The 57,671-nt window shown below is 71.8% G+C and carries 40 protein-coding genes, 1 tRNA gene, 2 rRNA genes and 1 pseudogene (2 of these 44 only partly in view); 31 read left to right on the top strand and 13 right to left on the bottom strand.

Features of this window, described 5'->3' with window-relative positions:
* The 3 genes from DDQ41_RS24180 to DDQ41_RS24190 all read left to right on the top strand — a co-directional run.
* Positions 1-1,461 (top strand): 23S ribosomal RNA (locus DDQ41_RS24180); it begins 1,659 nt to the left of the window's first position.
* Positions 1,462-1,565: 104 nt separating this feature from the next.
* Positions 1,566-1,682, top strand: a 5S ribosomal RNA gene (gene rrf, locus DDQ41_RS24185).
* A 232-nt stretch (positions 1,683-1,914) separates the two neighbouring features.
* Positions 1,915-1,987, top strand: a tRNA-Thr gene (locus DDQ41_RS24190).
* Between the two features lie 62 nt (positions 1,988-2,049).
* Here the strand turns inward: DDQ41_RS24190 and DDQ41_RS24195 are convergent.
* The gene (locus DDQ41_RS24195) at positions 2,050-4,704 is read right to left on the bottom strand and encodes a SpoIIE family protein phosphatase (protein WP_109296361.1); all 2,655 of its coding nucleotides are present in this window, start codon (positions 4,702-4,704) and stop codon (positions 2,050-2,052) included.
* A 272-nt stretch (positions 4,705-4,976) separates the two neighbouring features.
* Between DDQ41_RS24195 and DDQ41_RS24205 the strand changes: the two genes are divergently transcribed.
* The 10 genes from DDQ41_RS24205 to DDQ41_RS24255 all read left to right on the top strand — a co-directional run bounded on the left by DDQ41_RS24205 (position 4,977) and on the right by DDQ41_RS24255 (position 20,012).
* Entirely contained in the window at positions 4,977-10,475 is a 5,499-nt protein-coding gene (locus tag DDQ41_RS24205; RefSeq protein ID WP_109296363.1) for a HAMP domain-containing protein, read from the top strand.
* 306 nt (positions 10,476-10,781) lie between these two features.
* Complete coding sequence (locus DDQ41_RS24210; RefSeq protein WP_109296364.1) at positions 10,782-11,462, top strand: response regulator; 681 nt, start codon at positions 10,782-10,784, stop codon at positions 11,460-11,462.
* 382 nt (positions 11,463-11,844) lie between these two features.
* Complete coding sequence (locus tag DDQ41_RS24220) at positions 11,845-14,655, top strand: DNA translocase FtsK (RefSeq protein WP_109297918.1); 2,811 nt, start codon at positions 11,845-11,847, stop codon at positions 14,653-14,655.
* A 195-nt stretch (positions 14,656-14,850) separates the two neighbouring features.
* A complete protein-coding gene (locus DDQ41_RS24225; protein WP_109296366.1) occupies positions 14,851-15,672 on the top strand; it encodes a helix-turn-helix domain-containing protein in 822 nt (273 codons plus the stop codon).
* A gap of 144 nt (positions 15,673-15,816) precedes the next feature.
* Positions 15,817-17,298 carry a 30S ribosomal protein S12 methylthiotransferase RimO gene (gene rimO, locus DDQ41_RS24230; protein ID WP_109296367.1) on the top strand — a complete coding sequence of 494 codons (1,482 nt, stop codon included), beginning with the start codon at positions 15,817-15,819 and terminating at the stop codon, positions 17,296-17,298.
* The gene (gene pgsA / locus DDQ41_RS24235) at positions 17,295-17,972 is read left to right on the top strand and encodes a CDP-diacylglycerol--glycerol-3-phosphate 3-phosphatidyltransferase (protein WP_109296368.1); all 678 of its coding nucleotides are present in this window, start codon (positions 17,295-17,297) and stop codon (positions 17,970-17,972) included. Before rimO ends, pgsA begins: the two co-directional genes overlap by 4 nt.
* Complete coding sequence (locus tag DDQ41_RS24240) at positions 17,969-18,478, top strand: CinA family protein (protein WP_109296369.1); 510 nt, start codon at positions 17,969-17,971, stop codon at positions 18,476-18,478. The genes pgsA and DDQ41_RS24240 overlap by 4 nt, the downstream gene beginning before the upstream one ends.
* 109 nt (positions 18,479-18,587) lie before the next feature.
* Positions 18,588-18,965 carry a helix-turn-helix domain-containing protein gene (locus tag DDQ41_RS24245; RefSeq protein ID WP_109296370.1) on the top strand — a complete coding sequence of 126 codons (378 nt, stop codon included), beginning with the start codon at positions 18,588-18,590 and terminating at the stop codon, positions 18,963-18,965.
* A 118-nt stretch (positions 18,966-19,083) separates the two neighbouring features.
* Positions 19,084-19,554 carry a Dps family protein gene (locus tag DDQ41_RS24250; protein ID WP_167450277.1) on the top strand — a complete coding sequence of 157 codons (471 nt, stop codon included), beginning with the start codon at positions 19,084-19,086 and terminating at the stop codon, positions 19,552-19,554.
* A 203-nt stretch (positions 19,555-19,757) separates the two neighbouring features.
* Positions 19,758-20,012: a hypothetical protein gene (locus DDQ41_RS24255; RefSeq protein ID WP_109296372.1), complete on the top strand. Its 255-nt coding sequence runs from the start codon at positions 19,758-19,760 to the stop codon at positions 20,010-20,012.
* A 603-nt stretch (positions 20,013-20,615) separates the two neighbouring features.
* Here the strand turns inward: DDQ41_RS24255 and DDQ41_RS24260 are convergent.
* On the bottom strand, positions 20,616-21,449 hold the full coding sequence (locus tag DDQ41_RS24260) for an Fpg/Nei family DNA glycosylase (RefSeq protein WP_109296373.1): 834 nt from the start codon (positions 21,447-21,449) through the stop codon (positions 20,616-20,618).
* A 418-nt stretch (positions 21,450-21,867) separates the two neighbouring features.
* Positions 21,868-26,490 (bottom strand): ATP-dependent helicase, encoded by a 4,623-nt coding sequence (locus DDQ41_RS24265; protein ID WP_109297919.1) that lies wholly within the window; start codon positions 26,488-26,490, stop codon positions 21,868-21,870.
* Between the two features lie 56 nt (positions 26,491-26,546).
* Between DDQ41_RS24265 and DDQ41_RS24270 the strand changes: the two genes are divergently transcribed.
* The 3 genes from DDQ41_RS24270 (at position 26,547) to DDQ41_RS24280 (ending at position 28,614) form a co-directional block, all read left to right on the top strand.
* Complete coding sequence (locus DDQ41_RS24270) at positions 26,547-27,380, top strand: AraC family transcriptional regulator (RefSeq protein ID WP_109296374.1); 834 nt, start codon at positions 26,547-26,549, stop codon at positions 27,378-27,380.
* A gap of 239 nt (positions 27,381-27,619) precedes the next feature.
* Positions 27,620-28,309 (top strand): AzlC family ABC transporter permease, encoded by a 690-nt coding sequence (locus DDQ41_RS24275; protein ID WP_109296375.1) that lies wholly within the window; start codon positions 27,620-27,622, stop codon positions 28,307-28,309.
* Positions 28,306-28,614, top strand: coding sequence for an AzlD domain-containing protein (locus DDQ41_RS24280; protein WP_109296376.1), 309 nt, complete (start codon positions 28,306-28,308; stop codon positions 28,612-28,614). The genes DDQ41_RS24275 and DDQ41_RS24280 overlap by 4 nt, the downstream gene beginning before the upstream one ends.
* 172 nt (positions 28,615-28,786) lie before the next feature.
* Here DDQ41_RS24280 and DDQ41_RS24285 read toward each other — a convergent pair whose 3' ends face one another.
* Positions 28,787-29,692 (bottom strand): hypothetical protein, encoded by a 906-nt coding sequence (locus DDQ41_RS24285; RefSeq protein ID WP_109296377.1) that lies wholly within the window; start codon positions 29,690-29,692, stop codon positions 28,787-28,789.
* Between the two features lie 79 nt (positions 29,693-29,771).
* Between DDQ41_RS24285 and DDQ41_RS24290 the strand changes: the two genes are divergently transcribed.
* The 4 genes and pseudogenes from DDQ41_RS24290 to recX all read left to right on the top strand — a co-directional run.
* The gene (locus DDQ41_RS24290; RefSeq protein WP_017950001.1) at positions 29,772-29,966 is read left to right on the top strand and encodes a DUF3046 domain-containing protein; all 195 of its coding nucleotides are present in this window, start codon (positions 29,772-29,774) and stop codon (positions 29,964-29,966) included.
* Between the two features lie 419 nt (positions 29,967-30,385).
* Positions 30,386-31,528: an AI-2E family transporter gene (locus tag DDQ41_RS24295; protein WP_281278212.1), complete on the top strand. Its 1,143-nt coding sequence runs from the start codon at positions 30,386-30,388 to the stop codon at positions 31,526-31,528.
* A gap of 300 nt (positions 31,529-31,828) precedes the next feature.
* Positions 31,829-32,962, top strand: coding sequence for a recombinase RecA (recA, locus tag DDQ41_RS24300; protein WP_109296379.1), 1,134 nt, complete (start codon positions 31,829-31,831; stop codon positions 32,960-32,962).
* Positions 32,884-33,564, top strand: a pseudogene (gene recX, locus DDQ41_RS24305) (recombination regulator RecX); the annotation flags it as partial. The gene recA and the pseudogene recX, both read left to right, overlap by 79 nt.
* Before the next feature lie 154 nt (positions 33,565-33,718).
* On the opposite strand, the gene DDQ41_RS24310 reads toward recX, so the two are convergent.
* From DDQ41_RS24310 to DDQ41_RS24330, 5 genes are all read right to left on the bottom strand, one after another.
* The gene (locus DDQ41_RS24310) at positions 33,719-35,323 is read right to left on the bottom strand and encodes an FAD-dependent monooxygenase (protein WP_109296380.1); all 1,605 of its coding nucleotides are present in this window, start codon (positions 35,321-35,323) and stop codon (positions 33,719-33,721) included.
* A 665-nt stretch (positions 35,324-35,988) separates the two neighbouring features.
* Positions 35,989-36,909: an amino acid ABC transporter permease gene (locus tag DDQ41_RS24315; protein ID WP_109296381.1), complete on the bottom strand. Its 921-nt coding sequence runs from the start codon at positions 36,907-36,909 to the stop codon at positions 35,989-35,991.
* Positions 36,906-37,571: an amino acid ABC transporter permease gene (locus DDQ41_RS24320; protein ID WP_109296382.1), complete on the bottom strand. Its 666-nt coding sequence runs from the start codon at positions 37,569-37,571 to the stop codon at positions 36,906-36,908. The genes DDQ41_RS24315 and DDQ41_RS24320 overlap by 4 nt, the downstream gene beginning before the upstream one ends.
* An 87-nt stretch (positions 37,572-37,658) precedes the next feature.
* Positions 37,659-38,510 carry a glutamate ABC transporter substrate-binding protein gene (locus tag DDQ41_RS24325; RefSeq protein ID WP_109296383.1) on the bottom strand — a complete coding sequence of 284 codons (852 nt, stop codon included), beginning with the start codon at positions 38,508-38,510 and terminating at the stop codon, positions 37,659-37,661.
* Between the two features lie 80 nt (positions 38,511-38,590).
* Complete coding sequence (locus DDQ41_RS24330) at positions 38,591-39,376, bottom strand: amino acid ABC transporter ATP-binding protein (RefSeq protein WP_109296384.1); 786 nt, start codon at positions 39,374-39,376, stop codon at positions 38,591-38,593.
* Between the two features lie 254 nt (positions 39,377-39,630).
* On the opposite strand from DDQ41_RS24330, the gene DDQ41_RS24335 reads away from it, so the two are divergent.
* Positions 39,631-40,332, top strand: a complete 702-nt coding sequence (locus DDQ41_RS24335) for a response regulator transcription factor (RefSeq protein WP_109296385.1) — start codon at positions 39,631-39,633, stop codon at positions 40,330-40,332.
* Positions 40,333-40,348: 16 nt separating this feature from the next.
* Positions 40,349-41,758, top strand: a complete 1,410-nt coding sequence (locus tag DDQ41_RS24340; protein ID WP_109296386.1) for a sensor histidine kinase — start codon at positions 40,349-40,351, stop codon at positions 41,756-41,758.
* A gap of 622 nt (positions 41,759-42,380) precedes the next feature.
* On the opposite strand, the gene DDQ41_RS24345 is transcribed toward DDQ41_RS24340, so the two are convergent.
* Positions 42,381-43,379 (bottom strand): TAXI family TRAP transporter solute-binding subunit, encoded by a 999-nt coding sequence (locus tag DDQ41_RS24345; protein WP_109296387.1) that lies wholly within the window; start codon positions 43,377-43,379, stop codon positions 42,381-42,383.
* A gap of 152 nt (positions 43,380-43,531) precedes the next feature.
* Between DDQ41_RS24345 and miaB the strand changes: the two genes are divergently transcribed.
* Both miaB and DDQ41_RS24355 read left to right on the top strand, forming a co-directional pair.
* The gene (miaB, locus tag DDQ41_RS24350) at positions 43,532-45,022 is read left to right on the top strand and encodes a tRNA (N6-isopentenyl adenosine(37)-C2)-methylthiotransferase MiaB (RefSeq protein ID WP_109296388.1); all 1,491 of its coding nucleotides are present in this window, start codon (positions 43,532-43,534) and stop codon (positions 45,020-45,022) included.
* 265 nt (positions 45,023-45,287) lie between these two features.
* On the top strand, positions 45,288-46,004 hold the full coding sequence (locus tag DDQ41_RS24355; protein ID WP_109296389.1) for a class III extradiol dioxygenase subunit B-like domain-containing protein: 717 nt from the start codon (positions 45,288-45,290) through the stop codon (positions 46,002-46,004).
* Between the two features lie 234 nt (positions 46,005-46,238).
* Here the strand turns inward: DDQ41_RS24355 and DDQ41_RS24360 are convergent, their stop codons facing one another.
* Together DDQ41_RS24360 and DDQ41_RS31435 are read right to left on the bottom strand one after the other, a co-directional pair.
* Positions 46,239-46,496 carry an antitoxin gene (locus tag DDQ41_RS24360; protein WP_109296390.1) on the bottom strand — a complete coding sequence of 86 codons (258 nt, stop codon included), beginning with the start codon at positions 46,494-46,496 and terminating at the stop codon, positions 46,239-46,241.
* A 23-nt stretch (positions 46,497-46,519) separates the two neighbouring features.
* Positions 46,520-46,780, bottom strand: a complete 261-nt coding sequence (locus tag DDQ41_RS31435) for a gliding motility protein (RefSeq protein WP_147317658.1) — start codon at positions 46,778-46,780, stop codon at positions 46,520-46,522.
* Between the two features lie 366 nt (positions 46,781-47,146).
* Between DDQ41_RS31435 and miaA the strand changes: the two genes are divergently transcribed.
* From miaA to hflX, 6 genes are all read left to right on the top strand, one after another.
* Complete coding sequence (miaA, locus tag DDQ41_RS24370) at positions 47,147-48,085, top strand: tRNA (adenosine(37)-N6)-dimethylallyltransferase MiaA (RefSeq protein ID WP_109296392.1); 939 nt, start codon at positions 47,147-47,149, stop codon at positions 48,083-48,085.
* A 105-nt stretch (positions 48,086-48,190) separates the two neighbouring features.
* Positions 48,191-48,649 carry a hypothetical protein gene (locus DDQ41_RS24375; protein ID WP_109296393.1) on the top strand — a complete coding sequence of 153 codons (459 nt, stop codon included), beginning with the start codon at positions 48,191-48,193 and terminating at the stop codon, positions 48,647-48,649.
* Between the two features lie 29 nt (positions 48,650-48,678).
* Complete coding sequence (gene dapF, locus DDQ41_RS24380; protein WP_109297920.1) at positions 48,679-49,626, top strand: diaminopimelate epimerase; 948 nt, start codon at positions 48,679-48,681, stop codon at positions 49,624-49,626.
* A gap of 337 nt (positions 49,627-49,963) precedes the next feature.
* A complete protein-coding gene (locus DDQ41_RS24390; RefSeq protein ID WP_109296394.1) occupies positions 49,964-52,096 on the top strand; it encodes a RelA/SpoT family protein in 2,133 nt (710 codons plus the stop codon).
* Positions 52,097-52,220: 124 nt separating this feature from the next.
* Positions 52,221-53,708 carry a M1 family metallopeptidase gene (locus DDQ41_RS24395; protein WP_109296395.1) on the top strand — a complete coding sequence of 496 codons (1,488 nt, stop codon included), beginning with the start codon at positions 52,221-52,223 and terminating at the stop codon, positions 53,706-53,708.
* 313 nt (positions 53,709-54,021) lie between these two features.
* Complete coding sequence (hflX, locus tag DDQ41_RS24400) at positions 54,022-55,512, top strand: GTPase HflX (protein WP_109296396.1); 1,491 nt, start codon at positions 54,022-54,024, stop codon at positions 55,510-55,512.
* 158 nt (positions 55,513-55,670) lie between these two features.
* On the opposite strand, the gene DDQ41_RS24405 is transcribed toward hflX, so the two are convergent.
* Positions 55,671-56,888 (bottom strand): trypsin-like serine peptidase, encoded by a 1,218-nt coding sequence (locus DDQ41_RS24405; RefSeq protein WP_174720320.1) that lies wholly within the window; start codon positions 56,886-56,888, stop codon positions 55,671-55,673.
* A gap of 299 nt (positions 56,889-57,187) precedes the next feature.
* Here DDQ41_RS24405 and DDQ41_RS24410 point away from each other — a divergent pair, with 299 nt between their 5' ends.
* Positions 57,188-57,671: the 5' portion of a diaminobutyrate--2-oxoglutarate transaminase family protein gene (locus tag DDQ41_RS24410; protein ID WP_109296397.1), read on the top strand. Its footprint extends 938 nt past the window's final position; only the first 484 of its 1,422 coding nucleotides appear in the window; its start codon is at positions 57,188-57,190; the stop codon falls past the right edge of the window.

Below are 57,671 nucleotides of genomic sequence, written 5' to 3' on the forward strand. Positions count from 1 at the left end.
AGCCCGGGCGGTGGTTGTCCCGGGGTAAGGGTGTAGCCCGAGAGATAGGTAAATCCGTCTCTCATGTGGGTGAGACCTGATGCCGAGCCGATTGTGGTGAAGTGGATGATCCTATGCTGTCGAGAAAAGCCTCTAGCGAGTTTCATGGCGGCCCGTACCCTAAACCGACTCAGGTGGTCAGGTAGAGAATACCGAGGCGTTCGGGTGAACTATGGTTAAGGAACTCGGCAAAATGCCCCCGTAACTTCGGGAGAAGGGGGGCCACGCCTGGTGATCCGATTTACTCGGTGAGCTGGGGGTGGCCGCAGAGACCAGCGAGAAGCGACTGTTTACTAAAAACACAGGTCCGTGCGAAGCCGTAAGGCGATGTATACGGACTGACGCCTGCCCGGTGCTGGAACGTTAAGGGGACCGGTTAGCTCCATTTCGGTGGGGCGAAGCTGAGAACTTAAGCGCCAGTAAACGGCGGTGGTAACTATAACCATCCTAAGGTAGCGAAATTCCTTGTCGGGTAAGTTCCGACCTGCACGAATGGCGTAACGACTTCTCGACTGTCTCAACCATAGGCCCGGTGAAATTGCACTACGAGTAAAGATGCTCGTTTCGCGCAGCAGGACGGAAAGACCCCGGGACCTTTACTACAGTTTGATATTGGTGTTCGGTTCGGCTTGTGTAGGATAGGTGGGAGACTGTGATGCTTGGACGCCAGTTCAGGTGGAGTCGTCGTTGAAATACCACTCTGGTCGTGCTGGATGTCTAACCTGGGTCCGTGATCCGGATCAGGGACAGTGTCTGATGGGTAGTTTAACTGGGGCGGTTGCCTCCTAAAGGGTAACGGAGGCGCCCAAAGGTTCCCTCAGCCTGGTTGGTAATCAGGTGTTGAGTGTAAGTGCACAAGGGAGCTTGACTGTGAGACCGACGGGTCGAGCAGGGACGAAAGTCGGGACTAGTGATCCGGCGGTGGCTTGTGGAAGCGCCGTCGCTCAACGGATAAAAGGTACCCCGGGGATAACAGGCTGATCTTCCCCAAGAGTCCATATCGACGGGATGGTTTGGCACCTCGATGTCGGCTCGTCGCATCCTGGGGCTGGAGTCGGTCCCAAGGGTTGGGCTGTTCGCCCATTAAAGCGGTACGCGAGCTGGGTTTAGAACGTCGTGAGACAGTTCGGTCCCTATCCGCTGTGCGCGTAGGAGTCTTGAGAAGGGCTGTCCCTAGTACGAGAGGACCGGGACGGACGAACCTCTGGTGTGCCAGTTGTCCTGCCAAGGGCATGGCTGGTTGGCTACGTTCGGGAGGGATAACCGCTGAAAGCATCTAAGCGGGAAGCCTGCTTCGAGATGAGGGCTCCCACCCACTTGATGGGGTAAGGCTCCCAGTAGACGACTGGGTTGATAGGCCGGATATGGAAGCCAGGTGACTGGTGGAGTTGACCGGTACTAATAGGCCGAGGGCTTGTCCTCAGTTGCTCGCGTCCACTGTGTTAGTTCTGAAGTAACGAACATGCCGAGACCGTATACCGCCGGTGGTGGGGTGCTGGTCGGCTGGTTCGATTTTTTCATAGAGTTTCGGTGGTCATAGCGTTAGGGAAACGCCCGGTTACATTCCGAACCCGGAAGCTAAGCCTTTCAGCGCCGATGGTACTGCAGGGGGGACCCTGTGGGAGAGTAGGACACTGCCGAACGATTGTTGAGGGGAAGCCCCGGGCCTTACGGCCCGGGGCTTTTCCGCGTTGTCGGACCACTGCTCCGTACGGCATGGCTCGAAGAGCCTCGTCCGGCCGGCCGCGCAGGCGGATGTCCGCGGACGTCCACTGACGTTGACTCAGGTAGCCATCCCTGGCTGGTTGGGAGCACACGTCAGTTCGGGGTATGCTTCATTCCGTTGCCGAGCGGAGGACCGCTATCAGGCAACAGGCCCCTATAGCTCAGTCGGCAGAGCGTCTCCATGGTAAGGAGAAGGTCAACGGTTCGATTCCGTTTGGGGGCTCCGCACGGTGCAGGCCCCCCAGCCGAAAGGCTGGGGGCCTGCACCGATTCCGCGTCGCCGCGTCAGCCTCCGTGCGGCTCCGGGACGCGCATCGCGAGGATCGCCATGTCATCCGAGGCCGGCTCGGCGGCGAAACGCTCGACCGCGCGGAGGACACGTGCCGCGACCGCCCCGGCCGTCAGGCCCGTACAGGTCGTCAGGACATCGGTCAGACCGTCGTCCCCGAGCATGCGGGTGCCCTCACGCCGTTCCGTGACGCCGTCGGTGACACAGAGAAGCACGTCGCCCGGATCGAGGGTGACGGTCTGCTCGTACAGCTCCAGGTCCTCCATCACCCCCAGCAGCGGCTGCGGCTCGGCCGCGGGTTCCACGGAGCCGTTCTGGCGCAGCCGCAGCGGCAGCGGATGCCCGGCGCAGACGACCTTCAGAAGCGCCGAGCCGTCCTCCTGGGGCCAGAGTTCGCCGTACAGCAGAGTGAGGAAGCGGCTGCGGGAACCCTCGTCGAGGATGGCCGCGTTGAGCCGTTCCAGCACCGCCGGACCGCCGAAGCCCTCCCGCGCGAGCAGACGCAGGGCGTGGCGGGCGAGTCCGGTGACCGCGGCCGCCTCCGGGCCCGTGCCGCAGACATCGCCGATGGCGAAGCCGTACGCGCCGTCGCGGATCGGGAAGAGGTCGTAGAAGTCCCCGCCGACCTCGTTGCCCTCGCCGGCCGCGCGGTAGATGACCTCCACCTCCACGCCCGGTACCTGCGGCAGGCCCGGCGGCAGCAGGCTGCGCTGCAGCGACTGGCTGATGGCCGTGCGCTCGGAGTAGAGCCTGGCGTTGTCCAGGGCGAGGGCGGCCCGGCGGGACAGGTCCTCGGCCAGTTCCAGGATCTCCTGCCGGAAGTGGTCGTCGGACGGCTTGCCCAGTGTCAGCATCCCGATGACGCGGTTGCGGGCGACGAGGGGGAGGACCACGGTCTCGCCGCCGACCGCCGAGGCCGTGGCGAGAGTGGTGCCGATGCCGGACGACAGATGGGCGGCACCGAGGCCGAGTTCACGCATGGAGGTGCGCAGAGCGGCCTGGTGTGCCGTGTGGGCCGGGGCGGTCCACACGCGGGCGCCGGGCGTCGGGACCGGGTCCGGTGGTTCGATCTTGGAGAGCAGGGCCTTGAGGCCGTCGATGCGGTCCTCGTCCTCGTGCAGGACGTACGACAGGTACGGCTCGGAGGACTGGTCGGAGATCGTGTAGACGGCGCACCAGGTGGCGAGCGTCGGCACCGTCATCTGCGCCATCAGGGCCAGCGTCTGGTCGCGGTCGAGCGTACCGGCCAGCAGGTCCGAGGCCTCGACGAGGAAGCTGAGGGAGCCCCGGCGCAGCCGCTCCAGCTCGCCCAGCCTCGCCGATTCGACGGCGAGCGCGATGCGGTCGGCGGCGAACTGCAGGCGCAGCGCCTCCTCGTTGGAGTAGCGGCCGGCGGCCTCGGCCGCGACGCCCAGGGAGCCGGTGAGCCTGCCCTCGACCTTCAGCGGGACGGTGACGACGGAACGCATGCCGGTACCGCCGAGGAGGGGGACGGCACCCGGGACCGAGGTGAGGTCCTCGTGGACGGCGGGCATTCGGGCCGAGCCGTACCGGCCGGTGCCCGCCTCGACCGGGACCCGGGCGAAGCGCTGGCGGGCCGAGGGGAGCCCGGTGGTGGCCCGCACCTCGAGTTCCGTCTCGTCGTCGGTGGCCAGGAGGAGGAACGCCGCGTCGCCGTCCAGCATGTCGCGGGCGCGTTCGACGGTGCGCTGGAGGAGGCCGTCGAGGTCGTCCGGCGCCGGGGAGCCGATGAAGACCTCGAAGGGATCGGCGCTGCGGCGGTCGTGGCCGGCGCCGTCCGCCGCGGGCGCGCGCGTCGGCGTCTGGAGCACGGCCCGCTCGTAGTCGCGCACCAGCAGGCAGACGGTGGACGCCTCACCCTGGGTGTCGCGCACGCGGAGGTGGGAGGCGTAGACGGGGACGACCCGGCCGTCCGTACCGCGGATGCCGTAGCTGCCCTCCCAGCGGGAGAGCCGCAGCGCCTCGGCGAGGCCGGTGCCGATGCCGGGTGTCTGCGGCCAGGCGGCGAGGTCGCCGAGTGGTTTGCCGACCACCTGGTCCGCCGCGTACCCGAAGAGGTGCTCGGCGTCGTCGTTCCAGGAGCCGACGGCACCGTTGCGGTCGATCTGGACGACGGCGACACGGACGCGCTCGTCGGCGACGGGAAGGAGGCCGACCGGGAGGACCGGGCCCGCCGACCGGGTGCCCACGGTGCGCTGCGGAAGGTCGAGTTGGAACCAGACGTGCTTGCGGGTCGGTGTGTACTCGACGCCCCAGCGGGAGGCGAGGGCGGCGCAGAGCAGCAGTCCGCGTCCGTTCTCCCGGTCGGGGTGGACGACGGCTCTGCTGCCCCCCTGCATGGGGATCTCGCGTTCCGGATAGCGGTCGGCCACCTCGACCCGCACGCCCTCCGCGGTGCGCAGGCAGAGCACATCCGCGGCGGTCCCCGCGTGGATCACCGCGTTGGTGACGAGTTCACTGGTGAGGACGACGGCGTCGTCGACGACGTCGGAGTGCCCCCAGCCCTGGAGGGTGTCGCGGACGAACGCGCGCGCCGTGGCCACCGACCGCCCGACCGGGTCGAAGCTGGCAGCCGCCCGTGCGGTGATCTCGGAACTCCTCGTGCGCGCTTCGACGCCCGGCTCGGCCATGGTCGATGTCCGCCCCTCCCGGTGCCCGGTCTGGTAGTCCTTGCGACACGCCGCCCCCCGCCGGGCGACCGGGGCGGTTGGACAGCCGGATGCCAGGTTACTTACCTTCGCTGTCCGAGCGGATGCCGGTCACCGCCGTTTCCGCCCTACAGGGGTGGGGACGCTATGCGAAGCTGCCGAACTGTTATGGCCTGGTTCGGCTGCGGTGAAACACTGGGCAAGCTTCCTGAGACAGCCCGAGTAAGACGGTCGACCCCTGCGGGAGGGACACGGTGGAGTCTGGTGCAACGGCGCGTGGCGAGGGCACGCGCGCACAAGGCGGACAGTCCCGGAGGAATCAGTCACGCGGGGGGACGACCCCGGTCGACACCGCGGCGCTGAACCGGCTCCTGGCCGCTCTGTCGGCCATGCGGGACGGGAACTTCCGCAAGCGGCTGACCGTCTCCGGTGACGGCGTGATGGCCGAGATCGCCGCCGTCTTCAACGAGGTCGCCGACCGCAATCTGCATCTGACGGGAGAACTCGCGCGTGTCCGGCGTGTCGTGGGCCGTGAGGGAAAACTCACGGAACGGCTGGACCCCGGCGCCTGCGAGGGCTCCTGGGCCGCCGCGATCGAGGCGTCCAACGAGCTGGTGGACGATCTCGCGCGCCCGGTGTCCGAGGTGGGCCGGGTGCTGTCGGCGGTGGCGGAGGGCGACCTGGAGCACCGCATGGAACTGCGGTCGCATGCGGCGGACGGTGCGGGCGGGGCGGTGCGGCCGCTGCGGGGCGAGTTCCTGAAGGTCGCGCGCACGGTGAACAACCTGGTGGACCAGCTGTCCGCCTTCACCGACGAGGTGACGCGGGTCGCACTGGAGGTCGGTACCGAGGGCAAGCTCGGCGGGCAGGCCCAGGTGCGCGGCATGTCCGGTTCATGGAAGGACCTCACGGACTCCGTGAACACCATGGCGTACCGGCTGACGGCCCAGGTGCGTGACATCGCCCTCGTGACGACGGCGGTCGCCAAGGGGGACCTGTCGCGCAAGGTCACCGTGCATGTCGCCGGCGAGATGCTCCAGCTGAAGAACACCGTCAACACCATGGTGGACCAGCTGTCCTCGTTCTCCTCGGAGGTGACCCGGGTCGCCCGTGAGGTGGGTACGGAGGGCGAGCTGGGCGGTCAGGCGACGGTGCCGGGTGTCGCCGGTGTCTGGAAGGACCTCACCGACTCCGTCAACACGATGGCCGGCAATCTGACCTCGCAGGTGCGGGGCATCGCCGAGGTGACGACGGCGGTGGCGAACGGCGATCTGTCGCAGAAGGTCACGGTGGACGTCGCGGGCGAGATGCTCGAGCTGAAGAACACCGTCAACACCATGGTGGACCAGTTGCAGTCGTTCGGTTCCGAGGTGACCCGGGTGGCCAGCGAGGTCGGTGCCGAGGGCCTGCTCGGCGGTCAGGCCCAGGTGCCGGGCGCGGCGGGCACGTGGAAGGACCTGACCGACTCCGTCAACACCGTCTTCCGCAACCTCACCACCCAGGTGCGGGACATCGCGCAGGTGACGACGGCGGTGGCGAACGGCGATCTGTCGCAGAAGGTCACGGTCGACGTCGCGGGCGAGATGCTCGAGCTGAAGAACACCGTCAACACCATGGTGGACCAGTTGCAGTCGTTCGGTTCCGAGGTGACCCGGGTGGCGCGGGAGGTCGGTGTCGAGGGCCGGCTGGGCGGTCAGGCCGCGGTGCCGGGCGCGGCGGGCACGTGGAAGGACCTGACCGACTCGGTGAACACGGCGTTCCGCAACCTCACCGGCCAGGTGCGGGACATCGCGCAGGTGACGACGGCGGTGGCGAACGGCGATCTGTCGCAGAAGGTCACGGTCGACGTCGCGGGCGAGATGCTCGAGCTGAAGAACACCGTCAACACCATGGTGGCGCAGTTGTCCTCGTTCGCCGACCAGGTGACGCGCATGGCGCGGGACGTGGGGACGGAGGGCCGGCTCGGCGGCCAGGCCCGGGTCGACGGGGTGTCCGGCACCTGGAAGGAACTCACCGACTCCGTCAACTTCATGGCCGGCAATCTCACCTCGCAGGTGCGCCAGATCGCGCAGGTGACGACGGCGGTGGCGCGGGGTGATCTGTCGCAGAAGATCGATGTGGACGCGCGGGGCGAGATCCTGGAGCTGAAGAACACCATCAACACGATGGTCGACCAGCTCTCGGCGTTCGCGGAGCAGGTGACCCGGGTGGCCCGGGAGGTGGGCACGGACGGGCGGCTCGGCGGTCAGGCGCAGGTGCCGGGCGTGGCCGGGGTGTGGCGGGACCTGACGGACTCGGTGAACGGCATGGCCGGGAACCTCACGGCGCAGGTCCGCAACATCGCCCAGGTCGCCACGGCGGTGGCGCGGGGTGATCTGTCGCAGAAGATCGATGTGGACGCGCGGGGCGAGATCCTGGAGCTGAAGAACACCATCAACACGATGGTCGACCAGCTGTCGTCGTTCGCCGAGCAGGTCACGCGGGTGGCGCGCGAGGTGGGTACCGAGGGCATCCTCGGCGGTCAGGCCGAGGTGCAGGGGGTCTCCGGCACCTGGAAGGACCTCACCCAGTCCGTCAACTTCATGGCGAACAACCTGACCAGCCAGGTGCGCAACATCGCCGAGGTGACGACGGCGGTCGCCAAGGGCGATCTGTCGAAGAAGATCACGGTCGATGCCAAGGGCGAGATCCTGGAGCTGGTCACGACCGTCAACACGATGGTGGACCAGCTCTCCAACTTCGCCGACGAGGTCACGCGGGTGGCGCGCGAGGTGGGCACCGAGGGCATCCTCGGCGGTCAGGCCCGGGTCCGCGGTGTCACCGGCATCTGGAAGGACCTCAGCGACAACGTCAACCTGATGGCCAACAACCTCACCAGCCAGGTGCGGAACATCTCCCGGGTGTCCTCGGCGGTCGCCACCGGCGACCTGACGAAGAAGGTGACGGTCGAGGCCCGCGGCGAGGTCGCGGAACTCGCCGACACCGTCAACACCATGGTGACGACCCTGTCGTCGTTCGCGGCGGAGGTCACGCGGGTGGCGCGTGAGGTGGGCACCGAGGGCATCCTCGGCGGTCAGGCGCGGGTGCCGGGCGTCGCGGGAACCTGGAAGGACCTCACCGAGTCGGTGAACTCGATGGCGTCCAATCTGACCGGTCAGGTGCGGCAGATCGCGACGGTCACCACCGCCATCGCCAAGGGCGATCTCACCAAGAAGATCGACATTGACGCGCGGGGCGAGATCCAGGACCTCAAGGACACCATCAACACGATGGTCGACCAGCTGTCTTCGTTCGCCGAGGAGGTCACCCGGGTGGCCCGGGAGGTGGGCACGGACGGCATGCTCGGCGGTCAGGCCCGGGTGCGCGACGTGGACGGCACCTGGCGGGACCTGACGGAGTCCGTGAACGAGATGGCCGGGAACCTCACCCGGCAGGTGCGCGCGATCGCCGCCGTCGCCACCGCGGTGACCCGCGGCGACCTCAACCTGAAGATCGACGTGGACGCGGCCGGCGAGATCCAGGTCCTTCAGGACAACATCAACACGATGATCGCCAACCTGCGCGACACCACCCTCGCCAACGAGGAGCAGGACTGGTTGAAGGGCAATCTGGCCCGTATCTCAGGTCTGATGCAGGGCCGCCGGGACCTCGACGACGTCGCCTCCCTGATCATGAGCGAGCTGACACCGGTGGTCTCGGCGCAGCACGGCGCCTTCTTCCTGGCCTTGCCGACGGGTGGCGGGGACGAGCTCGGCTCGGGCGGTGAGAGTTCCTACGAACTGGTGATGCGCGCCAGCTACGGCTACTCCGCGGGGCTGATGCCCACCTCGTTCCGGCCGGGGGAGACCCTGATCGGCACGGCGGCCGAGGAGAAGCGGACGATCCAGGTCAATGTCCCGCCGGGGTACCTGAAGATCTCGTCGGGCCTCGGCGAGGCCTCTCCGGCGCATGTGATCGTGCTGCCGGTGCTGTTCGAGGGCAAGGTGCTCGGCGTGATCGAGCTGGCGTCGTTCCACCCGTTCACCCAGATCCAGCGCGACTTCCTCAACCAGATCGCCGAGATGATCGCCACCAGCGTCAACACCATCAGCGTGAACACCAAGACCGAGGTGCTGCTCAAGCAGTCCCAGGAGCTGACCGAGCAGTTGCAAGAGCGCTCGGAGGAACTGGAGAACCGGCAGAAGGCGCTGCAGTCCTCCAACGCCGAACTGGAGGAGAAGGCCGAGCTGCTGGCCCAGCAGAACCGCGACATCGAGGTGAAGAACACCGAGATCGAGGAGGCGCGGCAGGTGCTGGAGGAGCGGGCCGAGCAGCTCGCGGTCTCCATGCGCTACAAGTCCGAGTTCCTGGCGAACATGTCGCACGAGCTGAGGACCCCGCTCAACTCGCTGCTGATCCTGGCCAAGCTGCTGGCGGACAACGCGGACACCAACCTGACGCCGAAGCAGGTGGAGTTCGCCGAGACGATCCACGGGGCGGGGTCCGACCTGCTGCAGCTGATCAACGACATCCTCGATCTGTCGAAGGTCGAGGCGGGCAAGATGGACGTCAGTCCGACCCGTATCGCCCTGGTGCAGCTCGTCGACTACGTGGAGGCGACGTTCCGGCCGCTCACGGTGGAGAAGGGGCTCGACTTCTCGGTGCGGGTCTCGCCGGAGCTGCCCGCGACGCTCCACACGGACGAGCAGCGGCTGTTGCAGGTGCTGCGCAACCTCCTCTCGAACGCGGTGAAGTTCACCGACACCGGGGCGGTCGAGCTGGTGATCCGGCCGGCGAGCGCCGATGTGCCGCAGTCGATCCGCGAGCAGCTGCTGGAGGCCGGTTCGCTGCGCGACGCCGACGGCGACCTGATCGCCTTCTCGGTCACGGACACCGGTATCGGGATCGCGGCCAGCAAGATGAAGGTGATCTTCGAGGCGTTCAAGCAGGCGGACGGCACGACCAGCCGCAAGTACGGCGGTACGGGTCTGGGGCTGTCGATCAGCCGGGAGATCGCCCGGCTGCTCGGGGGCGAGATCCACGCGGCGAGCGAGCCGGGCCGCGGTTCGACGTTCACGCTGTACCTGCCGCTGCACCCCAGCGAACTGCCGCCGCAGGGCTACCCGCAGCTCGTGCCCGGTGCCGAGGCGCAGGCTCCCGTGCTGGGCGACATGAGGGCGGCCGAGCATCCGCTGGGTGCGCGGGAACCCTCGGCAGGGGAGCCGAACGGTACCGGCGGCGGAATGCTGTTCCGCCGCCGGCGCAAGGCGCTGGGGGCCGCGGACCTGCGGAACGCGCTGCCCGGGCAGCCCACGGCGGCGTCGGGCTCCGGGCAGGAGTCCTGGACGGGGCAGTCTCCGCAGGAGCCCGCCCCGGAGCCGCGCCGCACCTACGCGTTCCACAGCGAGAAGGTGCTGATCGTCGACGACGACATCCGCAATGTCTTCGCGCTCACCAGCGTGCTGGAGCAGCACGGCCTGTCCGTGCTGTACGCGGAGAACGGGCGGGAGGGTATCGAAGTGCTGGAGCAGCACGATGATGTGACGGTCGTACTGATGGACATCATGATGCCCGAGATGGACGGCTATGCCACGACGACGGCGATTCGCAGGATGCCGCAGTTCGCCGGGCTGCCGATCATCGCGCTCACGGCGAAGGCGATGAAGGGCGACCGGGAGAAGGCGATCGAATCGGGAGCTTCCGACTACGTCACCAAGCCGGTCGATCCCGATCATCTTCTCGGTGTGATGGAACAGTGGATGCGCGGAAAGTGACGATGGTCGCCCACCTGCACATCACGGTCTGATTGCGGACCGTACGGATTCCTGTGAATCGCCGACCGGCCGTGCGCGGAGGAGTGTGGGGAGGCGGGATCCGGGGAACCTTCTCGTCTCCCACCGCGTTTCCGCTTCGTGCACAGTGACATCGCGGTGACAGGGTGTGGCGACGGGCGGGGTGCGGCTACCATGACCGGCACAAGGACGGGCGGCGCAAGGGAGTCGTCCCTCGGGGCGGCGCCCGGTGTCCCCGCCGGCTCATCGAGCCGGGGGGAACCCAAGCCGGGGCGAGGAGGGCGAGGCATGGTGCAGAAGGCCAAGATCCTCCTGGTCGATGACCGGCCGGAGAATCTGCTGGCGCTGGAGGCCATCCTCTCCGCGCTCGATCAGACGCTGGTGCGGGCATCGTCAGGGGAGGAAGCGCTCAAAGCGCTGCTGACGGACGACTTCGCGGTCATTCTGCTGGACGTCCAGATGCCGGGAATGGACGGATTCGAGACCGCTGCGCACATCAAGCGCCGGGAGCGGACCAGGGACATCCCGATCATCTTCCTCACCGCGATCAACCACGGCCCGCACCACACCTTCCGCGGGTACGCCGCGGGCGCGGTGGACTACATCTCCAAGCCGTTCGACCCCTGGGTGCTCCGGGCGAAGGTGTCGGTCTTCGTCGAGCTCTACATGAAGAACTGCCAGCTGCGCGAACAGGCGGCCCTGCTCCGGCTCCAGCTGGAGGGCGGCGGGCACGGCGCGGGCGACGCCAAGGAGCCCGCGGGGCTCCTCGCCGAACTGTCCGCGCGGCTCGCGGCGGTGGAGGAGCAGGCCGAGGCGCTCTCCAAGCAACTGGACGACGAGTCCACGGACGCGGCGGCCGTCGCCACGGCGGCCCACCTCGAACGCAAACTCACGGGACTGCGCAGGGCGCTGGACGCGCTGGAGCCCGGCGCGGGTGCCGGTTCGCCCACGCTTCCGTCGCAGAGCTAGGGCGGGTTGGGAAGTCCCTCCCGGCCGGCGACGACCCCGGCGGTTGAGGCCTTCCCCGGAGTCGGACCCCGACCCGGAGCCGGACCCCGACCCGGAGCCGGGGCCTGGCCCGGAGCCGGGGCCTGGACCCGGTGGGACCCCGTGCCCGCCCCGGGGGCTCGGGGAGCCGGAGGGGAGAGCCAGGGAACGCAGGGCGCTGCCCCTCCCCGGCAGGAAGCTGCGGTCACCGGGCCGGCGCCGCGGCCGGCCGAGGTCCGCCGGGAACGGCACTGGTGGCCGCCGCTGAGCGAGCGTCAGCCGGCCGACACGGCAAGGGCGACACGAACGGGTGAACCACTGGGCACGCGTGTCCCTCGCCTTCCGCACCGGTAACCTCACCACCATGGCCTCACGTACGTCCGGCAAGGGTTCCCAAGGCGCGGCGGGTACCGCGCAGCCGCGCGCCGGCCGTACGACCGGTGCCGCGAAGAAGGCGGCGCCCGCGAAGAAGGTCGCGGCGAAGAAGCCGGTCGCGAAGCGCGCACCGGCGAAGAAGGCGCCCGCCCGCAGGTCGGCGGCGAAGAAGACCGCCCCCAGGCCCGCACCGAACCCCACCGGCGGCGTGCTGTGGGTGCTCCGCGCCATGTGGCTCGGCGTCGCACACACGGTCGGTGCCGTGCTCCGCGGCATAGGACGCGGCGCCAAGGGGCTCGACCCCGTGCACCGCAAGGACGGGCTCGCGCTGCTGCTGCTCGCCCTCTCGCTGATCGTCGCCGCGGGCACCTGGTCCGATCTGCACGGCCCGGTCGGCGACCTCGTGGAGATGCTCGTCACCGGCGCGTTCGGCCGGCTCGATCTGCTCGTGCCGATCCTGCTCGCGGCGATCGCCGTACGGCTGATCCTCTACCCCGAGCGGCCCGACGCCAACGGCCGCATCGTCATCGGGCTCACGGCGCTGGCCGTCGGCGTGCTAGGGCAGGTCCACATCGCCTGCGGCTCGCCGGGGCGCGGGGACGGCGCGGAGGCGATGCAGGCGGCGGGCGGTCTGATCGGCTGGGCAGCCTCCAAGCCGCTGGTCTTCATGATGACGGAGGTCCTCGCCGTACCGCTGCTGGTGCTGCTCACCGTCTTCGGTCTGCTCGTCGTCACCGCCACCCCGGTCACCGCCGTCCCGCAGCGGCTGCGCATGCTCGGGGTGCGCCTCGGGCTGCTGGAGGTGCCGTACGAGCGCGACGCGGACGACGCCGGGGAGCCGGGGGAGCGCGACCGGGAGTGGCGCGAGGCGAGTTCCCCGCCCCGCCGCACCTCGGTGCGCCCGGGCGGGGAGGGGTATGCCGAGGGATACGCCGAGGGGTACGGCGCAGACAGGGCGGAAGAGGCGGCGCTGTCGAGGCGCCGCCGGCGCGGGCCCTCCGCGCAGCCCGACGCCGGCCGGCCGATGGACGCCGTCGACGTCGCCGCTGCCGCCGCCGCCGCTCTCGACGGGGCCGTACTCAACGGGATGCCGCCGTCGCCGGTCGTCGCCGGTCTGACCCGCGACCTCACCGCAGATCGGGAACGCGCCGCAGATCGGGAGCGCGCCGCCGGGCCACTGCCCGGCGCGCGGACCGGGCAGCCCGTGCCGCCCGCGGCGGAGGAAGTGCCCGCGCCGACGGGCTCGGTGCCCGATCTGACGAAGCCCGCTCCCGACAAGCCGCAGTCCCTGCCCCCGCGGGCCGAGCAGCTCCAGCTCTCCGGCGACATCACCTACCGGCTGCCGTCCCTCGACCTGCTGGAACGCGGTGGACCGGGCAAGAGCCGCAGCGCGGCCAACGACGCGATCGTCGCAGCGCTGACCAACGTCTTCACGGAGTTCAAGGTCGACGCCGCCGTCACCGGTTTCACCCGCGGCCCGACGGTCACCCGCTACGAGGTCGAACTCGGCCCCGCCGTGAAGGTGGAGCGCATCACCGCGCTGACCAAGAACATCGCCTACGCCGTGGCGAGCCCCGACGTACGGATCATCTCGCCGATCCCCGGCAAGTCCGCCGTCGGCATCGAGATCCCGAACACCGACCGGGAGATGGTCAACCTCGGCGACGTGCTGCGGCTGGCCGACGCGGCCGAGGACGACCATCCCATGCTGGTCGCACTCGGCAAGGACGTCGAGGGGGGCTATGTCATGGCCAACCTGGCGAACATGCCCCACATCCTGGTCGCCGGTGCCACCGGCTCCGGCAAGTCCTCCTGCGTCAACTGCCTGATCACCTCCGTGCTGATGCGGGCCACCCCGGAGGACGTCCGGATGGTCCTCGTCGACCCCAAGCGGGTCGAGCTCACGGCCTACGAGGGCGTCCCGCACCTGATCACACCGATCATCACCAACCCCAAGCGGGCCGCGGAGGCCCTGCAGTGGGTCGTGCGCGAGATGGACCTGCGCTACGACGACCTGGCCGCGTACGGATTCCGGCACATCGACGACTTCAACCGGGCCGTGCGCAGCGGCCGTGCCAAGGCACCCGAGGGCAGCGAGCGCGAGCTCCAGCCCTACCCGTACCTGCTGGTGATCGTCGACGAACTGGCGGACCTGATGATGGTCGCCCCCCGCGACGTCGAGGACGCCGTCGTCCGGATCACCCAGCTGGCCCGTGCCGCCGGCATCCATCTGGTCCTGGCCACCCAGCGGCCGTCGGTCGACGTGGTCACCGGTCTGATCAAGGCGAACGTGCCCTCCCGGCTCGCCTTCGCCACGTCCTCCCTCGCCGACAGCCGGGTCATCCTGGACCAGCCGGGCGCGGAGAAGCTGATCGGCAAGGGCGACGGCCTGTTCCTGCCGATGGGAGCCGGCAAGCCCACCCGGATGCAGGGCGCCTTCGTGACCGAGGAGGAGGTCGCGGCCGTCGTACGCCACTGCAAGGAGCAGATGCCCCCCGCGTTCCGGGACGACGTGGTGGTGGGGACGAAGCAGAAGAAGGAGGTCGACGAGGACATCGGCGACGACCTCGACCTGCTCTGCCAGGCGGCTGAGCTGGTGGTCTCCACCCAGTTCGGCTCGACGTCCATGCTTCAGCGCAAGCTCCGGGTCGGCTTCGCCAAGGCGGGCCGCCTCATGGACCTCATGGAGTCCAGGAACATCGTGGGTCCCAGCGAGGGTTCCAAGGCGCGCGACGTCCTGGTGAAACCCGATGAGCTGGATGGAGTGCTCGCGGTGATCCGTGGGGAGTCTGATTCGTGAGGAAGGGCGGGGCAACCGTTTCCCCTGCCCGTACGTCCAGTTGGATGGGGGACGGCTTGTTCCCCGTACTCCGTGCAACTTGACGTACAGCCATTCCGATGGCGTACAAACTGCATCCGCCCGGTTGCCCCACCCTTTCGTACCACCCATAGACTGAACCTCCAGCAGGTGGCTACACGCTCGAAAGGCGCCCCCGTGTCCATCGGCAACTCCCCCGAAGACGACCGTCCTTCTCCCGAAGACGACGGGCCTTCGATCGGCCGCTCGCTCCGTCAGGCGCGCACCGACGCAGGTCTGACCGTCGACGAGGTCAGCACCTCCACCCGGGTGCGCGTCCCCATCGTGCAGGCGATCGAACAGGACGACTTCTCGCGCTGCGGCGGCGACGTCTACGCGCGCGGGCACGTCAGGACACTCGCGCGCGCCGTGGGGCTGGACCCGGACCCCCTCGTCGCCCGGTACGACGCCGAGCACGGCGGACGTCCCTCGCCGACGCCGGCGGCCCCGCTCTTCGAGGCGGAGCGCATCCGCCCCGAACGCAGGCGCCCCAACTGGACCGCCGCGATGGTCGCGGCGATCGTCGCAGTCATCGGCTTCGTCGGCTTCACCCTCTTCAGCGGTCCCGACGGAGCCGGCGGCACCAGGCAGGTCGCCGAGGGCTCCGCACCCGAGAAGAGCAGCCCCGAGCCGTCTCCGGCCAAGCCGGCGGCGCCCAAGCCCGAGGCCTCGGAGAGCGCCATCGCCGCCGTCCCGCAGGACAAGGTGACGGTGAAGCTGACGGCGGTCGACGACAAGAGCTGGATCTCCGCCAAGTCCGCCAACGGCAAGCTGCTCTTCGACGGACTGCTCCTCGCCGGCGAGTCCAAGACCTTCCAGGACGACGAGCGGCTGGACCTCATCCTCGGGAACGCGGGCGCCATCGAGCTCTTCGTGAACGGCAAGAAGGTCGAGGACGAGTTCGAGAGCGGTCAGGTGGAACGGCTCTCCTACGCCAAGGGCGACCCCGAGGCCGGCTGATCGGCACCGGCCGGGACCGGCCGCGACTGCTGGAACGGGCCGCGACCTGCTGGAACCGGCCGGAAGCCCGCCGTCCACCGCCCGTGGCGTGGGGGGCAACCCTGGCGGATCGGGCGTGGGCCGGGACGAAGTAGTCTTGAGCCCATGCCCGAACGCCGTACCGTCGCCCTTGTCACTCTTGGCTGCGCCCGTAACGAGGTGGACTCGGAGGAGCTCGCAGGCCGCCTGGCGGCGGACGGCTGGGAGCTCGTCGAGGAAGCCGCCGAGGCGGACGTCGCGGTCGTGAACACCTGCGGCTTCGTCGAGGCCGCCAAGAAGGACTCCGTCGACGCCCTGCTCGAGGCCAACGATCTCAAGGACCGCGGGAAGACCCAGGCCGTCGTCGCGGTCGGCTGCATGGCCGAGCGGTACGGCAGGGAACTCGCCGAGGCCCTGCCCGAGGCCGACGGCGTGCTGGGCTTCGACGACTACGCCGACATCTCGGACCGCCTCCGGACCATCCTGAGCGGAGGCGTCCACGCCTCCCACACGCCGCGCGACCGCCGCAAGCTGCTGCCGATCAGCCCGGCGGACCGGCAGGGCGCGGACGTGTCCCTCCCCGGGCACGCCCAGGCCCCGGAACCGCAGGACGTGCCCGCCGACCTCCCCGAGGGTCTGGCGCCCGCCTCCGGGCCCCGGGCACCCCTCCGCCGAAGGTTGCACAGCAGCCCGGTCGCCTCGGTGAAACTGGCCTCCGGATGCGACCGCCGCTGCTCGTTCTGCGCCATCCCGTCCTTCCGCGGCTCCTTCGTCTCGCGCAGGCCGAGCGACGTGCTGGGCGAGACCCGCTGGCTCGCCGGGCAGGGCGTGAAGGAGATCATGCTGGTCTCCGAGAACAACACCTCGTACGGCAAGGACCTCGGGGACATCCGGCTCCTGGAGACGCTGCTGCCCGAGCTCGCCGCCGTCGACGGCATCGAGCGGGTCCGGGTCAGCTATCTGCAGCCCGCCGAGATGCGCCCCGGGCTGATCGACGTCCTCACCTCGACCGATAGGGTCGCGCCCTACTTCGACCTCTCCTTCCAGCACAGCGCCCCCGGAGTGCTGAGGGCCATGCGGCGCTTCGGCGACACCGAGCGGTTCCTGGAACTGCTGGAGACCATCCGCGGCAAGGCCCCGCAGGCCGGTGTGCGCTCCAACTTCATCGTCGGCTTCCCGGGGGAGGACGAGGCGGACCTCGCCGAACTCGAGCGGTTCCTCACCGAGGCACGGCTGGACGCGATCGGCGTCTTCGGGTACTCCGACGAGGAGGGCACCGAGGCCGCCGGTTACGAGCGCAAGCTCCACCAGGACGTCGTCGACGCGCGCCTGGCGCGGCTGTCCCGGCTCGCCGAGGAACTGACCGCCCAGCGGGCCGAGGATCGCCTGGGGGAGACCCTGCACGTCCTCGTCGAGTCCGTCGACGACGAGGACGGCGCCGTCGGCCGTGCCGCGCACCAGGCGCCCGAGACGGACGGACAGGTCGTCTTCACGAGTGCCACCGGCCTGGTGCCCGGACGTATGGTCGAAGCGAAGGCCGTCGGCACGGAGGGCGTCGATCTCGTGGCCGACGTGGTTTCGGACCGTCGTGAGGAGGCGGGCAGATGACCGGAGCGCCGGCATCCGCCGCGGGCGGTACCGGGAGGCCGGCGCCCGGCGGGAAGCTGGGCGCTGCGGCCGTCAACCAGGCCAGCCTGTGGAACATCGCCAACATCCTCACCATGGTGCGGCTGCTGCTCGTGCCCGGCTTCGTCGTGCTGCTGCTCATGGACGGCGGGCACGACCCGGTGTGGCGTGCCTGGGCCTGGGCGGCCTTCGCCGTCGCGATGATCACGGACATCTTCGACGGGCATCTGGCGCGTGCGTACGACCTGGTCACGGACTTCGGGAAGATCGCGGACCCGATCGCCGACAAGGCGATCATGGCCGCGGGGCTGATCTGCCTGTCGGCGCTCGGCGACCTGCCCTGGTGGGTGACCGCAGTGATCCTCTCCCGCGAGTTGGGGATCACCCTGATGCGCTTCTGGGTGATCCGCCACGGGGTGATCCCCGCCAGTCGCGGCGGCAAGCTGAAGACCCTCGCGCAGGGCACGGCGGTCGGCATGTACGTGCTGGTGCTCACCGGGCCGCTGGCCACCCTGCGCTGGTGGGTGATGGCCGTGGCGGTCGTCCTGACCGTGGCCACCGGCCTGGACTACGTCCGCCAGGCGGTGGTCCTGCGGCGCAGGGGAATCGCAGCCGAACGGTCCGCCGCGCGGGAGCGCGCGGAGTCCCCGGGATGAGCAGCGCCGCGGGGGTGCTGTCCCTTCTCGCGGAGCGCGGCGAGAGCCTCGCCGTGGCGGAGTCCCTCACGGGCGGTCTCGTGGCCGCGGAGCTGACCTCCGTTCCGGGTGCCTCGAGGAGTTTCCTCGGCTCCGTGACCGCGTACACGAGCGCCCTCAAAAGGGATCTCCTGGGGGTCGACGGGGCCCTCCTGGCCGCGCACGGGGCGGTGCACCCGGAGGTCGCCGCCCAGATGGCCGCGGGGGTGAGGGCGCGGACGGAGGCCGGCTGGGGCATCGCGACCACCGGCGTCGCGGGGCCCGACCCCCAGGACGGACAGCCGGTGGGCACCGTCTTCGTCGCGGTCGCGGGCCCCGGCGGCACCCGTGAAGTAGCCCGGTTGAGGTTGAACGGCGACCGCTCGGCAATCCGTAGAGAGAGTGTCCGGCGGGTGCTGGAACTGCTCGCCCGCGAACTCTCGGGTAACGGGCGGGCACAGGAGACGGAACAGAACGGGGGGAACTGATGTTTGCAGCCCTGAGTGAACACGACATCGCTCCCCGCACGGCCGCAGCGCGAGGCGGTACGGTGGGGCGTGAAGGATGCGGCTACGCGGTCCGAGGAGGGAGCCACCGATGATTCTGCTCCGTCGCCTGCTGGGTGACGTGCTGCGTCGGCAGCGCCAGCGCCAGGGCCGTACTCTGCGCGAAGTCTCCTCGTCCGCCCGAGTCTCTCTCGGCTATCTCTCCGAGGTGGAGCGGGGGCAGAAGGAGGCTTCCTCCGAGCTGCTCTCCGCCATCTGCGACGCGCTTGACGTACGGATGTCCGAGCTCATGCGGGAAGTCAGCGACGAGCTGTCGCTCGCCGAGCTGGCCGCGTCGGCGGCGAGCGAGCCGGTGTCCTCACCGGTGCGCCCGCTGAACTCCGTGTCCGTGACATCGGTCGCGGGTGTGCCGACGGAACGGGTGACGATCAAGGCACCGGCGGAAGCGGTGGACGTCGTCGCCGCCTGATCCCCAGGTGTGAGCCCCGGTCGGGTGGGTACCCGACCGGGGCTTTTGTCATCCCCGAATAACCGTTTCATTCCATTTGTGTCATGGTGGAGAACGGTGTCGTCGAACGGAGGTCACTATGTCTGCGGTGAAGAGCACGCTGCCCGAGGACGCGCGCAAGGTCACGGGTGAGGCCCTCCAGGGCGCACTGGTCGATCTGATCGACCTCTCGCTCGTGGCCAAGCAGGTTCACTGGAACGTGGTCGGGCCCCGCTTCCGCTCTGTTCACCTGCAACTGGACGAGGTCGTGACCACGGCGCGGAAGCACTCCGACGTCGTGGCCGAGCGGGCCTCCGCCATCGGGGTCGCCCCTGACGGCCGTGCCTCGACCGTTGCCTCCGCGAGTGCCATCGGGAAGGTCGCGGACGGCTGGATCCAGGATTCGGACGTCGTCAGCACCATGGTGAAATCGCTGTCCGCGGTGATCGAGCGGATGCGGGAGCGCATCCGGATCACCGACGAGCCGGATCCGGTGACCCAGGACATCCTCATCGCGCTCACGGCCGATCTCGAGAAGCACGCGTGGATGTTCCAGGCCGAGAGCGTCTAGCCGTGGGTATATCCGGGGCCTCCTCCGGGGTCGCTGCGGCGGCCGGGCGGGACACGGCGCCGGGACCGCTGCGCGGGCGCACGGTCCGGGGCATGGCCCGCTGGGGCGCTAGGCGCAGATGCTGCGGGCGCGCCGGGTGTGCAACCGGTGCGCCCTCCCGCCGCGTGATCGGTCCGGTCTAGCGTCGACCGGAGGAGGCGGCCATGGAGAGGCGATGGGTCCTGCTGCCGGCGCTCGCACTGGGCGCTGCGTGGTGGTGGGCCGTGCTGCGGCTGGCGCTGGTGCCGGAGCACGCGGGGCTCGTCGAGGGGGCAGTGGCGGCAGGCGGGTGGGGGCTCAGCCTGCTGCCGGTGCACGTAGCGTCGCGGGCCGGGGATGCCGGTGGGGCCGGGGGGGCGACCACGGCTACCAGGGCCCCGCGACGCCCCCGTTCGGCCGGAGGGTCCGGCACGCTGTGAACGAAGGCGTGCCGGAGGCGAGTTGCGGTAGCGCGTCGACGGCGCCCGTGGGCTCGCCGGCCCTGCCGAGCGGTGAGAACCTGGCCGTGGCCGCCTCCGCCGCAGTGCAGATCGCCGCGAGTCCGGTAGCGGCCGGGGGGCGGGCGGGTACCGTCCCGCCCGGGGTTCCCGGTCGCTGTCCCTCGTCTCGACGGGGGTCCGGGAAGTACTTGTTCGCGGCCGTCCGGGAACAGCCGGAAGTGCGAACTCCGCGATGTCCTCGCCCGCCCCTGTCCGCACAGTGTGCGCGGCGTCCGCCTCGGCGAGCAGGCATGTGGTGGCGGCCGGGGCGTTCGCGATCCCGGTGACGGACGCGGTGCGGCCGCCGACGTCCCGGGCGGGCGGCGGTCGCTGGGCGGCCGTTACGCGGTGACGGGCCGTGCCGAGCGCGGATTCTTATCTGATGGATCGTCAAACGACGGGATGGATCGTCAAACAACGTGCGCCGCCGGGCGCTAGGGGGCAGGCACGGGCGGCCGGTTCGGGGGCATCCGCAGTCCTCCCGGTCGGGCCCGGGGTAACGGCGGGGCGACGCTGCTGCCCGAGCGGGTGCACGGCGACGGGTCAGGACACGGGACCGGACTGGCACCCCGGGCACCAGTAGGAGACCCGGTCGTCCCGTCCGGCCCTGCGGATCGCGGTGCCGCAGCGCAGGCACGGGTCACCCTGCCGCCCGTACACGAAGAGGCGCTGCCCACCCGGACGCGGGGGGCTCCACGGCTGGTCGCCTCCGCAGCCGCCGGCGCCCGTACGCGGAGTGGTGCGCCGGTCGAAGGTGCCCTTGTTGATCTCCAGCAGGCGCCGGGCCGTTGCGACGAGGCTCTCCGGAACACCCGGGGGCAGGCCGCCGACCGGGTGCCAGGGAGTGACCCGGGCCAGAAAGGCCAGCTCCGACTTGTAGACGTTGCCGATGCCCGCGAGGTTGCGCTGGTCCAGCAGGGCTTCGCCGATCGGGCGAGCGGGGTCGGCGAGCAGGTTGCGCACGGCCGCTTCCGGATCCCAGTCCGGCCCCAGCAGATCCGGCCCGAGATGCCCCACCGCCTTGCCCTCGTCCCGTGTACGCATCAGTTCCAGCACGGGCAGGCGGTAGCCCACGGCCGTACGCTCGGTGTTGCCCAGCACGGCGCGGATCTGGTGGTTGGGGCCGCCGTGCCAGCGCTCGCCGGCGGGGAAGACCCGCCAGGAGCCGTCCATCCGGAGATGGGAGTGCAGGGTGAGCCCGCCTTCGATGCGGGTGAGCAGGTGCTTTCCCCGAGCGGTGACGTCCAGCACCTCGCGGCCGGTGAGATCGGCGGTGGCGAAGCGGGGAACCCTGAGATCTGAGCGGGTCAGCGTCCGTCCGGCCAGCGCGGCGCGGAGCTTCCGCGCGGTCAGCCAGACGGTGTCTCCTTCGGGCATGCCTCCATGATGCGCGTCACCGGCCTGCGGCCGCGGGACGGGAAGCCTGGAAACCGCACGGTCCGGCAGCCGGCGGCGAGGGCCGGTCACCGGGCGCCGCCCCGACACTCCGGGAGCCGAGCCGAGCCGAGCCGAGCCGAGCCGAGCCGAGCCGAGCCGAGCCGAGCCGAGCGGGGCGCGGGACGGGACGTGGCACGGTGGGGGCGCACTCGCCGAGCCTCGTCCGGCCCAGTGGGGCGAGGGAACCGGCCCGCTCTGCGCGCCGCCGTGCCCGTTCGCTTGCTCGGGGCCGAGGTCCGGACAGGAGGCCCGGGCCCGCGGCCGGCGGGTGCCTGCTGTCCCGGGGGCGCAGACGGGCACGGCCACGGGGCACGAACCCGCTCGCGGTCGGGCGCGATCGGCGGACGTGTGCCCCGCGTCAGGCCCGTATGCGCAGGCCGCGTGGCGTGGCGTGGAAACCGGACTCCTCCAGCAGGGGGGAGAGCGGAGAGGTCAGAGCCGCCGAACTGTTGATCCGCTCGATCGTGATCGTGCCGAGCATGCCCGCCGCGCCCGCCTCGGCCAGAGCCCCGGCGGCGGCACGGAGCGCGGGGTCGTCCGGTTCGGAGGGCCAGGACAGCAAGGTCTTGCCGCCCCGCTCCAGGTACAGCGTGAGTTCCCCGTCGACCAGCACGACCAGTGACCCCGCCTTGCGGCCCGGTTTGTGGCTCGCGCCGACCGGCGGCTCGGGCCAGGACAGCGCCGCCCCGTAGGCGTTCGCCGGGTCGGCGGCGGCCAGCACCAGCGCACGCGCTGCGGTGGGCCCGCCGGCGCGCTCGCGGGCGCCGGCGGCGGCCCGCAGCCGGTCCACCGCGCCGTCCATCGCGAACTGGGCGGCTCCGAGCCCCTCGACGACATAGCCCCGCCGGGCCTGTCCGCTGTCCTCGAAGGCGGAGAGGACGCGGTATGTCGCCGAGAAGCCGCCCTCGACGCCTTCGGCGGCGACCGCGCCCCTGGTGACGACGCCATGCCGGTCGAGCAACGTGCGGGCCAGGGCGTGGGCGCGGTGCGTGGGGTCGGGCTCGTGCGCGGGCGGCAGGGACCAGCGTCCGGAGACGGTCGGCGGACCGTTGCGGGACGCGGTCCGCGCGGCAGCCGTCAAGGAGCCGTACCGCCCACGCGGGACCGTGCGCCGGGCACGGTGCGCGGTGGACCCCGCCGTCCGTCCGGAACCCAGGAGCGAGCGCAGCGGCGCCAGGGTGTCGTTGGTCAGCCGCCCGGACCAGGCCAGCTCCCACAGCGCGTCGGCGAGCTGGGGGTCGGTGATCTCCGGGTGCGTCGTCGCCCGCACCTGGTCCGCGATGTGGCGGAAGAACAGGCCGTAGCCCCCCGCGAGGGTGCGGAGCACCGACTCGTGGAGGGCCGTCAGCTCCAGCGGGTGGGGCCGCGGCAGCAGGAGCGGGGCGGCGTCCGCGTGGTAGAGCGAGACCCAGCCGTCCTTGCCCGGCAGCGCCCCGGCTCCGGCCCACACCACCTCGCCGGTCGTGGTCAGCTCGTCCAGCATGCCCGGTGCGTATCCGGCCACCCGGGACGGGAGGATCAGCTTCTCCAGCGCGGAGGCGGGCACGGGGGCGCCCTGGAGTTGCTCCACGGCACGGGCCAGCCCGTCGATCCCGCGCAGGCTGCCGCCGCCCACATGCTGCCACTGGGGGAGGAAGGCGGCCAGCGCGGCGGGCGGCACCGGTTCCAGCTCCTCGCGGAGCGCGGCGAGGGAGCGGCGCCGCAGCCGGCGCAGCACGGCGGCGTCGCACCACTCCTGGCCGATGCCCGACGGATGGAACTCGCCCTGGACGACCCGCCCGGCCGCGGCGAGCCGTTGCAGTGCCCCGTCCGTCACGGCCGCGCCCAGCCCGAACCGCGCGGCCGCCTGCGACGAGGTGAAGGGCCCGTGTGTGCGGGCGAAACGGGCCAGCAGATCACCGAGCGGGTCCTTCACCGGCTCCGTGAACGCCTCGGGGACGCCCACCGGCAGCGCCGTGCCCAGCGCGTCCCTGAGGCGTCCCGCGTCCTCCACCGCCGCCCAGTGCTCCGCACCGGCGATCCGGACCCGGATGGCGCGGCGGGTACCGGCGAGCTCCTCCGGCCAGCCGGGGTCGGCCCCGCGCTCGGTCAGCTCCCCGGTGGTCAGCGGCCCGAGGACCCGCAGCAGGTCGGCGACGCCCTCCACGTCCTTGACCCTGCGGTCGTCCGTGAGCCACTGGAGCTCCCGCTCCAGCCCGCCCAGGACGTCCGCGTCGAGCAGTTCGCGCAGTTCCGCCTGGCCGAGGAGTTCGGCGAGCAGCCGGGAGTCCAGCGAGAGGGCGGCGGCCCGGCGCTCGGCGAGCGGCGAATCCCCCTCGTAGAGGAACTGGGCCACATAGCCGAACAGGAGGGAGCGTGCGAAGGGGGACGGCTCGGGGGTGGTGACCTCGACGAGCCGCACCCGGCGCGACTCGATGTCGCCCATCAGCTCCTCGAGCCCGGGGACGTCGAAGACGTCCTGGAGGCACTCCCGTACGGCCTCCAGGACGATCGGGAACGAGCCGAACTCACTGGCGACCTGGAGCAGCTGGGCCGCGCGCTGACGCTGCTGCCACAGCGGGGTGCGCTTGCCGGGGTTCCGGCGCGGCAGCAGCAGGGCGCGGGCCGCGCACTCGCGGAACCGGGACGCGAACAGGGCGGATCCGCCGACCTGGTCGGTGACGATCTGACCGATCTCGCCCTTGTCGAACAGGGTGTCGCCGGCGCCGACCGGGGCCTGGTCGCCGTCGTACGAGGTGTCGAGGTGTACCGGGTCCTGGTCCAGCAGGTCGAGGCCCATCAGGTCGGCGTCGGGGAGCCGCAGCACGATTCCGTCGTCCGCGTGCATGACCTGGGCGTCCACGCCGTACCGCTCGGAGAGGCGCGCGCCCAGCGCGAGTGCCCAGGGGGCGTGGACCTGGGCACCGAACGGCGAGTGCACCACGACCCGCCAGTCGCCCAGCTCGTCACGGAACCGCTCGACGACGATGGTGCGGTCGTCGGGCACATGCCCGCAGGCCCTGCGCTGCTCGTCGAGGTACGACAGCACGTTCCCGGCCGCCCAGCCGTCGAGGCCGGCCGTCATCAGCCGCAGCCGGGCGTCCTCCTCGGACAGCGACCCGATCTCGCGGAGGAAGGCGCCCACCGCCCTGCCCAGCTCGAGTGGGCGGCCCAGCTGGTCGCCCTTCCAGAAGGGCAGCCGGCCGGGGACCCCGGGCGCGGGGGAGACGAGCACCCGGTCGCGGGTGATGTCCTCGATCCGCCATGAGGTGGTGCCCAGGGTGAAGACGTCACCGACCCGGGACTCGTAGACCATCTCCTCGTCGAGTTCGCCGACCCGGCCGCCGCCCTTCCGGGGGTCCGCACCGGCCAGGAAGACGCCGAACAGCCCGCGGTCCGGGATCGTGCCGCCCGAGGTGACCGCGAGCCGCTGGGCGCCGGGGCGCCCCGTGACCGTCCCGGCGACCCGGTCCCACACCACCCGCGGGCGCAGCTCGGCGAAGGCGTCGGACGGGTACCGGCCCGCCAGCATGTCCAGCACGGCCGTGAACGCCGACTCGGGGAGCGAGGCGAAGGGCGCGGCGCGGCGCACGACCGCCAGCAGGTCGTCGAACTGCCAGGTGTCGAGGGCGACCATGGCGACGAGCTGCTGGGCCAGCACGTCCAGCGGATTGGCGGGGACACGGAGTGATTCGATCGAGCCGGTGCGCATCCGCTCGGTGACGACGGCCGCCTGGACCAGATCCCCCCGGTACTTGGGGAACACGACACCCGTGGACACCGCGCCCACCTGGTGTCCGGCGCGGCCGACGCGCTGCAGGCCGGAGGCGACCGACGGCGGGGACTCGACCTGGACGACCAGGTCCACCGCGCCCATGTCGATGCCCAGCTCCAGACTGGACGTCGCGACGACGGCGGGCAGCCTGCCCGCCTTCAGGTCCTCCTCGACGAGAGCGCGCTGCTCCTTGGAGACGGAGCCGTGGTGCGCGCGGGCGAGCAGCGGGGGCGCGCCCCGCGCCGCCCCGGACTGAGCCATGACCTCCGCGGGTGGGGCGCCGTCGGGAAGGGGCTCCCCCACGGCGCGCTCGTAGGCGATCTCGTTGAGCCGGTTGCAGAGCCGCTCCGCGAGACGGCGGGAGTTCGCGAAGACGATCGTCGAGCGGTGGGCCTGCACCAGATCGGCGATGCGCTCCTCCACCTGCGGCCAGATCGACGGCTTCTCGCCGGCGCCGTCCGGCTCGGAGGCCGGAGAGCCCCCGAGCTCGCCCATGTCCTCGACCGGGACGACGACGGAGAGGTCGAACTCCTTGCCGGAGGGCGGCTGGACGACCTCCGCCCGCCGCCCCGGCGACAGGTAGCGCGCCACCTCGTCCACCGGCCGGACGGTCGCCGAGAGGCCGATCCTGCGGGCCGGCCGGGGCAGCAGCTCGTCCAGCCGCTCGAGGGACAGCGCCAGGTGTGCGCCGCGCTTGGTGCCCGCGACCGCGTGCACCTCGTCGACGATCACCGTCTCGACGCCGCCCAGCGCCTCGCGGGCGGACGAGGTGAGCATCAGGAACAGCGACTCGGGAGTGGTGATCAGGATGTCGGGCGGACGAGTCGCCAGCGCCCGCCGCTCGGCCGCGGGGGTGTCCCCGGACCGGATGCCGACGCGCACCTCGGGCTCCGGCAGTCCGAGCCGCACCGCCTCCTGCCGGATACCGGTCAGCGGGCTGCGGAGATTGCGCTCCACGTCGACCGCGAGGGCCTTCAGCGGCGACACGTACAGCACCCGGCAGCGCTTCCCGGTCTCCGCCGGGGGCGGGGCGGACGTCAGGCCGTCGAGGGCGGCCAAAAACGCGGCGAGCGTCTTCCCGGAGCCGGTCGGGGCGACGACCAGCACGTCGGAGCCGCGGCCGATCGCCCGCCAGGCGCCCTCCTGGGCCGCGGTGGGCGCGCTGAAGGCCCCGGTGAACCAGCCGCGGGTCGCGGGGGCGAAGGTGTCGAGTGCACTGCCGACCATGACACCCATCGTGCACCGCCCCACTGACAAGCGCCCGGACCTGCGAGAATATCGACATGGCGGAGGGCGAGTGGGCGCGGTACTGGCAGCACGAGCGGCTTCCGGGGATCGACCTGCTCCGGGCCCGTTACGTGCGGCACACGTTCCCCCGCCACAGCCACGAGGGCTATGTCTTCGGGACGATCACGCACGGCCTCGAGGACGTCGGGCTGCCGGGCGGTGTCGTGCACGCCGGGCCGGGCACGGTCGTGATGATCAATCCAGAGGTTCCGCACACCGCCCGCGCCGGGGTCGCGGAGGGCTGGGTGTACTCGACGCTCTACCCGTCGTCCCGGGTGGTGGCCGAGATAGCGGCGGAGACCACGACGATCAGGGGAACCGCCGGCTTCGCGGAGACCGCCGTGGCCGACCGGCATGCGGCCCTGATGATCCACGAGGTGCACCGCGCGGCCGAGGAGGGCAACGCGCTCGCCGCCGACAGCGTGCTGCGGATCATGGTGGCGCGGCTGCTGCGGAACCACGGGAGCAGCCTCCCGGCGCGCGAACCGCTCACGGCGGGCGCGCGTGACGCGGAGCGCGCCCGGGCGGTGCTGGAGGAGCGGATGGCGGCCCCGCCCACCCTCCAGGCTCTCGCCGCGGAACTCGCCACCAGCCCGTTCGCCCTGCTGCGGGCCTTCCGTGACCGCTACGGGATGCCTCCGCACACCTGGCTCACCGACGCCCGCGTCCGCCGGGCCCGGAGCCTGCTGGACGTGGGCGCGGCCCCGGCGCAGGCGGCCGCCGCGGTCGGATTCACCGATCAGCCGCACCTGAACCGGCACTTCACGCGGATCGTGGGGGTGCCCCCGGGGGCCTACCGGCGGGGACGGGGAGTCGGCGATCCGCTGTGAGGCCCCCGCCCCCCGGCAGGGCGGGCGGCGGCCGGGGAAGCGGCGAGGCGGGGAAGCGGCGAAGCGGGTGTGCCGGGGCGGGATGAGGCGACGCATGCGTGCAAGAACGTACAAGACCGCGAAGTATCCGGTCCCGTACCGTCCATGGCGTGCCAGAACAGACAGCATCAGCAGCAATACCCGTCGACGTCGAACGGCGCACCCCGGCCGAGCCGGCGGGTGCGACCGCCGGCGTACCGGTGAAAGCCGACTCCGCAGTGGTCCGGGACGCCCTCGGGGTGGGCGTCGCCGTCGGCCTGTCCGGCTTCGCCTTCGGTGTGACCGCCGCGGGCGCCGGGCTCGACGTCCTGCAGATCTGCGCCCTCAGCCTGCTCGTATTCACCGGTGCGTCGCAGTTCGCACTGGTCGGGGCACTGGCCGCGGGCGGCAACCCGTTCACCGCCGCCGCCGGCGCCTTCTTCCTCGGTACCCGCAACGCCTTCTACGGTCTGCGGCTCTCCCAGCTCCTCGCCGTGCGCCGGGCCGTGCGGCCCCTCGCGGCCCACTGGGTCATCGACGAGACCACCGCGGTGGCCCTGGCCCAGCCCACCCGCAGGGCCGCCCGCATCGGCTTCACCGTCACCGGGCTCACCCTCTATCTGCTGTGGAACCTCACCACGCTGCTCGGGGCGCTCGGCGCCGAGGCCGTCGGCGACACGAACGCCTGGGGACTGGACGCGGCCGGGCCGGCCGTCTTCCTGGCACTGCTGGCGCCCATGCTGCGCACGACGACCGATCGGGTGGTCGCGGGTATCGCGGTCCTCCTAGGGCTGGGGCTGCTGCCGGTGCTGCCCGCCGGAGTGCCGGTACTGGTCGCGGCACTCGCGGCGCCCGCCGTCCTCTGGTGGCAGGGGCGGATGGCCGGCAGGCGGACGGGAGCCGACCGTTGAACGTCTGGATCGCCATCGGAGTGACCGCCGCCGCCTGCTACCTGGTCAAACTGGCCGGTTTGCTGGTACCGGCCGGCGCGCTGGAGCGCCCGCTCGTCAGGCGGCTCGCCGCCCTGCTCCCGGTCGCGCTGCTGGCAGCGCTCACCGCCCAGCAGTCGTTCAGCACGGGCGGCGCACTGGTGCTGGACGCCCGCGCCGCGGGGCTGGCCGCCGCGGCGGCGGCGCTGGTCCTGCGGGCGCCGTTCCTCGTCGTGGTCGCCGCCGCCGTGGCCGTCACCGCGGCGGCGAGGGCCCTCGGGGCCTGAGCCGGCCAGCCGTCCGGCGGAGCCGCGGCAGGGGAGAGGGCCGAAGGCGACCGGTGCCGGTGCCGCCCGACGGCAGGACGCCGCGTGTCCGCAGCAGGGCGTCAGCACGGTCGACGCGGGCGCGGCGGCTCTCGCCAGGACGCCGTATGCGCCCCCGCAGGCCGCGTGCCCCTCAGCGGAGCACGCGCCCGTGCGCCCGCAGTGTGCGCAGCGCCTCGACCGTCACCACCGGACGCCACTCCGGGGCGGTGCTCGGCGCCCACTGGCGCCAGCGGACCGGCCAGCCACCGTCCTCCTGCTGCTCACGGGCGAGGTGGTCGAGCGACCGCTCCATCTCCTCGTCGGTGAACCAGAGCCGTGCCAGCGAGTCGGGTACGCGTGCGTAGTCGTGCGGATAGTGGTACTCGCCCGGGGCGTAGCCCGCGGCGACCGGGTAGTCGTCCGAACGGGCGGGGTCGAGCACCACGAGCCGCTGCTCGCGCACCAGCCGGCCGAGCCGGTCCCCGGCCTCCTCGGCACGCGACCTGTCCGGGACCCCGTCCAGGAAGGCGACCGCCGCCTGGATCTCGTACGGGTGCGACTTCCGCAGCCCCTCCACGGCCGCCCAGCAGAAGTCGGTCGCGCGGAACAGCCACGCGTGCCACACCCGGTTGCGGTGCAGCAGCCCCACCACGGGCCCCGTGGCCAGCAGCTCACCGGGCGGATCGGCCACGACCGGGATGAACGGCGCCGTGGGATACCCGCGCTGCGAGGGATGGACCAGGGGCAGGGCGCCGTCCCGGGTGGCCGCGTGCGTGAGGTAGCGGCAGATCCGCTCCGCACGCAGCCCGCCGCAGCGCCCGATCGAGTCCAGCACGCGCAGGGCGTGCGCGGTGTGCAGCGGCTGGCTCCCGGGGCCGCGGAGATCGGGCTCCAGGGCGTGTCCGTAGCCGCCGTCCTCGTTGAGGTACGCGGTCAGCGCGGCCTCGACCGGCTCGGCCGCCGCCCCCAGGAAGTGATACGCGAACCGCCGCTGTTCGAGTACACGGGCCGTGAGCCAGACGAAGTGCTCGGCGCGTGCCAGAGGTGTTCCAGCCATGCTCCGACGGTAGAGGCGAACGGGCTTCGCACAAGACCGGCGGACAGGTCTGCACTCTCAGGGGACGGATAATGGTGTCATGCGGTTGACGATTTTCTGGGAGCGGATGGAAGAGCACTTCGGCGCGGCCTACGCCGACTCCTTCGCACGCGACCATGTGATGACGGAACTCGGAGGCCGGACGGTGTACGAGGCGCTGGCGGCCGGCTGGGAGACGAAGGACGTCTGGCGCGGGGTGTGCGCGGCGGTCGGCATCCCCGCGGACAGGCGCTGACCCGGGAGCCTCGCCATCGCCCCTGTCCCGTGCTGCCTGTCCGGTGCTGTCTGTCCGGTGTCCCCCGCCCGCGTTCCCCGTCGGGTGTTCCCCGTCCGCGTCCCGTATCCGGGGTGCCCGCCCCGGGGTCGTGAGGTCCGCGGCATGACGGGACGGTCCATGGCCGGGGCTCTGTCCACAGGCCCGTGCCGGGTGTCGCCCCGGTAGGCGAGACTTGCTCCGTGGCAGCGAACGACGGGACCACCCAGGACGAGAACCGCCCGACCTCCCGGTACGCGGAGGCCGGGCGGCCCGACGACGACACCGGGAGCGGCGCGGCAGGTGCCCCGGCCCGGGTGACCGTCCCCCCGCCCGCAGCCGCGCCCGGCGCAGACGGCCGGACCGGCGGGACCGCCGGCGCGGCGGCCGCACCGAGCCGGATGCCGCGCTGGCTGCCCCGCGCGATGGTGCTGGCACTGACGCTCTACGGTTGCTTCCAGCTCGGCAGCTGGGCCCTCCACCAGCTGATCGGTCTGCTGATCAACGTACTGATCGCGTTCTTCCTGGCGCTCGCGATCGAGCCCGCCGTGGGCCGGATGGCGGCCCGCGGCGTCCGCCGCGGCATCGCCACGTTCCTCGTCTTCATCGCGGTGCTGGCCGCGAGTGTGGGCTTCGTCGTGGCGCTCGGCTCGATGCTGGCCGGTCAGATCGTCGAGATGGTCGAGGACTTCCCCGAGTACCTGGACCAGGTGATCAACTGGATCAACAAGACCTTCCACAGCGAGCTGTCCAGGGTCGCGATCCAGGACAGCCTGCTGCGTTCCGACTGGCTGCAGAAGTACGTGCAGAACAGCGCGACCGGTGTGCTCGACGTCTCCGCGACGGTGCTCGGCGGTCTGTTCAGGCTGCTGACGATCTTCCTCTTCTCCTTCTACTTCGCGGCGGACGGGCCGAGGCTGCGGCGCGCGCTGTGCTCGGTGCTGCCTCCGTCGAAGCAGGCCGAGGTGCTGAGGGCCTGGGAGATCGCCGTCGACAAGACGGGCGGATACCTGTACTCGCGCGGGCTGATGGCGCTGATCTCGGGGTTCGCACACTATGTGCTGCTGGCGATGCTGGATGTGCCGTACGCCCCGGCGCTGGCCATGTGGGTGGGGCTGGTGTCGCAGTTCATCCCGACCATCGGCACCTATCTCGCGGGGGCCCTGCCGATGCTCATCGCCTTCACGATCAACCCCTGGTACGCGCTGTGGGTGCTGGGTTTCGTGCTGATCTACCAGCAGTTCGAGAACTATGTGCTGCAGCCGAAGCTCACCGCCCGGACCGTGGACATCCATCCGGCGGTGGCGTTCGGCTCGGTCATCGCCGGCACCGCGCTGCTGGGTGCCGTCGGCGCGCTGATCGCGATCCCGGCCGTCGCCACGCTCCAGGCCTTCCTCGGTGCCTATGTGAAGCGCTACACCGTGACGGAGGACCCGCGGGTCCACGGGCACCGGAGGCACGGCGAGGTGGTGCTGGCCCGGGTCCAGCGGGCCCTGCGCAGCAGGAAGGACGGGGCGGCGGCCGACGGGGAGAGCGGCGGCTGAGAGCCCTCTCGGGGGCCGCGGCCTCCCCGGTGGCACCCTCCCGCGGTGTCGCGGCGGTCGCCCCGGCGGTCGCCGCCGCAGTTCGCCGCGGCAGCCGGGCAGGGCGCGGCACACGAGGCACGGTGCCGGGACGCGCTTGACACCAAAATCGAACATCTATTCTGATGGGGGTCCGGCCTCGGGGTCCCGGGGTTCTCGCCGGGTTGTCCACAGGCCGGAGGACGTCGGGGCGCATTGTCAGTGGCAGGGGATAGCGTCTTGGACGTGAAGCGATCGACTCAAGCAAACCGGGTGGAACCCATGGCAGGAACCGACCGTGAGAAGGCGCTCGACGCCGCGCTCGCGCAGATTGAACGACAGTTCGGCAAGGGCGCCGTGATGCGCATGGGCGAGCGGTCGAAGGAGCCCATCGAGGTCATCCCGACCGGCTCGACGGCGCTCGACGTCGCGCTGGGCGTCGGTGGCCTGCCGCGAGGCCGTGTCGTGGAGATCTACGGCCCGGAGTCCTCCGGCAAGACGACCCTGACCCTGCACGCCGTCGCCAACGCGCAGAAGGCGGGCGGCCAGGTCGCCTTCGTCGACGCGGAGCACGCCCTCGACCCCGAGTACGCGAAGAAGCTCGGCGTCGACATCGACAACCTCATCCTGTCCCAGCCGGACAACGGTGAGCAGGCGCTCGAGATCGTCGACATGCTGGTCCGCTCCGGCGCGCTCGACCTGATCGTCATCGACTCCGTCGCGGCGCTCGTACCGCGAGCGGAGATCGAGGGCGAGATGGGCGACTCCCACGTGGGGCTGCAGGCCCGGCTCATGAGCCAGGCCCTGCGGAAGATCACCAGCGCGCTCAACCAGTCCAAGACCACCGCGATCTTCATCAACCAGCTCCGCGAGAAGATCGGCGTGATGTTCGGCTCGCCGGAGACCACCACCGGTGGCCGCGCCCTGAAGTTCTACGCCTCGGTGCGCATCGACATCCGCCGCATCGAGACCCTGAAGGACGGCACCGAGGCCGTCGGCAACCGCACCCGCTGCAAGGTCGTCAAGAACAAGGTCGCGCCGCCCTTCAAGCAGGCCGAGTTCGACATCCTCTACGGCCAGGGCATCAGCCGTGAGGGCGGTCTGATCGACATGGGCGTGGAGCACGGTTTCGTGCGCAAGGCCGGTGCCTGGTACACCTACGAGGGCGACCAGCTCGGTCAGGGCAAGGAGAACGCGCGCAACTTCCTGAAGGACAACCCCGACCTGGCCAACGAGATCGAGAAGAAGATCAAGGAGAAGCTGGGCGTGGGAGTGAGCAGCACCGAGGCCCCGGCGGCCGAGCCCGGTGCGGACACGGCAGGCATCGCGCCCGCCGAAGCTCCCGCCAAGCCGGTGCCCGCGACCGCAGCGAAGACGGCGAGGGCCACCAAGACGGCTGCGGCGGCCAAGGGCTGACCGGCACCGTGCCCGACCCGAGCACGCGGCGTACCGCGCAGAGGCCGGGCGGCAGCTCAGCGTCGTCGAGGGCCGACGAGGAGCTGCCGCCCCAGGACCCGGCTGAGAGGGCGCGGGCGATCTGCCTGCGTCTGCTCACCGGCACCCCGCGGACCCGGAGACAACTCGCCGAGGCGCTCCGCAGCCGCGACATCCCGGATGAGGTCGCCGAAGAGGTGCTGTCCCGCTTCGAGGGCGTCGGTCTCGTCGACGACGCGGCGTTCGCGGGCGCCTGGGTGGAGTCACGGCACCACGGACGCGGACTCGCCCGCCGCGCCCTCGCGCGTGAACTGCGCACCAAGGGCGTCGATCCGGCGTTGATCGACGAGGCGGTCGGCCGCCTTGACGCCGACCAGGAGGAGGAGACGGCGCGGGAACTGGTCGCCAGGAGACTCCGCTCCACCCGGGGTCTCGACCGTGACCGCCGGCTCCGCCGCCTCGCGGGCATGCTCGCCCGCAAGGGATACCCGGAGGGGATGGCCCTGAGGGTGGTCCGCAGGGCCCTGGAGGAGGAAGGTGAGGACACCGGGGGACTGGACGGGCCGGAGGACGGCCCGTACTGAGTGCTGTCCCGGACCACCGCCCGGTTCGAACCCGGTTCTGACTTGGTTCTGACTCCGGTCCGAGGATGCCCGTCCGGTGCGAGGACCGCCGTCCGCGGACATGCGCGGTGCGCGTCCGCACAGGCCGACCGGCTGGCGCAGAACGGGTGGCAGCTCAGTCCGGCCGGGCGGCGGCGTGCTCGGAACGGGACCCCGAAGCCGCGGGCGCGCCCCCGCGCACCGCGTCGGCAGCCGCATACAGCTCGGCGGGACGCACGCCCCCGAAGGCCGCCACGAGATGTCCGTCCGGTCTCACCAGCAGGACCGTGTGCGCCGATGCCCCCGGGTAGGACTCGGCGACGAGCAGCTCCGCCCGGGTGGGCAGCTCCGCCACCGTCGAGGCGAGTCGGGGCATGACGCCCGCCGTCACCCAGTGGCGCCGGTCCCACACCCCCGTGCCGGGGGCGACCAGCACCACCAGCAGCCGAGCCCTGCCCAGCCGGTGCCGCAGCCGGGCCGTCGTCCCTTCGGGAGTCGTCACGGCGACGTCCGCCACCAACGCCCCCGCCGGGGTGGCGACGGCGGTGTGCGCCTCGGTCTGCTGTGGCGCGAGAGGGGAGTGCGGATAGGAGGGGGGTGCACCCAGCGGACCGAGCCCGAGATGTCCGTCCGTCAGCAGGGTGCCGTGGCCTCGGGAGGCGCCCGGCAGATAGGTCCGAATGCCCCCGGTGCCGCGCAGTATCGGCAGGGACTGGTCAGCGGCTCGCAGCCGTGCGGCAACCGCCGTGCGCCGTTCGGCCTGGTAGCTGTCGAGCAGGGTGCCGGAGGCGCCGTGATGCCAGGCCTGGGCGAGCTTCCACGCCAGGTTTTCGGCGTCGCGCATGCCCTCGTCCACGCCCTGGGTACCGACCGCGCCGAGGAGATGGGCCGCGTCTCCGGCGAGGAAGGCGCGATCCACCCGCCAGCGCCGGGCCAGCCGATGATGGAGGGTGTGGACGCCGGTGTCGAGGAGGTCGTACTGGGGTGGTCCGTCGCACCAGCCTGCCAGGGTGTCCCGGACCCGCGACACCAGTGCGTCGGGCGTCACCAGTTCCCCACGGGCGGGCAGCAGCCAGTCCAGCCGCCACACGCCGTCGGCCAGAGGGCGCGCGGTCACCTCGTCGCCGACCGCCCGCCACGGCGGCAGCCGGTGCAGTACGCCCTCGCCGGGCCAGGGGAGTTCGGTGCGCAGGGCCGCGACGGCGTGGCGCTCCACGGCGGTCCGCCCCGGGAAGCGGATCCCGAGGAGCTTCCTGACCGTCGACCGGGCGCCGTCGCAGCCGACCAGGAAACTCCCGCGCCACCAGGTCGCATCGACGCCGCGGGCATGCGCGGTGATACCGCTCCCGTCCTGCTCCAGGACGTCGAGCCGGCTGCACGCGACGACCCGCACCAGATCGGTGGCCTCCACGGCGTCCCGCAGCCCCCGCGTGAGCGCATGCTGCGGGATGTGCACGGGAGCGGGCAGCTCCTCTTCACGGAACTCCACCCGGCGCAGTTCCTGCTTGCGCCGCAGAGAACGCCAGCCGACCCAGCGGAACCCCTCGTCACTCATCGTGGAGCAGCCCAGCCGCTCGGCGAGGGCCGCGGTGTCGGCACGCAGGACCACCGTGCGCGCGGGGCGCGGATCGTCCTTGCACTCGCCCTCGTCGAGGATCACGGTGGGAACGCCCTGTGCGGCGAGGGCGAGGGAGAGCACGAGCCCCACCGGACCCGCGCCGACCACGATCACCGGATCCACGGCGCTGCTCCTGGGACCTGCCGGGACGGAGGGAACAGAGGGAAAGGGCAGGTTGGCGCCCGGTGCGCGATCACAGAACGTATGCAACCCACTGCCGCCGCCTCCGTCAAGCGAGATGGTGCCCCACGGCGAGGCGCCCCCGCACCTGCGGCCCTCTCGCCCCGGACCACGACGTCCACCCGGCGAGAGGTCCACCCGGCGAGAGGTCTACCAGCAAAGAGGTCCACCAGCCGAGAGGGTCCGCCGACCGTGGCAGCGCTCCGGCCCTGGGAGCGCACCGGCCCTGGGAGCGCACCGGCCGTGACGGTCTGCCAGCCGCGACAACTGCCCGAACACGACAGGCGGCCGCATGACGGGCGGCCGCATGACGGGCGCCGCGACGAGCCGGCATCCCCGAGCAGCGGGCCGGCGCCTCCGAGTACCCGGCCGGCCGCACCACGACCGGGCCCGCGGCGGGTCGGGAGCGTAGTGCCGGGGCGTCAGGGGGCGCCATGTGGCGTCAGGCCGGTTGGGGCGTCTTCCTCACCGCGGCCCTTGAGGCGGTGCTCCCGCCCGAGGTCGCTGCGCCCGTCCTCTCCGGGCCTACCCGTGTTGCCGCCCCGGACCGCGTCGAAGGGCGGTGGCTGCCAACCGCCGGCAGCCACCGCCCCTCGTCGGCCGAGGACCTATGAATCGTCGGTTGTTCCGGGAGCGTCGGTCTTGACGGGGCCGGCTCCGACCGCCTCCAGCCCACCGTCCGGCCCGGCATGGACCACCGCGCCGGTGCTCTTCCTGCCGCGCCGCAGCTTGCGCTCCAGCCACCCCGCCGCGGAGGTCAGGGCGAAGTTCAGCGCGACGAAGATGACGGCGACGACGGTGAAGCTGGCGATGGTGTTGGCGCCGTAGTTGGCGCTCATCGGACGGACGGAGGACAGCAGTTCGTTGAAGGAGAGCATCGCGCCGCCGAGGGCGGTGTCCTTCACGATGACGACCATCTGGCTGACGATGGCCGGCAGCATGGCCGTCACCGACTGCGGCAGCAGCACGTGCCGCATCGTCTGGCCCTTGCGCATGCCGATCGCCTTGGCGGCGTCCGTCTGGCCCCGGGGGAGGGACTGGATACCGGCGCGGACGATCTCCGCCAGGACCGAGGCGTTGTACAGCACCAGGCCGGTGACCACCGCGTACAGCGGGCGCACGTCGCTGCTGATGTCGGTGAAGTCGGCGTAGGCCGCGTTGGCGAACAGCATCAGGATCAGCACCGGGATGGCGCGGAAGAACTCCACGACCGCGCCGGCGACGGCGCGGACCGGCCGGTGGTCCGAGAGCCGCGCGATACCGAAGACCGCACCGAGCGGCAGCGCGATGACCAGCGCGAGGGTCGCGGCGATCAGGGTGTTCTGCAGTCCGGGCCAGATGTACGCCGTGTACGGCTGGGAGCTCGTGAAGAACGGCTCCCACTTGACCCAGTCGAGCTGGCCCTTGGAGTTCAGGCCGTCGTACACCCACCACACGGCCAGCGCGAGCACGGCCGTGAACAGGACCGTGTAGGCGATGTTGCGCCACTTCGCGCGGCTGCCCGGCGCGTCGTAGAGAACGGAGCTCATCGCTTGACCGCCACCTTCCTGCTCACCCAGCCGAGCACCAGTCCGGTCGGGAGCGTCAGGCAGATGAAGCCGAACGCGAAGACCGCGACGATGGGGATCAGGGCGGCGTACGTCTCGATCCACTCCTTCATCAGGAGCGAGGCCTCCGCGACACCGATCACCGCTGCGACGGTGGTGTTCTTGGTCAGCGCGATCAGCACGTTGGCCAGCGGGTTGACGACCGACCGGAAGGCCTGGGGGAGGACGATGAGCGCCAGTACCTGGGTGAAGCTCAGGCCCAGGGCGCGCGCCGCCTCCGCCTGTCCGACGGGCACGGTGTTGATGCCGGACCTCAGCGCCTCGCACACGAAGGCCGCGGTGTAGGCGATCAGGCCGAGCACCGCCAGCCGGAAGTTGATCGCCTCGAAGTCGCCACCGCCCAGCGCGACGCCGAGTGTCGAGTAGAGGCCCAGCGAGGCGAAGAGGATGACGACGGTGAGCGGGATGTTACGCACGACGTTCACGTACGCGGTGCCGACGGTCCGCATCAGCGGCACCGGGCTGACCCGCATGCCGGCCAGCAGCGTTCCCCATACGAGGGAGCCCATGGCCGAGTAGACGGTGAGTTTCACCGTCACCCAGAAGGCGCCCAGCAGGGCGTCTATTTCAAGAAAGTCGAACACGATCTCCCGCGCTTCCGCGTCTGCGTGTGGGAAGGACTCGGCGCGCCGCCGCCGGCAGCGGTGGCGGCGCGCCCGGTCGGCCAGGGGTTACTTGACGATGTCGCCGATCTTCGGCGCGGGCTCGTTCTGGTACCCGGCCGGGCCGAAGTGGGCTTCCACGGCCTTGTCCCAGGACTTGTCCTGGACCATCTTCTCCAGAGCCTTGTTGATCTTCCCCTTGAGCTCGGCGTCGCCCTTCTTGAGGCCGATGCCGTAGTTCTCGTTGCTCATCTTGAAGCCGGCGAGCTTGAACTTGCCCTTGAAGGCGTCCTGCGCGGCATAACCGGCGAGGATCGAGTCGTCCGTGGTGAGCGCGTCGATGACCTTGTTCTCCAGGCCGGTGAGGCACTCGGAGTAGCCGCCGTACTCCTGGAGCTGCGCCTTCGGGGCGAGTTCGTCCTTGACGTTCTGCGCCGAGGTCGAGCCGGTGACCGAGCAGAGCTTCTTGTCGTTCAGGTCCGCCGGGGACTTGATGGAGTCGTCGTCGGCGCGGACCAGGATGTCCTGGTGGGCCAGCAGGTACGGGCCGGCGAAGTCCACCTTGGCCAGGCGCTTGTCGTTGATCGAGTAGGAGGCGACGATGAACTTGACGTCGCCGCGCTCGATCGCGGTCTCGCGGTCGGCGCTCTTGGTCTCCTTGAAGACGATGTCGCCCTCGTCGTAGCCGAGCTCCTTGGCCACGTACGTGGCCACGTCGACGTCGAAGCCCACGAACTTGCCGTCAGGGGTCTTCAGGCCGATGCCCGGCTGGTCGACCTTGATACCGATCGTGATCTTCTCGCCGCCGCCCGCGGAACCGCCGTCCGAGGCGTCGTCCTTCGTGCCGGAGCCACAGGCCGTGACGGTGAGGGCGAGCGCGACGGCGGCCGCTGCGGCGGCGGAGGCCTTACGGAGCTTCATGTGAACTTCCCTTGGTTGGACGTGATGTGTGCGATCGGCAGTACCTGCCCGGGGCCAACAGTGCCCAGGAGAGGACCGGTTCAGTGGTGCAGGATCTTCGAAAGGAAGTCCTTGGCCCGGTCGCTGCGCGGGTTGCTGAAGAACTCCTCCGGCGTCGCCTCTTCGACGATCCTGCCGTCGGCCATGAAGACGACGCGGTTGGCCGCACTGCGTGCGAACCCCATCTCGTGGGTGACGACGACCATCGTCATGCCGTCCCGTGCCAGCTGCTGCATGACCTCGAGGACCTCGTTGATCATCTCGGGGTCGAGCGCGGACGTGGGCTCGTCGAACAGCATGACCTTGGGGTTCATCGCCAGGGCCCGGGCGATCGCCACGCGCTGCTGCTGACCGCCGGAGAGCTGCGCCGGGTACTTGTCGGCCTGCGAGCCCACGCCCACCCGGTCGAGCAGGCCCCGGGCCTTCTCCTCGGCGGCCTTCTTGTCCGTCCTGCGTACCTTCAGCTGGCCCAGCGTGACGTTCTCCAGCACCGTCTTGTGTGCGAAGAGGTTGAACGACTGGAAGACCATGCCGACGTCGGCTCGCAGCCGGGCCAGCTCCCTGCCCTCGTCGGGCAGCGGCTTTCCGTCGATCGTGATCGAACCGGAGTCGATCGTCTCCAGGCGGTTGATCGTGCGGCACAGCGTGGACTTTCCGGACCCGGAGGGCCCGATCACGACCACGACCTCGCCGCGCGCGATCGTCAGGTCGATGTCCTGGAGTACATGCAGCGCGCCGAAGTGCTTGTTGACGTTGCTCAGTACGACCAGGTCCGTCGTGGCCGGCACGGCGTCCTCGGCGCCCTTGGTCACTGACACTCCGCTCATCGGCTTCTTGCTCCGTCCTCCTCGGTTGGGAGGACCTTAATGAGACGCTGCGACCATCGTCATTACATCTGAGCGGAAATTGAGCATAACGATCCGGCCGCAACCGGACACTCTGCGTCAACGGGACGGCGGTCGCTGTACCGGGTGGATAACGAAAAACCCCAGGTAGCCGGTGTGCCTCTTGACGCATGGTGCGCCTATCGGTCTTTATGCCCTGGTAACAACGCGCGAGTCACCACCGGGAGGGGGGCCACATGAGACTGCTGCTCGTCGAGGACGACGACCACGTCGCCGCGGCCCTGTCGGCGGTGCTCGCACGGCACGGCTTCCATGTCACCCACGCCCGCAACGGCGAGGAGGCGCTCCAGGCAGTGCTCCCGGCGGCCGCCGAGGGCAGGACGCCCTTCGGGGTCGTGCTGCTCGATCTGGGGCTGCCGGACCAGGACGGCTACCAGGTGTGCGGGAAGATCCGGAAACTCACCAGCACCCCGGTGATCATGGTCACCGCGCGCGGGGACGTGCGCTCCCGCATCCACGGCCTCAACCTCGGCGCCGACGACTACGTCGTGAAGCCCTACGACACGGGTGAGCTGCTCGCCCGTATCCACGCAGTCAGCCGGCGCACCGCCTCCGGCGAGGAGCCCGCGCCGGCCTCCGGCAGTGCGCTCAGGCTCGGTGCGGTCACCATAGAACTGCCCACCCGCCGGGTCAGCGTCGACGGTGCGGACGTGCAGCTGACCCGCAAGGAGTTCGACCTGCTGGCGTTGCTCGCACAGCGGCCCGGGGTCGTCTTCCGCCGTGAGCAGATCATCAGCGAGGTGTGGCGCACCAGCTGGGAGGGCACCGGCCGGACGCTGGAGGTGCACGTGGCGTCGCTGCGCTCCAAGCTCCGCATGCCCGCACTGATAGAGACCGTGCGCGGGGTCGGCTACCGCCTGGTCGCCCCCGTCGCGTAGAGGGCCCGCGTTCCCCTTGCGTACCCGTCTCCTCCCGCTGCTCATCGTCCTCATGGCGGGCGTCCTGCTGGCTCTGGGATTCCCGCTCGCGGTGAGTCTGGCGGCGGCCGAGCAGCAGCGGGTGGTGGTCGACCGGCTGGACGACACGGCACGGTTCGCCGCCCAGGCCCAGTTCGTCACCGAGGGCGTCACGGGGCATGCCGAGCGGCGGACCACCCTCGAGGAGGAACTGACCCGCTACAACGACGTGTACGGGATCCACGCCGGCGTCTTCCACCGCAGCGGTGCCGCCATGGCCCGGGCCCCCTGGCACTGGGAGGTCCCGGAGGCGGGGGTGGGCCGCCAGGCGTTCGCCGAGGCCCTGCTCGGCCGCCGCAGCCAGGACCCGCCGCAGGTCTGGCCCTGGCAGCGGGACGGGCGGATCGTGGTCGCCTCGCCGGTCGTGCGCGACGGCGATGTCGTCGCGGTCGTCGTCACCGACTCGCCCACGGGGCAGCTGCGCTCCCGCATCCTGCGCGGCTGGGTGCTCATCGCGGCCGGCGAGTCCGCGGCGATGCTGGTCGCGGTCGGAGCCGCGTTCCGGCTCACCGGATGGGTGCTGAGACCCGTGCGCATCCTCGACGCGGCCACCCACGGCATAGCGACCGGCCGGATGAACTCACGGGTCGCCGCGGCCGGGGGCCCGCCGGAACTCCGTCGGCTGGCCCGCTCGTTCAACGAGATGGCCGACAACGTCGAGCTGGTGCTGGAGCAGCAGCGCGCCTTCGTGGCCGACGCCTCGCACCAGCTCCGCAACCCCCTCGCCGCGCTGCTGCTGAGGATCGAACTCCTCGCCCTCGAACTGCCCGAGGGCAACGAGGAGATCGCCTCGGTGCGCACGGAGGGCAGGCGACTCGCCCGGGTCCTCGACGACCTGCTGGACCTGGCACTCGCCGAGCACGCCTCCGCCGACATCCGGCTCACCGACATCCGGCTCACCGACATCGGCGAGCTGGCCGCCGAGCGGGTCGCCGCCTGGCGGCCGCTCGCGGAGGAGAAGGGGGTGAGGCTCACGGGCCACGGGCCTGCCGTCACCGCCTGGGCCGACCCGATCGCGCTCTCCAGCGCACTGGACGCCGTGATCGACAACGCGCTGAAGTTCACTCCGGAAGGGGAAGAGGTCACGGTCACCGCCTCGGCGGACGGCAGGACCTCCACGGTCGTGGTGGCCGACGGCGGCCCCGGGCTCACCGACGAGGAACTCACCCGGGTCGGCGACCGCTTCTGGCGTAGCGGCCGCCACCAGAACGTGAAGGGCTCCGGTCTCGGACTCTCCATCACCCGCGCGCTGCTCTCCGCGGGCGGCGGTTCGATCGCGTACGCGCGCAACGAGCCCCGCGGACTGCGGGTGACGGTCACGCTGCCACGCAATCCGCCGACGGCCTGACGACGAGCCGGGCGCCTCGCGGGGGTGCCTGGTCCCGCCGGGGGGAGCCGCCGAAAGGCGTGAGACTGCTGAAACCCAAGGGATACAAGGGACGCGAGGGATACAAGGCGCGCGAGGTGTGTGAGGGGCGCGGAGGTGCGAGGGATACGAGGTGCGCGAGGGGCGCGGGGTGCGCAGAGGTGCGAGGGACGCGAGGTGCGCGAGGTGCGCGGGGTGAGGTGCGCGGGGTGAGGTGCGCGAGGGGCGCGGGGTGAGGTGCGCGAGGGGCGCGGGGTGGGGTGCGCGGGGTGCGCAGAGGTGCGTGAGGGATGCGAGGTGCGTGAGGGGCGCAGAGGTGCGAGGGACGCGAGGTGCGCGGGGTGCGCAGAGGTGCGAGGGACGCGAGGGATACAGGGACGCGAGAGGCACAAGGGACGGTGAGGCCGCTGTGGTGCCGGGGAACCCCGTGGTGCCGGGGGTCGACGAGGGCCCGGCGTGGGTGCCCCGGCCCTGGGGCAGTGGTCGTTGCCTATGCCACGGCCGCCGACCGGACCGGACCGGAGCCCCCGCCCGGGCGCGCCCCCGGACACCGCCGCTGCCCCGGCCGAAACTCCGGCCCCGAACGTTCGCCCGGGTGCCCGCGCTACGGCTTCGCGGAGCCGTAGTACCGCCGGGCGCCCTCGTGGAGCGGCAGCGGGTCCGTGTAGATCGCCGTTCGCAGGTCAACGAGCTGCGCCGGGTGCACCTGGCGGCCGATCCGGTCCCTGCTCCTGATCACGGTCCGGGTGAGCCGCTCGGTCAGCTCGGCATCCGCCCTGTCGGTCGTGACGAGCAGATTGGCCACGGCGACGGTCTGCACCGAGGACCTCGCCCCCATCCTGGGGTAGGCGTCGGACGGGATCACCGCCGAGTGGTAGTACCGCGTCGCGTCGCCGGTCGCGTGGACGCGGCCGATGAGGTCCTCTCCCACCGGGACCAGCCGTACCGGGAAGCGTTCCGACAGGTTGCGGATCGCACCGGTCGGCAGTCCGCCCGACCAGAAGAAGGCGTCCAGCTCGCCCCGTTCCAGCCGGCCGGGCACGGTGTCGATGCCGGCGGACACCGGGTCGACGTCCTGGTCGGCGTCCAGGCCCGCGGCCGTGAGAACCCGGTCCGCTATGAGTCGGACGCCGGATCCCGGATGTCCGACCCCCACGCGCTTGCCGCGCAGATCGGCCGGGGTCTCCACGGGAGAGCCCTGGGGCACGATCAGCTGCACGTAGTCGTCGTACAGCCGCGCGCAGCCGCGCAGGCGGTCGGCGCCCGGTCTGCCGTCGAGCCGGTACTTCGCCACCGCGTCGGCGGTCGCGACGGTGAAGTCGGCCTCACCGCTCACCACCCGCTCGAGGTTCTGCTGCGAGCCCTCGCTGGTTCTGAGGTCTATCGACACCCCCGGCAGATCGCGTGCCAGGGCGTCCTGGAGCAGGTCCCCGTACCGCTGGTACACACCGCTCTTCACCCCTGTGCTGAACGTGAGCCGGCCGCTCGGGCCGTCCCCGCCCGTCGGCAGCAGCCACCACAGCAGCAGTCCGCACACGACGGCCAGCGCCGCGGCGCCCTGCATGGCGCGGCGCCGTCCGGTCCGGGACGAGGCGGGGAGCATGGCCGCGATCCTGCCAGCTCACCCGCGGTGCTGGCCAGGCCCCGCCGTCCCGGCCCACCGGGGTACCTCTCCCCGCCGCGGCCGCTCTCCCGCTTCCCGCCCGGGAACGCGGGGGCGACGGGCGGCCCTCACCCCGTACCCTGGTGTGCGAGATGAGCGCGAAGACTTACGAGGTGCGCACCTACGGGTGCCAGATGAACGTCCACGACTCCGAGCGGCTGTCCGGCCTGCTGGAGGACGCCGGCTATGTCCGGGCGCCCGAGGGCACGGGTGAGGGCGAGGCGGATGTCGTCGTCTTCAACACCTGCGCGGTCCGGGAGAACGCCGACAACAGGCTGTACGGCAACCTCGGGCGGCTTGCGCCGATGAAGGCCCGGCGGCCGGGGATGCAGATCGCCGTCGGCGGCTGCCTGGCCCAGAAGGACCGCGACACCATCGTCACGAGGGCGCCGTGGGTCGACGTCGTCTTCGGCACGCACAACATCGGCAGGCTGCCCGTGCTGCTGGAGCGTGCCCGCGTCCGGGAAGAGGCGCAGGTCGAGATCGCCGAGTCGCTGGAGGCCTTCCCCTCCACGCTGCCGACGCGCCGCGAGAGCGCTTACGCGGCCTGGGTTTCCATCTCCGTCGGATGCAACAACACCTGCACCTTCTGCATCGTGCCCGCGCTGCGCGGCAAGGAGAAGGACCGCCGCCCGGGCGACATCCTCGCCGAGGTCGAGGCGCTGGTCTCCGAGGGCGTCTCGGAGATCACCCTGCTCGGCCAGAACGTCAACGCGTACGGTTCCGACATCGGCGACCGCGAGGCGTTCTCCAAGCTGCTGCGCGCCTGCGGAGGGATCGAGGGACTGGAGCGCGTCCGCTTCACCTCCCCGCACCCGCGCGACTTCACGGACGACGTGATCGCCGCGATGGCCGATACCCCCAACGTGATGCCGCAACTTCACATGCCGCTTCAGTCCGGCTCGGACACGGTGCTCAAGGCGATGCGCCGCTCCTACCGGCAGGAGCGCTACCTCGGCATCATCGAGAAGGTCCGCGCCGCGATCCCGCACGCCGCCATCTCCACCGACATCATCGTGGGCTTCCCCGGCGAGACCGAGGAGGACTTCGAGGAGACCCTGCACGTCGTCCGCGAAGCCCGCTTCGCCCAGGCCTTCACCTTCCAGTACTCCAAGCGTCCCGGGACCCCGGCCGCCGAGATGGGCGGGCAGATTCCGAAGGAGGTCGTCCAGGCGCGCTACGAACGGCTGGTTGCCCTCCAGGAGGAGATCTCCTGGGCGGAGAACGGGAAGCAGGTCGGCCGGGTCCTGGAGGTCATGGCGGCCGAGGGCGAGGGACGCAAGGACGGAGCCACGCACCGGCTGTCGGGCCGCGCGCCCGACAACCGCCTGGTGCACTTCACCAAGCCCGCCCAGGAGGTGCGACCGGGCGACGTCGTGACCGTCGCGATCACCTACGCGGCCCCGCACCACCTGCTGGCCGAGGGCGACGCGATCTCCGTGCGCCGTACCCGGGCCGGCGACGCCTGGGAGAAGCGGCACGCGGACCCGCAGCGGCCCGCGGGCGTGATGCTCGGGCTGCCGGCGGTCGGGGTCCCCGCCCCGCTGCCCGCCCCGGCGGGCGGCTGCTCGGCGGTGGGCTGACCCGCCGCGCGGGGGCCGCCGCCACGCGGTGCCGACGGGGCGGGCCGGTGCGGCCTCCGGCCCCGGTGCGGGTGTCCGCCGGGGCGCCTGCGATGAGTGCGGTGTCCTTCGGGTGTCCGCCGGGGTGCCTGTGATCCGCGCGGCTTTCCTGCCCGGGTGCACGTGCCCGTCGCCGGTCCGGTGATCCGCACCGGCCCGTGGGCCCCGTGCGGGTGTCCGCCGGGGCGGCCGGGACCCGCACGGGACGGCCCCTTAGGCTGCGATCATGCTTGTCGCCGCCGCCGTCTGCCCCAGCCCTCCGCTCCTGGTGCCCGATGTGGCCGCCGGCGCCGCACCCGAACTCGACACGACCCGTACCGCCTGCGCCGAGGCGCTGGGCGTGCTGGCCGTGTCGCGTCCCGAGGTGCTGGTCGTGGTGGGGCCCGCCCGGCCGGGTGAGCGGCCGGGGCACCACGCCCGGGGGACACCCGGATCCTTCGAGGGCTTCGGCGTGCCCACCCGGGTGCGCCTCGGCGCGCCGGAGGGGCCGCCGCCGGAGGGGAGCCTGCCTGCGGCACTGGCTGTCGGAGCCTGGCTCCTGGAGCGGGCGCACTGGTCATCCGCGCCGGTGGAGGGTCTCGCCGTGGGCACCGGACTGGCGGCCGGGCGCTGCATGGAGACCGGACGCGGTCTCGCCGGGCGGGCCCGGCGGGTCGCGCTGCTCGTGATGGGCGACGGCAGCGCCTGCCGCAGCCGGAAGGCTCCCCGTTACCTGGACGAGCGGGCGGCGCCCTTCGACGCGGCGGCCGCCCGGGCGCTCGGCACCGCCGACACCGAGGGTCTCGCCGCCCTCGACGAGGCACTGGCCCGCGAGCTGGGGGCGGCGGGCCGCGCACCCTGGCAGGTGCTCGCGGGCGCGGCCGAGGGCGCCCGCCTCAACGGGCGGCTTCTCCACGAGGACGCCCCGTACGGCGTCGGGTACTTCGTGGCGGCCTGGTCCTGACCCCGAGCCGCCGGTGCCAGTGGGCCCGGCCCACGAGCACCGGCGGCTCGGGTACGCGTCGCTCGGGTACGCGTCGCTCGGGTACGCGTCGCTCGGGTACGCGTCGCTCGGGTACGCGTCGCTCGGGTACGCGTCGCTCGGGTACGCGTCGCTCGGGTACGGACGGCACAGCGCCTGCCCCGCCCGGCCGTCGGCCGCGGAGCACGGGCTCCGCGGCCGACGGCCGGAGTGCTCTCAGGAAGCCGGCGGCGGGGTGCCCTCACCGCCCTTCCGGGGCCCGTCGTCCTTGCGGGCGAGGCGGTCCCAGGCCTCCTTGGCCTTGCCGGTACCCGACTCGATCCTGTCGCTGTACTTGCCCTTGGTCCGCTGGTCGACCGTCCGTGCGGCCTTGTCCAAACCGTGCTCGACCCTGTGCCCGTGCTGGTGGGCGAGGTCGGCGAACTTCTCCCTGGCGGGCGCGAGCCTGGCCTTCAGCGCCTCCATGATGCCCATGGGCCACCTTCGCTCATCCGGATCTACTGCCGGGCGCCTTGCCCGGCTCCGTTGTCCGCGGCCTCGCCGACGGACTGCTGCTTCGGGATCTCGACCTGCTCCGCCCCGGCGGCCCCGGCGGGGTCCGACGGCCCGGTTCCGCCGGCCGCCGCGGAGGCCGCCGGGGTCTCTCCCGCAGCGGACCCGGTGCGGTCCCCGGTGCCGCTGCCGCTTCCGTCCTCTCTGCTCTCTCCGCTCTCTCCGCCGTCGGCGCAGCGGACGGACTCGTCCGCGGACGCCTCCACCGGCTCCTTCGCCCCAAGGGCGTCCCGGGCGGGTCCCCCGTCGGTGCCGCTCCCGGTGTCACTCTCTGCGCCGCCCTCTGCGCCGCTCCCGAGGCCGTCCGTCGCACGACCGGCCGCGCGCTCCTCCACCGACGCCTCCACGGCCCCTTTGGCTTTCCGGCGAAACCTTGCAAAAACGCCCATATTCACTCCAAAGACTAACTCGTGTGGGCGAAGTTCCGCTCCGCCCGGAGCGGCCCGCGGCCTCGCCCCGAAGGCGCCGGTCCAGCGACCGGCGCCGGGAACCTCGCATCAGGCAACGACCCCGCCCGGGCCCCGTCACGTAGCTCGTTCGGGGACGGCCGGGTCGTTTGCGAGACTGGGGCGGTGAGAAGCGCAGCCCCCGCACCGCGGGTCATCGCCGTCGTCGGCCCCACCGCGGCCGGCAAGTCCGATCTGGCCGTCCACCTGGCCCGGCAACTCGGCGGCGAGGTCGTCAACGCCGACTCGATGCAGCTGTACCGCGGTATGGACATCGGCACCGCGAAGCTGACCGAGGAGGAGCGCGGCGGGGTTCCGCACCACCTGCTCGACATCTGGGACGTCACCGAGGCGGCGAGCGTCGCCGAGTACCAGCGGCTGGCGCGTGCGGAGATCGACCGGTTGCTCGCCCGGGGCCGCACTCCCGTCCTCGTCGGAGGATCGGGGCTCTATGTGCGCGGAGCGATCGACGCGCTGGAGTTCCCCGGCACCGACCCCGAGGTCCGTTCCCGGCTCGAGGCGGAGTTGGCGGAGCGCGGCTCGGGGGTGCTGCATGTCCGCCTGGCGGCCGCCGACCCGGACGCCGCCCTCGCGATCCTCCCCAGCAACGGCCGCCGGATCGTCCGGGCCCTGGAGGTGATCGAGATCACCGGGAGGCCCTTCACCGCCAACCTGCCGGGCCACGATGCCGTGTACGACACCCTGCAGATCGGTGTCGACGTCGTCCGCCCCGAACTCGACGAGCGCATCGCGCTGCGCGTGGACCGCATGTGGGACACGGGTCTCGTCGACGAGGTGCGGACGCTGGAGGCACGGGGACTGCGCGCCGGGCGCACCGCCTCGCGCGCACTCGGCTACCAGCAGGTGCTCTCGGCGCTCGCCGGGGAGTGCACCGAGGAGGAGGCGCGCACCGAGACCGTACGCGCCACCAAGCGTTTCGCGCGCCGCCAGGACTCCTGGTTCCGGCGTGATCCGCGTGTGCACTGGCTGAGCGGCGCAGCCGCGGACCGCGAGGAACTTCCGGGCCGTGCTCTCTCGTTGGTCGAACGAGCGGTTACAGCCTGATCACGTGATGGCATCGGGACGCCATGGCCGTCAATCCGGCGCCTCGGGCCGTGCCATCATCGAGCATCGATCGACTGGTGGTCCGAGTTGGGAGGGCGCGTGGCGATGGAGGCCGGCCCTCGCGACAGAGAACAGCAGGCACGGGACGACCTGCCCCGTCTGAGTCCCGACGGCCCGGACGAGACCGTGGACCTGCTCTCGGGCGACTCGGGCGCCGACGGCGCGGTCGAGGTCGAGGTGGAGCTGCGCCCGCCGCGGCGGCTCAGGATCTGGCAGCTCGCACCCATCGTGGGTCTCGCCGCCGTCGGCTCGCTGATGTTCGCGTTCCCGCTCGCGTTCGGCTCCGGGGACGGCGGCGCGGTGGTCGCCATGCTCGGCCTCCTGATCAGCTGCTGCGCCGCGGGCTGGGGCATGATGGCCGCCCGCCGTGTCGGCCACACCTGGCCGGGCCTGCCCGAGCGGAGTTCCGGTGACCGCCCGGACTGGCGTGTGATCGCCCTGTACGTCGTGGTGGCGGCGGTCCTCGTCGCCCTCGCCGTGTGGCGCGTGGCCCGGCTCCGCTGAGCGCCCGGCAGGCCCCGTACCATGGTCCGGTGACCAGCGCCGCGACCCCTGCCACCCAGCCGCTCTCGCCGATCGCCTTCCTCAAGGGCCACGGGACCGAGAACGACTTCGTGATCGTCCCGGACCCGGGCAACGAACTCCGGCTGCCAGCGTCCGCGGTCGCGGCGCTCTGCGACCGCCGGGCGGGCATCGGCGGAGACGGGCTGCTGCACGTGGTGCGCTCCGCGGCGCATCCGGAGGCCCGCTCCATGGCCGGGGAGGCCGAGTGGTTCATGGACTACCGCAACGCGGACGGTTCGATCGCCGAGATGTGCGGCAACGGAGTGCGGGTCTTCGCCCGCTACCTGCAGCGCGCCGGCCTCGTCGACGCGGGTGATCTCGTGGTGGCCACCCGGGGCGGCGTCAAGCGCGTGCACATCGGCGAGGCCGGCAAGGACGGCAGGGCCGTCAAGGGCGGCAAGGGCGGCGAGGACTGCGAAGAAGGGCACATCACCGTCGCCATGGGCCGGGCCCTGCTCCCCGAGGCCGGTGCCACCGTCACCGTCGACGGCCGCAGCTGGTCCGCCCGCAACGTGAACATGGGCAATCCGCACGCGGTCGTGTTCGTCGAGGACCTGGACCACGCGGGCGACCTGCACTCCGCCCCGCCGTTCACCCCGCCCTCGGTGTACCCGGACGGGGTGAACGTCGAGTTCGCCGCCGACCGCGGTGCGCGCCACCTGGCCGTGCGGGTGCACGAGCGGGGCTCCGGCGAGACCCGCTCGTGCGGCACCGGTGCCTGTGCCGTCGCCGTCGCGGCGGCGCGCAGGGACGGCGCGGACCCGGCCGTGACCGGCGCCCCCGTGACCTATCTGGTGGACCTTCCGGGCGGGCGGCTGGCGGTCACCGAGCATCCGGACGGCGAGATCGAGATGACCGGCCCCGCGGTCATCGTCGCCGAAGGCCGTATCGACCCCGCCTGGCTCGCGGCTGTCTGACCGGTCCGCGGCTGTGTGACCGGTCCGCGGCCGTCCGCGCCCCCCGGTTCCGCTCGCGGCCCGCGGTGCGCGCCCGTTCGCACCTTCTGAGCACGCCGGTGCCCGCCGGTGCACGCCGGTGCCCGCCGGTGCACGCCGGTGCACGCCGATGTACGCCCAAGCACGCCGACACGTCTCCGGGAGCGGCCGTCGCCGGATCCATCGCTCGAATGGGTGATCCGATTCACGCTCGGCGAGAGGTGAACTCGGCCACGTGGTGGGCTCGGTAGCATCAAGCACCGGCAGGGAGGGCACGCCTGCTCCACCCACCGCCGGTCGACGCCGCCGGAGGTGCCCCATGAGTGCAGAGGCCGCCAACCCTGGTGCCGCCGGCCGCCGACGCGTCCGTCCCAGACTCGACCTCCGCAGACTGGGCAGAGCCGCGCTGCTCGGTCCCGCGGCACGGGGCCGGGTCCCGGACGCCATCGGGCATGTCGCCGAGGCGCATCGCGCCCACCACCCCGCCGCCGACCTGGCGATCCTGCACAGGGCGTACCTCCTCGCCGAGTCCTCGCACCGAGGGCAGTTCCGCAAGAGCGGGGAGCCTTACATCACGCATCCGCTCGCGGTGACCCTCATCCTCGCCGAACTCGGCGCGGAGACGACGACCTTGACCGCCTCGCTCCTCCACGACACCGTCGAGGACACCGATGTGACCCTCACTCAGGTCCGGGAGGAGTTCGGTGAGGAGGTCTGCTACCTCGTCGACGGAGTGACCAAACTGGAGAAGGTCGACTACGGCGCCGCCGCCGAGCCGGAGACCTTCCGGAAGATGCTCGTCGCCACCGGCAACGACGTCCGGGTCATGTCCATCAAGCTCGCGGACCGGCTGCACAACATGCGCACTCTCGGCGTGATGCGCCCCGAGAAGCAGGAGCGTATCGCCAGGGTCACCCGCGACGTGCTGATCCCGCTCGCCGAGCGGCTCGGCGTCCAGGCGCTCAAGACCGAGCTGGAGGACCTCGTCTTCGCGATCCTGCACCCCGAGGAGTACGAGCGCACCCGCGCCCTCATCGCGGAGAACGGCGACGCGGTCGACGCCCTGGCCGCCGTCGCCGGCAAGGTCAGGGCCGTCCTGCGGGACGCGGGCATCCACGCCGAAGTCCTGCTCCGGCCGCGGCACTTCGTGTCCGTGCACCGGGTACGGCTCAAGCGCGGCGACCTGTCCGGCACGGACTTCGGCCGCCTGCTGGTGCTGGTCGGCGAGGACGCCGACTGCTACGCGGTCCTCGGCGAACTGCACACCTGCTTCACGCCGTTGATCTCCGAGTTCAAGGACTTCATCGCCGCCCCCAAGTTCAACCTGTACCAGTCGCTGCACACTGCGGTCGCGGGCACGGACGGCGCGGTGGCCGAAGTCCTCATCCGCACCCACCAGATGCACCGCGTCGCCGAGGCCGGCGTCGTCGCCCTCGGCAACCCGTACACGGCGGACACCGCGGAGGGCGCCGGTTCCCCCGGGGGGGCCGAGCCCTCCGGCGGGGCCGAGGGCGAGCGCGCGGACCCCACCAGGCCCGGCTGGCTGTCCCGGCTCCTGGACTGGCAGTCGTCCACCCCCGACACCGACACCTTCTGGACCTCGCTCCGGGCGGACCTGGCCGAGGACCGCGAGATCACCGTCTTCCGCGCGGACGGCGGTACCCTCGGGCTGCCCGCCGGAGCGAGCTGTGTGGACGCCGCCTACGCGCAGCACGGCGAAGCGGCGCACGCCTGTGTCGGGGCCCGGGTCAACGGCCGGCTCGCCGCGCTCGCCACCCGGCTGGGCGACGGCGACACGGTCGAGCCGCTGCTCGCCCAGGACGCGGCCTCCGGCCCCTCACCGGACTGGCTCCAGCACGCCCGTACTCCCGCGGCCCGGATCGCGATCACCGGATGGCTCGCCGAGCACCCCGAGGCCGCCAAGCCCCAGGACGCCGCGCCCCGTGCGGCTGCCTCCGGCCCTGCGGCGGCCCCCGGAGGCCGCCGCCGGGCCGGAGCGAACGCCGTGGCCGAGGTGCCCGGACTGCCGGGCGCCCCCGTCCGCCTCGCCGGTTGCTGCACCCCGGTGCCGCCCGACGCGGTGACGGGGTTCCCGGTCCGCGGTGGCGCGGTCACCGTGCACCGCGGCGAGTGCCCGGGCGTGTCCCGGATGCGCGCCATGGGGCGGCAGCCCGTCGAGGTGCGCTGGGGTCGGGCGGCGGAGTGCCGGGTGACGCTGGTCGCCGAGGCCTTCGGCCGGCCCCGCCTCCTCGCCGACCTCACCGAGACCATTGCGACGGCGGGGGCGGCGGTCGTCTCCGCCACCGTCGAACCGCCGAGCGAGCAACGGGTACGCCACACCTACACCCTCCAGCTCCAGGACGCCGCCGGACTTCCCTCGCTGATGCGGGCGATGCGCGAGGTCGCGGGGGTGTACGACGTGAGCCGCGCACGGCATCCGGCCGCCCCCTGAGAGGTCGGCCCGGCCCTTCCGCGACCGGGCCCGGGCACCCCGCCCAGGCCCGTCTGACGCCGTTCGGGTGTGCGCGGAGCGAGCCGTCACGCTCCGCGTTCCCCGCGCTGGTAGCGGTGAGGGCATGCGCCTCACCTCACGACCCCTGCGGGCCGCGTCGCTCGCCGCCGCCTCGGCCACGCTGGTCGCCGCCGTACTGCCCGGTCCGGAACCACTGGGTATCGGGGATCCGCTGTTCCCGTACCTGGGCAACCCCGGCTACGACGTCCTCACCTACGACATCGCCCTCACCTACCGGGGCGCCGACGGCAGGCCACTGGACGCCGTCACGAAGATCGACGCACGGGCCACCCGGCACCTGGAGCGGATCAACCTCGACTTCACCAGCGGAACCGTGAAGGCGGTGGAGGTGAACGGCGGTGGCGCCGGCTTCACCACCGCCGGCGAGGACCTGGTGATCACCCCGCGGCAGGCCGTGCACGCCGGCACCCCGCTCACCATCACCGTCACCCACACCAGCGACCCCGCAGGTGGCGAGGCCGGCGGCTGGGTACGCACCGCCGACGGCCTGGCGATGGCCAACCAGGCCGACGCGGCCCACCGGGTCTTCCCCTGCAACGACCACCCCGCCGACAAGGCGCACTTCACCTTCCGTATCACCGCTCCCGCGGGGCTGACCGCAGTGGCCAACGGCCTCCCGGTCCCCGCCGCCGGTGACCGCGGCGCCCCCTCCGCCGACAGGACCTGGGTGTACCGCACCCGGCATCCCATGGCGACCGAGCTGGCCCAGGTCAGCATCGGCAGGTCCGCCGTGGTCCACCGCGAGGGCCCGCACGGCCTGCCGCTGCGGGACGTCGTCCCCGCCGCGCAGGCGGCGCGGCTCGAGCCCTGGCTCGAGAAGACGCCCGCGCACATCACCTGGATGGAGAGCAAGGTCGGGCGCTACCCGCTCGAGACGTACGGCCTGCTGCTGGCCCAGGCCGAGACCGGCTTCGCGCTGGAGACCCAGACGCTGTCGCTCTTCCCGGTGTCGATGTTCACCGGCGACCGGCACCCGAAGTGGTACGTCGAGTCCGTCATGGTGCACGAACTCGCCCACCAGTGGTTCGGCAACAGCGTCTCCCCCCGGACCTGGTCCGACCTCTGGCTCAACGAGGGACACGCCACCTGGTACGGCTCGCTGTACGCCGACGAGCACGCCGCGCAGCCGCTGGAGGCCCGGATGCGCGAGGCGTACGCGAAGTCCGACCGCTGGCGCGCCGCCGGCGGACCGCCCGCCGCCCCCGAACCCGCGGAGCCCGGCCGGCAGCTCGGGCTGTTCCGGCCGATCGTGTACGACGGCAGCGCCCTGGTCCTCTACGCGCTGCGACAGGAGATCGGGAGGGACGCGTTCGAAACGCTGGAGCGGGCCTGGGTCGCCGAGCACCGGGACGGCACGGCGACGACGGCCGACTTCACCGCACTGGCACAGCGGATCTCCGGCCGCGATCTGACCGGGTTCTTCAAGGACTGGCTGTACGGAGCGACGACCCCGGAGATGCCGGGGCACCCGGACTGGCGCAGCGAGCCCCCCTCGGACCGGAGGGACGCCGCCGCGGCAGCGGAGCACTGACCTCCGGCCGCTCCCGCCGGGGAGCACCGGCCTCCGGCCGCGCCGGGCTTCCGGCCCCGGCCCCGGGAGCCCGGTGCGGCGGAAACCGGGGTGACGGCCGCGGTGGCGCCGTGGGACCATCGACGGGTCGGCGCCGCCGCCGGGCCGGTCAGCCGGTCCGCCGGTCCGCCGAGCCGGGCAGGGGCCCGGACCGGCCCGTCCGCCCACCCGCGGCACACCGGGAATGTTCCCGGATCGTGACGCGTTGTGACAATCGTGGAAGCATGTCTCGTGCATGCGGTCCGCATCGGCTTCCCATCGACGTAAGGATCCAATGACCTCCTCTTCATCCACTTCCCAGGACGCGCAGAGCTTCGCGGACACCACCCGCACCGAGAGCCTCCGGGCCGATGCCCTGATGGAAGAGGACGTCGCCTGGAGCCACGAGATCGACGGAGAGCGGGACGGCGATCAGTTCGACCGCTCCGACCGTGCCGCGCTGCGGCGCGTGGCGGGCCTCTCCACCGAGCTCGAGGACGTCACGGAGGTCGAGTACCGGCAGCTTCGCCTCGAGCGCGTCGTGCTCGTCGGCGTGTGGACCTCGGGGACCGTCCAGGACGCGGAGAACTCCCTCGCCGAGCTGGCCGCCCTCGCCGAAACGGCGGGTGCCCTCGTGCTCGACGGTGTGATCCAGCGCCGCGACAAGCCGGACCCGGCCACGTACATCGGCTCCGGAAAGGCGAACGAACTGCGCGACATCGTGCTCGAGAGCGGAGCCGACACCGTGGTCTGCGACGGTGAACTCAGCCCGGGCCAGCTGATCCACCTCGAGGACGTCGCCAAGGTCAAGGTGGTCGACCGGACCGCCCTGATCCTGGACATCTTCGCGCAGCACGCGAAGTCCCGGGAGGGCAAGGCGCAGGTGGCCCTGGCCCAGATGCAGTACATGCTTCCCCGGCTGCGCGGCTGGGGCCAGTCGCTGTCCCGGCAGATGGGCGGCGGCAGCGGCGGCATGGCCACCCGCGGCCCCGGCGAGACCAAGATCGAGACGGACCGGCGGCGGATCCGCGAGAAGATGGCGAAGATGCGCCGGGAGATCGCGGAGATGAAGACCGGCCGCGAGATCAAGCGGCAGGAGCGCAGGCGGCACCGGGTCCCCTCGGTGGCGATCGCCGGCTACACCAACGCAGGCAAGTCCTCGCTGCTCAACCGCCTCACCGGCGCGGGTGTCCTGGTGGAGAACGCGCTGTTCGCCACCCTGGACCCGACCGTGCGGCGGGCCGAGACACCGAGCGGCAGGCTCTACACGCTGGCGGACACCGTCGGCTTCGTCCGGCATCTGCCGCACCACCTCGTCGAGGCGTTCCGCTCCACGATGGAGGAGGTCGGCCAGTCCGATCTCATCCTGCACGTGGTCGACGGTTCGCACCCCGCACCGGAGGAGCAACTGGCCGCCGTGCGCGAGGTGATCCGGGACGTCGGAGCGGTGGACGTGCCCGAGATCGTCGTGGTCAACAAGGCGGACGCGGCCGATCCGCTGGTGCTGCAGCGCCTGCTGCGCATCGAGCGGCGCGCCGTCGCCGTCTCGGCCCGTACGGGCTCGGGGATCGACGAACTCCTCGGCATCATCGACGCGGAACTGCCCCGCCCGCAGGTCGAGATCGAGGCCCTGCTGCCCTACACGCAGGGAGCGCTGGTCTCGCGGGTCCACGCCGACGGTGAGGTGCTGTCGGAGGAGCACACCCCCGAGGGCACCCTGCTCAAGGCTCGGGTACACGAGGAACTCGCGGCCGCGCTGGGTCCGTACGTACCCGCGGCGCACTGAGCCCACCGCGGTCCGCACCGGGCGACCGCGACACGAAGGCCGGGACCGCCTCTCGAGGCGGGGTGCCGCGACAGCCGGCAGAACCCCGGGACAAGCCCGAGCCCTTCCAAGCGCTGAGGGAAGGGCCCGGGCGTGTTCCGTCCGGGCCCGCGGCGGGGCTACCGGCCCGCGAACCTGGCGCTGACGGCTTCGTAGACGGCCTCGGCCTCCTCACCCAGACGCGGTCCGGCGAGCCAGCCCGCCGTCGCCGGGCCTATCGAGGTGTTGGAGACCAGCGCGGGCCTGCCGTCCCTGCCCGCCGCGACCCAGCCGCCACCGGACGAACCACCGGTCATGGTGCAGCCGATGCGGTACATCGTCGGCTCCTCCGCCCTCAGCGTCAGCCGGCCCGGCCGGTCCTCGCACTGGAACATCCGCTCGCCGTCGAACGGCGGCGACGCCGGGAAGCCGGTCGCCCTCATACTGGCGATGTCCGCCACGGCCGGAGCGTCGAAGTCGACCGGGAGTGCCGAACCGACCGTCTCCTCCAGGGACTTGCCGTCGCCGCCCTTCTCGGGCGTCACATGGATCACGGCGAAGTCGTACGGCGCGCCCCGGCCGCCCGTCGCCGCGCCCTGCGATATCCACTCCTCGGAGGTCCCCGCCCAGTCGCCCCACCAGACGCCGTAGGGGGCCATCTCCTCCCTCGAGTCGCCCTCGGTGGAGGTCTTGGCGCTGTCGTTGTAGGACGGCACGAAGGCGATGTTGCGGTACCAGCCGCCCTCCCCGCCCGCGTGGACGCAGTGCCCCGCGGTCCATACCAGGTTGGATTCTCCGGGGTTCGCCGGATCCTTCACCACGGTCGCGGAGCAGACCATCGAGCCCTTGGGGCCGTCGAAGAAGACCTTCCCGGCCTCGGGGGCGCTCCCGTGGTAGGGCGCGGCCACCGCCGCCGCCTCGACCGGCCGCGGCGCCGGGTCGGTGACACCCCCGTCACCGGGGACGTCCTCCTCCGCGACCCGCTTGTCGGGCTCCTCGGCCTCGCGCATCCGGTCCGGGTTCCAGAGGTCCTCGATGATGGGGTTGACGAAGTCCTTGGCCTCGCGGAGCCAGGTTTCCCTGTCCCAGTCCTTCCACTTCCCGTCGCGCCACTTGTCCAGGTCGATCCCGTGCTCCCGGAGCCGGTCCTTGAGGTCGTCCGGAATGGTGATCTTCCCGTCGGCCGTGCCGCCCGCCGCCGCCGAGGCGCCCGGCCCGTCCACCGCGCCGTCCCCACCCGAGCCGCAGGCCGTTGCCGTCAGCGCGAGCGCGGCGGCCAGCGCGGCCGCCGCGAGCGCCGGTCTGCGAGCGGCGTTCCCCGCCCGGCGTGCCGCGAATATCGGGCGATTGGGTCGCATGTGGTGATCCCCCCGGGACTTCATCAGGTGTGCATACGGAACGGGACGGACCGCGCACAGCCCGGCGATGCCGCCGGTGCCGCGGTACGGCCCCCCACTATGCCGGTGCCGACGGGGACGGCCGGCGGCAGGGCCGTGGTTCCCGGGCCCGAGGATCTTCCGGAACGACCGTGATCCGCCGCTTCCGGAGTCGTTGGTACGGACGGGGGACGCGGGTTCCGGCGTTCACCGCCGCGCCGGTGCCGGTAGACCGCCGTACCGGGGCGCGACACAACCGTGAGGTCGGAGGACGAACAACCGTGGCCGTGACCGAACCCGCTCCGCCGGCACAGCCCGCCGCGTACGAAGGCATCCTGCGCCGCCAGTCGCTCCGCGAGTCGGCGGCGCGGACCTACGCCCGCTCGCTGCCCATCGTCCCGGTGCGCGCCAGGGGGCTGACGATCGAGGGGGCGGACGGACGGCGCTATCTCGACTGCCTCTCGGGCGCCGGGACCCTCGCCCTCGGCCACAACCACCCCGTGGTCCTGGAAGCGATCAAGAAGGTGCTCGCCTCCGGAGCGCCGCTGCACGTCCTCGATCTCGCCACCCCGGTCAAGGACGCCTTCACCACCGAGCTGTTCGCCACACTGCCGCGGCCACTCGCCGACGACGCCCGTATCCAGTTCTGCGGGCCGGCCGGCACGGACGCCGTCGAGGCCGCTCTCAAGCTGGTCCGCACCGCGACGGGCCGCACCGGGCTGCTGGCGTTCACCGGCGCCTACCACGGCATGACGGCCGGGGCGC

It is taken from the genome of Streptomyces spongiicola (assembly GCF_003122365.1).
GTDB classification, from domain to species: domain Bacteria; phylum Actinomycetota; class Actinomycetes; order Streptomycetales; family Streptomycetaceae; genus Streptomyces; species Streptomyces spongiicola.

Coding starts and splice junctions, on each gene's coding strand:
- DDQ41_RS24360 (WP_109296390.1), bottom strand. CDS start 46,496: ATGGGCATCATGGAGGCGCTGAAGGCCAGGCTCGCGCCCGCCAGGGAG.
- DDQ41_RS24195 (WP_109296361.1), bottom strand. CDS start 4,704: ATGGCCGAGCCGGGCGTCGAAGCGCGCACGAGGAGTTCCGAGATCACC.
- DDQ41_RS24355 (WP_109296389.1), top strand. CDS start 45,288: ATGCTTGTCGCCGCCGCCGTCTGCCCCAGCCCTCCGCTCCTGGTGCCC.
- DDQ41_RS24405 (WP_174720320.1), bottom strand. CDS start 56,888: ATGCGACCCAATCGCCCGATATTCGCGGCACGCCGGGCGGGGAACGCC.
- DDQ41_RS24255 (WP_109296372.1), top strand. CDS start 19,758: ATGGAGAGGCGATGGGTCCTGCTGCCGGCGCTCGCACTGGGCGCTGCG.
- rimO (WP_109296367.1), top strand. CDS start 15,817: ATGCCCGAACGCCGTACCGTCGCCCTTGTCACTCTTGGCTGCGCCCGT.
- DDQ41_RS24315 (WP_109296381.1), bottom strand. CDS start 36,909: ATGAGCTCCGTTCTCTACGACGCGCCGGGCAGCCGCGCGAAGTGGCGC.
- DDQ41_RS24345 (WP_109296387.1), bottom strand. CDS start 43,379: ATGCTCCCCGCCTCGTCCCGGACCGGACGGCGCCGCGCCATGCAGGGC.
- pgsA (WP_109296368.1), top strand. CDS start 17,295: ATGACCGGAGCGCCGGCATCCGCCGCGGGCGGTACCGGGAGGCCGGCG.
- DDQ41_RS24240 (WP_109296369.1), top strand. CDS start 17,969: ATGAGCAGCGCCGCGGGGGTGCTGTCCCTTCTCGCGGAGCGCGGCGAG.
- DDQ41_RS24245 (WP_109296370.1), top strand. CDS start 18,588: ATGATTCTGCTCCGTCGCCTGCTGGGTGACGTGCTGCGTCGGCAGCGC.
- DDQ41_RS24330 (WP_109296384.1), bottom strand. CDS start 39,376: ATGAGCGGAGTGTCAGTGACCAAGGGCGCCGAGGACGCCGTGCCGGCC.
- DDQ41_RS24395 (WP_109296395.1), top strand. CDS start 52,221: ATGCGCCTCACCTCACGACCCCTGCGGGCCGCGTCGCTCGCCGCCGCC.
- DDQ41_RS24210 (WP_109296364.1), top strand. CDS start 10,782: ATGGTGCAGAAGGCCAAGATCCTCCTGGTCGATGACCGGCCGGAGAAT.
- hflX (WP_109296396.1), top strand. CDS start 54,022: ATGACCTCCTCTTCATCCACTTCCCAGGACGCGCAGAGCTTCGCGGAC.
- DDQ41_RS24375 (WP_109296393.1), top strand. CDS start 48,191: ATGGAGGCCGGCCCTCGCGACAGAGAACAGCAGGCACGGGACGACCTG.
- DDQ41_RS24290 (WP_017950001.1), top strand. CDS start 29,772: ATGCGGTTGACGATTTTCTGGGAGCGGATGGAAGAGCACTTCGGCGCG.
- miaB (WP_109296388.1), top strand. CDS start 43,532: ATGAGCGCGAAGACTTACGAGGTGCGCACCTACGGGTGCCAGATGAAC.
- DDQ41_RS24335 (WP_109296385.1), top strand. CDS start 39,631: ATGAGACTGCTGCTCGTCGAGGACGACGACCACGTCGCCGCGGCCCTG.
- DDQ41_RS24295 (WP_281278212.1), top strand. CDS start 30,386: ATGCCGCGCTGGCTGCCCCGCGCGATGGTGCTGGCACTGACGCTCTAC.
- DDQ41_RS24260 (WP_109296373.1), bottom strand. CDS start 21,449: ATGCCCGAAGGAGACACCGTCTGGCTGACCGCGCGGAAGCTCCGCGCC.
- recA (WP_109296379.1), top strand. CDS start 31,829: ATGGCAGGAACCGACCGTGAGAAGGCGCTCGACGCCGCGCTCGCGCAG.
- DDQ41_RS24265 (WP_109297919.1), bottom strand. CDS start 26,490: ATGGTCGGCAGTGCACTCGACACCTTCGCCCCCGCGACCCGCGGCTGG.
- DDQ41_RS24325 (WP_109296383.1), bottom strand. CDS start 38,510: ATGAAGCTCCGTAAGGCCTCCGCCGCCGCAGCGGCCGCCGTCGCGCTC.
- DDQ41_RS24250 (WP_167450277.1), top strand. CDS start 19,084: ATGTCTGCGGTGAAGAGCACGCTGCCCGAGGACGCGCGCAAGGTCACG.
- DDQ41_RS24285 (WP_109296377.1), bottom strand. CDS start 29,692: ATGGCTGGAACACCTCTGGCACGCGCCGAGCACTTCGTCTGGCTCACG.
- DDQ41_RS24220 (WP_109297918.1), top strand. CDS start 11,845: ATGGCCTCACGTACGTCCGGCAAGGGTTCCCAAGGCGCGGCGGGTACC.
- DDQ41_RS24390 (WP_109296394.1), top strand. CDS start 49,964: ATGAGTGCAGAGGCCGCCAACCCTGGTGCCGCCGGCCGCCGACGCGTC.
- DDQ41_RS24270 (WP_109296374.1), top strand. CDS start 26,547: ATGGCGGAGGGCGAGTGGGCGCGGTACTGGCAGCACGAGCGGCTTCCG.